Source organism: Limnohabitans sp. Hippo4, from assembly GCF_003063605.1.
Classification (GTDB): Bacteria; Pseudomonadota; Gammaproteobacteria; order Burkholderiales; family Burkholderiaceae_C; genus Limnohabitans_A.
Map to the genome: position 1 here is coordinate 340,019 of NZ_NESE01000003.1, position 54,116 is coordinate 394,134.

Genomic DNA, 54,116 nt, shown 5'->3' on the forward strand with positions numbered 1-54,116 from the left:
CCGCAATGCTCATCTTGTTGGCTGCTGCGCCTGCTGTTGCCAATGACAAAGCCAAGCTCATGGACGAATTGTCAGGCTACCTGGAGTTTGTAGATTACGGTGGCGGCACCATTTTTGCCGAGCAAATTCCTAAGAGTGAGTACAGCAAGATGATGATCATCGATGCACGTGATGCCGCGCAATTTGCCAAAGAGCACATTCCCGGGGCGGTCAACATCGAGTGGCGCCAGGTGCTGGCCAAGAGTTCAAGCATCCCCAAGGACAAATCTGTGCTGATTTATTGCAACACAGGCAGTCTGTCTGCACAGGCTGGCTTTGCACTGCGCGTGTCGGGCTGGGAAAACGTCAAGATTCTCCAGGGTGGATACGCCGAGTGGAAAGCCAAAGGTGGCCTAGACGCCAACGCACGTGCAAGTGGTGCTGCACCCAAGCACTGACTTGATTGCTCACGACTGACAGTTTTTGATGCGCATGCGTGCATCTCATCGCTCGCATGTCTCGGCTATAGCCTTTAGCTTGGGACTGCATGCAGCGGTCTTCGCTCTGGCCAGTGGTTATCAATTTGGCTTTCGCAGCACACAGAAAGCGCCGCCTGATACCCAAGTCGTCTTCATGCAAATCTTGCCGCCGCCGCAAGAGCGGTTGCCCACCAAGGCTCAAGAAAATTCGCAAGTAGCGCAGCCGACCCCCGAGAAAACTCCTGTCATTACTGAAGCCGTTGATTCGCAAGACAAGCCACCGCCAGCTAAAGAACTAGCTCGCATGGCTGCTCCGCCCGCACCCACTGCTGAAGAATGGGCCTTTGCGGCTAAGTACACCAACAAAAACAGCAAGGGTTACCGCTACAGCTGGGGGCAACAGGTTCGAAGCATGATGGGGACAGCGGTGGAAGGCCCTGACCAGGGCTTCGTGCGTTTCAGAATAGAGATTGCGCCTGATGGCACCCTCGCCAAACTGGAAACGCTGTGGACGACTTCTGAAGTGGCCGAGCGATTGGCCCGACAAGCAATCGAGTCCATGCCAGCCTTGCCTCCTACTCCTACAGGTAAGTCTTTGATATTTGAAAAGACGATTTCGTTTACACCCTTCGCATCAGACGGTCCTCCAAGCTACAAGGACGACTGCCTGCCGGATCCACCTGTATTCCGTAACCCATTTGCGTGGGATGGCAAATCTCCTCAAGTAAGAACAGAACCTCCAAAAACTGAAAAGCTAGACCCTGAAGCTATGGAGGAATGCCTTCGACAATTACCAAAAGACTCGATCGAGGCAGAAGAGGCCAGCGACAAGCGGGCACTGGAAAGATGGGGCTGGAAGTAACTCGAACAAACTGACACCAGCCAAATCAAGTCAGAAAACCTTGCTTTTTGATGAGTTTGCAGATTCAAACTTCAGGACCAAAACGCCATCCTCTCGATTGATACGCCCGAGTTCCACCAACCTTGCAATCGCCCGATAAAGCGCCTCATGGGTCACGGCCAGTTGCTTTGCCAAGTCTTTGACGGAGCAGGTCAATGCATATCGGCCGCCAGTTCCCTCGGTCTCGATCAGATGCAATAAGCGGTCCTGCACTTTGGGCAGCGACAGGCGCTCGTTTTGAAGACGCAGTTGTCGCACTTCCCGGCTGAGCATGGCGATCCAACGCTCAGCAAAGGCTGGGTCAGTCTTGAGGGCTTGGCGTAGCGCCTTTATGGGAACCTTGGTGATCTGCGCATCTAAAGTCGTCCGGCCATCGCAGTGGTAACGGCTAGAGGTCAAACTGGCCTCCCCCACGAAGCCGCTTTGGCAACGTTGAAGGCAGGCATGCTGACCGTCAACGCCGTGGCGCTCGAGAACCACCTCGCCAGCCGACACGAAGAACATCCAGTGTGGTTGGTCACCGGTTAAGAATAAGGCCGTGCCAACCGGAAATTCTTCAGCTTCGCAAAGGCCATGAAGACTCGTCGGTAACAACTGGGCCAGGCTCTGTGAAAGTTCTTTCATTATTACGCACTGATATATGACATTGATCATATACATTGTTGTGTTGACTTGTCCATACTTCAGTCATGACTGATTCATTTTTTAGCTTTGGGCGCCAAATGCCTGAATACGGGGTGCCGGTACTTAACGAACGCGCTGTTCGTGCTGCGGCAGGTATCTTGTTCTTTTTTGCCATGGTCTCCTTCATGAACGCATGGCTGACGGGCAACTTCGCGCCAACCCGGGTGTTTGTGGTGGCCTTCCTGATCGATTTCACCATCAGGCTTTTCATCAACCCTCACTATGCGCCGAGCATGGTGATCGGCCAGTGGCTGGTGCGCCGCCAGCAACCAGAGTGGACCGGCGCGCCTCAAAAGCGCTTTGCCTGGGCCATTGGCTTTGTGCTGGCACTGACGATGCTTTACCTTGTGGTCATCAAAGGTGTGATTGGGCCGATCAACTTACTGGTCTGCGGCTTGTGCCTGCTGCTGCTGTTCTTCGAGAGCGCCTTTGGCATCTGCATCGGATGCTGGCTCTACAACCGCATGAGATCCGATCAGGCCCAGTTGTGTCCAGGTGGTGCTTGTGAGTACACGCCAGACTCAAAAGACCAGTTGAAGATCGGTCAGATGCTTGTTGTCCTGGTTTTTGCTGTGGTGGTGGTTTTTATAGCTCCTAGCCTAGCAAGTAAGGGACACACGGCTGCGCTGCCCACAGAGAGTGCGCCTGCCCCTCTAGATCCCGCAGAGGCAGAGCGCTGCAAAGTGCCCGACTTTGCCAAGGCCATGGGTCACGAAGAAAAGTGGAAACTTCACAACAACTGCAAATAATTGATTACTTATATAAGCATGAAAAAGAAACTCATCCTAGCTTCCATTGCGCTGGCTGGCACACTGGCGTGGGCTCAGCCCATGGGCTTTAAACACTATGGTCACTTCATGCACATGATGCATACCGGTGAAACCGCTGGCCAGGTACAACTGTCCAAACTGGATACCGCATCGGGCGTTTGGGGCGTGGGCGCCTTGGCCGATCTCAAAGGGGAAATCATCCAGGTTGACGGCAAACTGCTGATCAGTCTTGGTTCAGATGCACAAGGCAAGGTGAATCCCCCCAAATCCAACGACTCCGCCGTCTTGTGGGCCAGTGCCAAGGTGCATCAGTGGCTTTCAGTCAAGGTGCCATCCGACATGAGTCAGGCCCAGTTCGAAACATTTGCCAAAGAGCAAGCCAAGGCACAGAAGTTGGATTTGGAGCAGCCGTTTGTGTTCCGTGTCAGCGGTGACTACGCACATTTGATTTGGCACGTGGTCACAGGTGAAAAGTCTGCGGGCGGCGGACACGGCGCGCATGGTCATGGAGCCCAGGGCGGTCATGGCGGTGGTCATGCCAACCAGCAATCAGGCATGAAAGTGTTCCGCAACCCGCAGGCCAACGGCCAACTCATCGGGGTGTACAGCGGAGCCAAGTTGGAGGGGATCGTCTCCCACCAAGGCGAGCGCTTTCATGTGCACTACATTGACAAAGATATGACCGTGTCGGGTCATGTCGACCAATACACTGTCCGTGCGGGTGCCACCCTTTGGCTGCCCAAGAACTGAAGTTGACGACATGATCAATCAATTAGCTCGACGTTTGGGACTAAAGGCCATGCTGATTGCGCCATGGCTGGCCATGAACTTGAGTCACGCCAGTGAGCCCGTCTTTGTGCCCAAAGCGCAGTGGGTCGTTGACAAGGTTTACGCCATCGTCGGGCCGCTTGGGCAACGCAGCGTGCCCAACGCAGGACTGAATGCGAACTACGGCTTCGTGGTCACCGAGCAGGGCGTGATCTTGATCGACAGCGGTGCCAGCGCGCACAGCGCAGCTTTGTTGGAAAAAGCCATCGCGAAAGTGACGCCGCAACCCGTGCGCTGGGTGCTCAACACCGGCTCGCAAGACCACCGTTGGTTGGGCAACGACTACTTTGCCCGCAAAGGCGCACAAGTGCATGCCTTGGCTGCCACCGTACAAACCCAAAAGACAGTCGCTGAACAACAGGTAGCGGGTATGTCTCGATTCGTCGGTGAGCAGATGAAAGGCACATCGCCTCGCCACGCCGACGTAGTTCACCCTGGCGCTGAAGTTTCGTTGCAGTTGGGGGGCGTTCAAATCCAGTGGATGGACACCAGCGCACACTACCCTGGAGACACCATGATCCATCTGCCCATGTCAGCCGTGACTTTTACTGGCGACTTGGTCTATGTCGATCGACTACTGGGTGTACTGCCTCAATCCAATGTTCGCAAAGCAAATCAGGCGTTTGCCCGCCTAGCAGCACTTTCTCCGAAACATGTAGTTCCCGGCCATGGGCGAGTCACCAATATGGCTCAGGCGCAAAAGGAAACCGGTGATTACTATCAGTTCCTCATTGCCAATATTGGTGCGGCTGCCCGCAACCTTGAGCCAATGTCAGAGACGCTGGACAAGTTTGCGTCTCCCATGCCGTTCAAGCACCTTCAAAATTTTGAAGACCTACACCGTGGAAACATGAACCGGGTATTTGTGGATTTCGAGGCAAATCCCTGAGGAATCGGGAACGACTGCATTTGGCCGATGGCTGCAGTACAGTTCACGACCTTCGATGAACGCAATCGTTGCATTTCAGTCGTTAAACAGCCGTAGACACAAGAATGGTGTGGGTCAGCCTAACTTTCATATCTCAAATACAGTTGCTCAAACCCTACGTGCAGCGCAAGCCCTGCTCAGTTACCCAAACCAGTTCAACAAGCTAATCACGGTTACTGCGAAATCTAGCAAGTTGATAGATTTATGCAGCAGCTACGCAACGTCTACCCTACTAAATACTACTGAGCATGTTTTGCACAAAACCTGCACAGTGCCGCTAACCTGTTGATTTATAAATAGAAAATCAGGGGTAGGAATTTTGCACATACGAAAACACACTACATGCACTTTTTCCACAACAGTACGGAGAGTGCAAGTGACAAAACAAGCCAAGACTTTGGACGAGCGGCAGCTGCAACGCCTGCTTGAGTTCGTCGCCAAAACCAAAAGCGCAAAGCGCAACCGGGCCATCCTACTACTCACCCACCTGGCAGGAATGCGGATCGGAGAAGTCGCTGCCCTGCGTGTAAGCGATGTGCTTGCGAGCGATGGAACTGTCCGCAAAGAAATTGACCTGAGCGCAGCCCAAACCAAGGGCAATAAAAGCCGCACAGTCCTGCTAAATCAGCGTATGCAAGCTGAACTCGCCGCGTACATGCAAACGGTACGAGTGCGCGATGCAAAGCAGCCCTTGTTCGCCACGCAGCGCAGCGCAGGATTTACAGCCAACTCGTTGACCCAGGTCGTGAACGGTATCTACAAAAAAGCAGGATTTAACGGGTGCAGTAGCCATAGCGGGCGGCGTGGCTTCATTACGAACTTGGCTGAGAAGGGCGTCAGCGTTCGCGTGATGATGGCCCTGGCTGGGCATCAGAACATGAGCACCACACAGCGTTACATTGACCTGCGTCCAGGTGTTCTGCGGAATGCCGTGGAATTGATCTGAGAATATTAAGTATTACTCGTTGATACATTTAAGTATCAACTGAGATAGACTGCCATGAAACACCTACTGTGGAGTCTTCATGGCCTCTCGCATCACTACCAATTGGGATGGCATTCCCCGTACTCGCGCCACAGCAAACATCGTTGAGTTGAGAAAAGTGGACGGGGTTCGCGTCGTTCGCATAGACGAGGGCTCATTTCGCAATGCACCTGTCAGTGGGTACTTTGAGCTTGCATCGCCAGAAACCCGATTGAAAGTGGACAAGAACGGAACAAGAACCATTGAGGTCAAGCTTGGCTGGTTTGGTGTTAGGCCACAAGCGGGTGGATGGGCTCATGTAACTATCTTGGGCGCTCACAAGTTCTTGGATGAATTCAATGGCATGGTGTTCCACAACATCTCAGGACAACGCCGCGGCGTTTGATATTTTTAGCAAATTTTTAGGAACAAAAAATGATAGCCGCATCCAGCCTTAGTCCATTTGCTTTGGCAATCAAGTCTTTGTATGGCGTTGCTGTTGAGTTGAATGCGTTCATTGATGAGCACATTGAGTCGATGAAATCATCCGCCAATAGCACCATCTCACGAACAGGTTCTGTACTTGAGGGTGCAAAGTACGGTTTTGGACTAGGCTACATGTCATCGGTGATCATCATCGCTGGTGGTCAATTGCTTTTGGGAAATACCTTGGCTGCTGTGTCGGAGGTTGCCACTGCAGCTGCTCTATCGAACCCAATGGCAATGACTTGTGCCGCAGTTGGTGCCATTTATTTCGGTTGGAATGCTTTGTCAGACCAGGAGCGCGAGAGCATCCTTGAAAAGCTGTCCGAAGGGGTTCAGGTTGGCAAAGAGTTGATCAAATCAGTGTTTGCTTACGTGATCAACTGGTTCAAGTCTGTCAACGACTCAGTCTTCTTGAAAGAACTCAAAGATGACATTAGGGACGTAGCCGTGATCTTTCACAAGAGCCTGTCCGACGTTACAAAAAGCGCAGCGGATACTGCTGACGAGATTTTCAAGACAGTATCAGAGACGGCCAGCAAAATTGGTGATGGCGTGAAAGACGCAGTGAAGACGGTACGTGACAAAGTTAAGTCGAAGTCCAATGATTCATGAAGTCGTTCGGGCCAATCATTTTCGGAGCAGTTTGTTTGCTGATCGTTGCCAAGTTGTTCCCCCGATTCTTTTTGCTGGCCCTGATGCTGTACGCGGGCCTTGTGTATCTCAGATCAGCATTGGTAATCTAGCAACTTGCTAGATTGTTTGACTATCAAGGAACCCAATGAGCACGTTTGCCAACCAGTTGAAGGGCGAAATTGCCCGTGTCGCCAAGAAAGAAGTACGTGGCGAGACCAAGCAACTCAAGCAGGCATCCAGCAAGTACCGTAGCGAGATTGCCGCATTGAAGCGACAAGTGGCGGTTCTGGAGGCTGCCATCAAAAAGCTAAGTAAAGGCCAGTCTAGGCCAGCAAAGGCTGATGCTGGCGAGTCACAAGAAAAGCTGCGATTCCGTGCGCCCGGATTTGTGACACTGCGGAAGAAGCTGGGTCTGTCAGCTGAACAGATGGGCAAACTGATTGGCGTGTCTGCTCAAAGCGTGTACCACTGGGAGCAGGGCAAATCTCGTCCTCGTGCAAGTCAGTTGCCTGCCATTGCTGCTGCACGCAAGATGGGCAAGAAGGCGGCATTGGCGAAGCTAGGTGAGTGAAGCTTAGGACCGGTATGCAAGTCGACACGATTGCTGAACAGCTATTTTTTACGACAACACGCATTGATACAGTTGCACCAGATGGCACATCTGGTTCAGGTACTGGATTTTTCTTTCAATACGTGGTCGACGAGATAACTTACCCCTTCATTGTGACAAACAAGCACGTTGTCATGGGTATGCGTAATGGCAGCTTGACTTTTTTAAAGCAAAAGGATGGCCGACCAGAATTAGGAAATGGGTTCACACTTCAGGTTGGTGCAGACGATTGGGCGAAGATGTGGTTTGGGCATAGGGAGCCTGATGTGGATATTGTGATATCTGCGTTTGCTCCAATGCAGCAGTACATAAAAGATCACCATGGGATAGATCTTTTTTTTCGCTCAGTAGACAAAGCTATTGTCCCAACGCAGCAACAAATTGATGAGCTTGATGCCGTTGAGGATGTGACATTTATCGGCTATCCCAACGGGGTTTGGGATGCTAAAAATTTGCTTCCAGTCGCGCGACGAGGAACTACAGCTACACCCATAGCCGTTGATTTTGAAAACACGCCTAGATTTTTGATTGATGCTTCAGTATTTGGTGGATCTAGTGGTAGCCCTGTATTTGTTTTGAATCAGGGATCGTGGGCCGCTAAAAACGGAGGGCTTGTTGCAGGCTCTCGCCTAATATTCATAGGCGTTGTGGCCGCAGTGTTTTATCGGACACACCTCAATCAAATAGTGCCTGTCCCAATACCGACACAAGTAAGGCCGATGGCAGAGCAGCAGGAAATGATCGATCTAGGTATCGTCTTTAAGGCTCGCACGGTAGTTGAGACGGTTGAAGATTTTTTGAAGGCCAATGGCCTTGGAGTCACGGAAGCTTAGAGAAAAACTGGTGCGCCCAACTTGCAAGCCTCCAGTTTAAGCAAATCAGTAATACAGCTCTTCACGGTAGTCTTCCTCAAATTCAGGGTCATGCTCTTCAGGGGTTAGCGGTTCATTCCAGTATTGCTCGGACTTTTCGGCCCCCAGCTTGTGCAGCAGCTTGAATTTTCGAATGCGTTTGTCAACAGGCTGCTTTTCACGAATCATTGATCGTACAAGCTCAAGCCAATCTGTATTGACCCAGCAGTTTCTGCACAGGTCAGGCTGCTAAAGCGTATGCCTCGGCAGGGGTCCTCATCTTCAGCGCTTGGTGAGGGCGCCGGTGGTTGTAGAAGCCGATCCAATCCCCAATGACACGGGTGGCGTGCTGCAGGGTCTCGAACCGGTGGCGATGAACGCATTGATCCTTGAGGGTTCTGATCACCCGCTCGACCATGCCGTTCTGCTCGGGGCTGTAGGGCGTGATGAACTCTTGGCGCAGGCCGTAGCTCTTGACCAGGGCCGTGTAGCTTCGACTGGTGAAGACCAATCCGTTGTCCGATCTCAGAAGGAACGGGGTCTGGACACGGCCGAGATGGCCGTATCGAGCAATCAGCGCCTGCTCCAGTGCCGACTCAGCGGTCTTTGAGCGGCCGCTGCGGCTCAGATGCCATCCCAGCAGTTCCCGTGTGTGGCAATCAATCACCAAGGCCAGCGTGGCCCAGTTGTCCCGTCCACACCAGACCCGGCACATGTCGGTGGCCCATCGCTCGTTTGGGGCCGTGGCTACCGAGGGCAGAGCCTGGATACGGGGTCGAAATCCAACAGGCCGTTTACGAACCTGCCAGCCCATGATCTGAAACACGCGTTGAACGGTGTTCTTGTTCATGTCCAGCAGGTGTGCCACGGTGCGGTAGCCGAAGGACGGGTTCTCTTCGATCAGGGCCTTGATCGGCTTGACGAACTGTTCCTGGACCTGGGGTTCACCCTTGGTGGGCTTGTAGTACACCGTGCGGCGCGGAACCCCGAACCAGCCGCAGAGCTTGACGAGGCTGACCATCACGCCATCGTCCTTCAAGGCCTGCTGAAGCTCCAGGATCATTTGTCGTCCTCGTTGCCCAGCAGAGAGTTCAATTTTTTTCTTGCACGCAGTTCCAGCATCGCCTCTCCGTACGCCTCCTGCAGCTCGCGGAGCTGCCGTTCGTACTGTTCCTTGATTTCAAGAGGTTTGGTCCGAAGAGCGTTCTCCATGCCCTTCTTGCCTTCCTCTACCCACTCCTCTATCTCTGATGGGGGCAGGTCATAGGCTCGGCTGGCCTCGGCCACGGTGGTCTTGCCCTGGATGATGTCCAGGATCAAGGCCGCCTTGCGCTTGGCCGTCCATCGTTTGATGTCGTCGTCCATTTGGGTGCTCACAGGTGTTTCCTTTCGACAATAACACCTGAGCAGGAATTCACTGGGTCAATACAAATCTAGACCAATTTTCTGTCTATTCGCGGGTAGTAGCAGCACGGCATCCTGGACAATCATCAGATACTCATCAAGGCGCTGGAAGCTGGCATAACGTTCACTTTCATCGAGAGCAATATTCAGTTGCTCCTCTCTGTCCGCAATGATGCGCTCGTTGTGCTGTCGGATTGCTTTTTTACGTTCGTACTCACGTTCTCGTGCATCACACTCTTCACGCCATTGATACAAGTCGTTGAGCTTCCAAATGATGTGATCAACGATCTTCTCTACCTGGAATTCAAGTCTCTGGCGGCTGTCTTGAAAGGCCTTGCCGTAGGTGCCGCCTAGCTTGACTTGCAGGATGTTTTTTGGCGCTTCAACGTAGTCATACCAAGAGTCTCGGCCTGTTTCTAGTTTGTACAGTTTGGACAGTGCCGCTGTCTTCCCGGCTTTGCTCCACGGTTCACGGAATTCAATCTGATACGTTTCACGTCCTTTCTTGGCGATCAACTCGTAGCGCATGTCTCTTCTGCGTTGCGTCAGGTCTACCTCAATGCCCTGTGATGCAAGTCGTTCAATGATTTCATCCGCAATGCACAGAGCGCGAAGTGCGTTCTTGGCCGTTGCAACAATCGGAATTTGTTCTGCACCAGAATAAAAATAGCTGAAGGTAAAAAGATTGGTTGGCGGCCATTTGCTGTGTAAATTTTTCACCGAGTCAAAACTCTGGCCTGTTTGCTTCTCTAAATCCTTGATGAACGCCTTGATGGCCTCTGCAGTACGTATGGCGCGAATGTCATGCAGCTGCTCAATCGTCCGTGAGATCGGCTCTGTTTCAAATTGGTGCTTGGCTGTCTTGATCAGTTTCCCAATGGCTCTAACCCGTTCAGCTTGGACGTCATCCGGAAATGTGATCGCGGGACTGTGATTGCGGTAAGGTAGTTCTGGTTGCGGTTCTTCTTGCCCGAACTGTTTTTGCGTCCAATGCCCACGTTCTGGCAGTGGGATGCCATGCTTTATGCAAATCTTTCTCAGTCCAACATCACTGACATTCAGCTGCTTTGCCAGATGAATCATTGGCGTTTGCCACACCATCTCAAAAAGCTCTTGCCTAGACTTCTCCATGCATGACTCCACAGAATGAGGTTCATGCAGAAGTTTGGTGCAAATGTCACATGCTCGCCATTAGCAAATGCACTGCCAGTGTCTGGCCAATCAACCCAACTGTTCAGCAGCCATTGTGGCGGTCAATTTTGAATAGTGCTTCTCCAGCATAAGCACAGACGTGCCCATCTGACGTGCAAGGGTGTGAATGTCAGTGCTAGCCATCAACTCCAATGTAGCGTATGTGTGCCGCAATGAATACATGGTGCGTTGTTGCCCACTGCTCTTGTCTTTGCTGAGCCCCGCTGCTTGCAACAGGCGGCTGAACGTGCCCTGCAGTCCATAGGGTTGACTGCCATCTTCATATACAAAGACCTTGTGAGGTAACTTGGCCTTGATGGCGTCATCCAATGTCATGGCAACAGCAGCTTGACGCAGTGCCAGTCGTTCAAATGCAGCCCATGAGCGATGCTTGGCAATGAGCCAACGTCCACCAGTCTTGCCGCTGACCCAGATACGCAAGTAGCGAACATCATTGACGGTGTGCCACTCCAAGTGCTGCCACAACATGTTGAGACTTTCACGGCCAGCCCGCATCCCAGTTGCCAGCAAGATTTCCACGTAGTCACGCAGAAGCATTTTGATTTGACGCCCAGTATTCCGGTGTCCACCAGAAGCGACCCAGTCCGGCATGAACGCCAACAGCTGATTGACTTCCTCAACGGTGAAGCCAGGACGAGCTTTGGTCTTTTCACCACGGCGGCTCAATGTGGGTGTGTTCTGGTGCTTGCTGAGCCACCCGTTCTCAATCGCAGTTTCAATCACGCGGTTGTATGCGGACGCATGAGTCATCAAGGTACTGGCCATAGGCATACGGCCAATCTTCTCGTTGCGCCACACTTCAAATTCGCGGACCAGTGCGCTGTTGATGCTGGTCAGGTTGTACTTGCCAAAGAACGGGATGAAGTACAGACGAATGACTCGCTTGTAGTCCATGTTGGTGCGCGGCTTGAGACCCTGTTCAATCTCACGGTCCAGCTGCTTCATGCAAGCGTCTGCAGCTGTGCTGAAACGTTTGACGCTCTGCGGAATGCCCAGCTCTTCCTTGAAACGGGCTCGGTCATACATGTCCCCCGCAACACGCTTGGCGTAAGTCAGGTCACGTTGCTTGGTTGAAAAGCTCAGCCAGTCCTTGCGCTCAAACAGGCGAAAGCGCACCTGCCAAACTGTGCTTTCTTTGCGTTTGTAGAGCACCACTGCGCCATCGCGCAAATGGTGTACTTTCTCGCTGCTTTGTTGCTCTGCGAGGGCCAGTTTCGCCAGCTTCGGAGGGGGTGGAGGGCAGATGCCCTGCTGCACAAGCTGCTGGACTGTAGGGTAGGCGAGTTGGGTGCTTTTCACGCAAGTTGCTAGAAAAACAGCAGCGTAATTTCATCCCTGCGCACTGGGCAACCAACCCAAAATTTGTCGGGCTTCTGTCCTGCGGTTCGCTATGGTTCAGTGCAGGGTCTGCAGCATTTTTAAAGGTAGAGGCATCACTGGACGAGGAGCTCGGAACTTTTCGGCAAAATCCCTGCTACAATCAGTAGCTTCAACGGCCCGGTAGCTCAGTTGGTAGAGCAGCGGATTGAAAATCCGCGTGTCGATGGTTCGATTCCGTCCCAGGCCACCATTTATAAAGCGTAGCAAGGGAAACCGTGCTACGCTTTTCTATTGCACGAACGTCGCACGTTTTTTCTCACGCTTTCTGTCAAATCCTTTGGTTTCTGCAACCAAAAGTCCTCTCCCCTACTTTCGCATTAGTTCCTTTTTAGCCCTTTGTATGTTTGATATACAAGGCTTGGGCATGGCTGTTTTTTAAGCAAATTCAGGTAGCCCAATTCTAGTTTTGACAATAAACTGCTGTGAACAAATTTGTCAGACACACAAAGTAAGACTACCAGCTCAAAAGACAGTAAATCACTAACACTAAGCCTTAGATTGATAGACATGATGAAAATATTTTTATTGAGCTTTGCGTTCCTAACTCTCACAGTTTTTGCACAAGATGAAACTTATCCCAAAGTGGGGGTAATTGCTTCCAATACAGAAATTGCTTCAATCAATTACTCGTGCATGCGCCCCAAAGATGACAAGAGTAACTACAGAACAATTGAGTGCGAAATCAGTTATCAAACCATAAAGAAAGGGGAATACAGAAATCAAAGAGAACTTATAGAAGAAGAGTTCAAAAAAAGTGGCATACCAACTGATATGTGCGTCATGTATGGGAAAAAAAACATAGCCAACATGACAGTTGCTGAAGTACAAGCAGAACTTAACAAGATAGACAACACTAAAAATAGTTTTGCTAAAGAAATGCTCTATGAGCTTGCTCCCATTCTTCAAAAAATGTGCAAAGAAAAAACTTTGGAATCACTAATTAAGTTTGTTGAATTTGTATCTATGAAAGAAGCAAATACTTGCGAAATAGAAACCAGTAAAACCAAAGAGATTTTTCGTGAGCTACCTCAAAATAAAGGCGAACGCTCACTTTGGATAAGTGAACAAAGTTCGATACCACCTTGCGGTAGAAAAGACATCATTAAATTCATACCTACTGAAAAAAATTGGTGGCATCTTCAGTATGAGCATGTCGTATTGAACAAACAAGCAAAAGATGACAACGGCAAATTATGCAAAGACTTAGATGGAGTAAGAAATATTTTTAACTCTACAGCTAACACATGGAATTTTCCATGCAAGCACATTAAGCTTTCCAACAGAGGTGCATGGAACGGTCCATTCAACCCAAAGTAAAAAAGAAGCATTTAATTGAAAGTCTCAGTCACCCTAGTCAACGAGAACCTAGCCCATGCAAGGGGTGGTGAGGTAGTTCTCTACAAGCGAAGTGACAGTATTCGTTGGCAAGCACGATTCAAACTCAAAGACTTGAAATGGCACAGAATTGCCACCAAGCATCCAAACCTTCAATATGCAGCACAAGCCGCATGCGAAGCCTACGACAGGGCTAGGTTCTTGTATGAAGAGAAGATTCCAATCTCAAGCAAACGATTTGATGTAGTTGCAAGACTTGCCAGTGAAGAGATGCAGCAGTTGATTGACAGTGGCAATGGCAAAACTGTTTACAACGACTACATCAAAGTCATTAATAACTATTTGATTCCATTCTTTGGCAACTACCACCTAAACACAATTGGCTATGATGAACTGCAAAAGTTCAACACATGGCGCATTAAGAAAATGAAGCGCACTCCTGTGCTGAGTACGATAACAACACACAACAGCGCCCTGAATCGTGTTTTCCAACTGGCACTAGAGCGTGGTTGGGTTGCTCAAACACAGATACCCAAACTCAAGAACAATGGCAAAAAAGGCACAGCACGTGAAGCCTTTAGCCTTACAGAATACAAGTCGCTGACAAGTTATATGCCTCATTGGGTGGACAAAGGGCACACAGCAAAGACTAACCAAATGCGTGCCTTGCTGCGTGACTACATCTTGGTGCTGTCAAACACAGGCATTAGGCATGGCACTGAAGCCTTCAATTTAAAGTGGCGTGACATTGAATGGATTACCAAAGATGGTGAACGCTATTTGCAGTTCACTGTCAAAGGTAAAACTGGCAAACGACAACCAATTGCTAGACACAACACAGAAGACTACTTACGTAGATTGCAGGAACGTCGCTCACACATTGCCAAACTCACATTTGATGCGCTGCTGAAAAAGAAACTCAATGAAAAGGTGTTTGTGCTTGAAGATGGCAGTGAGACAAAGAGTTTGGCTGGCACGTTTAGAACACTAATGCGGGATAGTGGCTTGGACAAGGACAGAGACGTCAAACAAAAACGCAGTTTGTATTCTCTGCGTCACACCTATGCTCATTTCTCCATACTCAATGAGACTATGGATGTCTACACCTTAGCAAAGCAAATGGGCACAAGCGTGAAAATGATTGAACTGCACTATGGACATTTGCAGCCTGCACAGAAAGCCAATGTCATTGCTGGCAAGCGCATGGGTTCAAAGAAGAAGGTTGTTGCTGCTGAAACAGTGGTGGAAGAGAAACCCAAATTGGAGTTGGTGAAATGAGCAAAGAATTACAAAAATCTCTAGAGCAACTCAATACAGAAGAAATTGAAAAAAAAGTTGCTCATTCAATGCTTACCAAAGAGGCTCACTCTATAGCACTTAGCATATTGAAATCACGTGGTGTAAACACAGTTGATTTGCCAGCAGAACCAGACGAAAACTTTCATAAGTCAAATTTCTTCAAGCAAAAGTTCCCTTACTTTATAGCTCTTGTTGCAATAGCATTTATTGGAAAAGGCATAAACAACTATTACCAAAAGAATAGAGTCTCACCAGAAGAACAAGTACAAAACTCTATCAATTCAAGCAAGCCAAAATCAGTCTTGCAGGGTTTAGAAATGCCTAGTCCAACTCCAAATAATGATGCTGCAAAAAAATAACTTCATGCATCAACGAAAAAATGAATCATCTTTTACTATCAGCTGCACTTACTTTAACTAGTAGCATGGCATGGGCTTCTGCTGATTTACAACTGCCTGAAGAAGTCTGTAGTGTGATTGGTGCGAACTCCAATCAATGCACTGAAAAGCAAGTCAACGCAAAGTTTGTAGACTTAAACAACGATGGCATTAAAGAATTAATTACAAATTGGAGTGGTGGCTCATGTGGCTCACAGTACTTCGTATTCAAACTTGATGACACAATCAAATGGAAATTGATAGGTAATTGGTGTGGCTGTGAAAATGGCATTTCAAAGATTAGCAAAACCAGTCACAACAAGTATTTAGATATTTTTACTTGCGATGTAAGTGGGTTCTTTGATGGCAACAAGTATGTTGGCGTTAGGCAATAGACAAATATGGAAACCATCTTTGCAATTGGCTTGTGCGTTGCAGCACTTTATTTAATTACTAGAAGGTGGATTTGGATACTCTTTTTTGGTATCAGTGGACTTGCTGCAGCCTTTTCCACATTAGCAAGTATCTTTCATTTTCAGATTTTAGGTGCACTAGGATTTTGCTTTTTGGCATGGATTTGCTTTGTAATCACAGCAGTGATTGCTGATGGCTACAAATGAAATTAACAATCGAAATGAGTGATTTAAATGAATGAAGAAAATGAAAAAGTCAAAGCTGCCTTAGCAGGACAGATACTTTCAGTTTGGATGCCAGTTGGATTGTTACGGAAATTGGTTTTTTGGATACTCATATTTTTTGGGGCATATGGAGTATTCACAAACCAAGAGTGGTACCACTGGATAATGTTAATTTTTGCGGCAACAATGTCGCCAAGACTGGTAGGGGAAGTCGCGTTTGCCTTAGGCAGGGTAGTTGCTCTTTTTTTAAAAAAATAAGTTATCTAATCCATGAGAAATCATAAAGCTGCAATTTCAATTTGGCTTCTAGCTAACTATCTATTGATAGTTATATTTGCTGCAATGCTACGAGAACCATCTATGCAGCAATCAAGTGTGTACATAACTTCAGCATTTATTTATTTTTATGTGTTCTGTATTTTTTGGGGTTTTCTTCAAAATCACATCAAACTTTCTTGCGAATCACGAAATATTGAATTGCCGTCCAATTCTGGGATTGTTGGATTCCTGAATGAGCTTACAAACGATAGCTTAAAGTTTGCACCAACATTTACTTTGCTTGTGCCCTTGTACTATTGGGTGTTTAGACTCGTTATCTTGCCAGTTGTTTGGCTCAAGACAGGAGAGTGGAGTGAATTCACTACTTGTGATGTTTATAAGCAATTTTGTAATTTTGATAGCAATGCACTTGGATTAAATATTTTTATCAACAAAGTTGGGCAATCAGACTATGGATTTTTGTTGGCAACTTTGTGTTTTATCATCTATCTTGTTTCCAAACAGACTAAAAATTTAATTTCTGAAAAGTAACTTTAGATATCTCAAATCAACTCAACTGCAGCCTTCATCACTGTTGGGTTGAGTTCAATGTAACGCTGAGTAGTAGCAATTGACTTGTGTCCAGCCAGTGCCATCAGCACACGCACCCCCACTCCTTTGTCAGCCAGTTTTGTAATGAACGTTCTGCGTCCACTGTGGCTAGTGGCACCAGTCATACGAGAATCTTTGTAGATTTTGTGAAACAACTGACACAGCGTGTTCGCAGTAAATCCACGCTTGGGATTTTTCTGTGTGGGAAACAATGCTCGCTGCGTGTCTGTCAATGTCACTGCCAGCAAGTCTTTCAATCCAAATCGCTCCTGCAAATACTCACTTAATTCTTCCTGCAGTTTTTTGGGCACTAGAACTGTGCGACTGTTATTGCCTTTTGTTTGGCATGCTGCCAGTGCGATTTCGTCCATGACAGCACCATCTGCGCCAAGCACATCACAAATGCGTAGTGCTGCAACTTCCCCTACCCTCATGCCTGCCATGTGTGTGCAAAGCAGCATTGCACGATTGCGTGTAGCGTGCGGTTGCGTGCTGCAGTAGTTCAAAACCTTACGCAGTTCACGCTCTGTAAGTACTCTTGCTTGGCTCATTGCTTTTACTCCAAATGTTGTGTTTACTTGAGTAAAAGTATGTTTTCTTTGTTTTGTTTGGACAACCTTTTTTTGCCTTTGCAAAAACCTGTTCAAGAACAACGAGATACGCAAGAACCACATCTCTTAACTAAATCCTTTGTTTTTTGCTGTGGCACTTTTCCCACGAATTGCACAGCAAGCCCTAAACGCTGTTTTTGGTAGTCTCTGCTACCCAACGCTACGGATACAGTATTTATTGCGTTGTAGGGCTTGTATGTAGGTGGATGCGCTTTGTATACTGAATCACAAACTCATATTGATAAAGATGAAACAGTTAATCACAGCAATTGTTTGGTTTGTTCTAACAATTGCAACCCACGCTCAATCAACCACCTTTACAGGTTTACCTTCAATAAAAATAACAGAAAGTGGCGTAGAACGTTCAGCTGAGAAGCTAGATAGAGCTACAGCTTCTTCACTTTCTTGCGTCATCAAAGAAAAAGATGGAAAGTTTTATTGGGAAACAAGAGGAAACAAACCCTTGCTGAAAATAGACAGCAATGCATTCGTCATTTACTTTGCTGTTGATGGAAGTGGTTATGTGCGAGTTCTCAAACCAGAATTCAAACAAACAGCAGCAATTTCAGCGACTGAAAAAAATTATGATTACGTTGAACACATGTTATTAGGACTGCGAACTGTCACCTACTATGGCGTAGCAAACTAAAATCATCAACTAATCTATTAACAATTAGCGTCATGAACTTTTACAAAATTGCTTTGGTTGCTTCATTTACATTAGGAATGACAACATCATTCGCGCAAAAATCAGAAATATATAGTCCATTTTTCTTTTCCAATCCAGAAAGACTAGATTATGTAAGTGGAGGAGGGTATTGCAAAAATTCTGCTGAGGAGAAAAAATTATGGACAGAAATTAATAAATTTGCCAAATCATTTCTTGTAGTGGTACCAACAATTCCACCAGAGCAAAAAGCTTACATTCAGACAGAACGGAACAGTTCAAACACAAAACGTTTAGAAAGTATTTTGTCTAATTCATTTTATAAAATGAACGATTTGTACGATGAAGTTTCGAATGTAGAACAACTGTCTGCGACTTATTTAAAACATCAAGCACAACTGCCTCTTGGCAAAAAGATGGAAATTATTGGCAGAACACTCGCAAACATCACCAATGAAAATATCGAATACGACGATATGCAAAGAGTTTCTGCAGATTTACGGACAAAAGGTTATTACATTTCAGTAGATGATTTGCGAAGTCATTGGGCTGTAAAGTATGGAATAAAGCGAGCTCTAATTTCTCATTTAATTTGCTATGGCGAAAAATTAAATTGAGATTGCCATCATGACTACCTATGGTTTTAACTTGACTTTAGACGAACAGGAATTCTGGGCTATCAAGGAAGCTATGGAGTTCTTCATCACTACAGAAGCAACTGAATTACGAAAGAAAAATCCACATCTAGTTAAGTTTGCTGCTGATATCAAATTGCATGAACTTCTGTCTACTGGCAAGCTATACAAAGGAATGCAAACAAATAGCTCCAATAAGTTTGGACATCTTTCACGACAACTTACCCCAAGTGTTGCTGACGAAGAAAGCCTTTTTAAAATTGTTATTCAACAGTTGAAAAGCAATCCTAAATTGCTGTCTTTGGCTGGAACACCAATTAGAGACATGTTTTTAGAGAACCCTACACTAAGTAAATTTATTCGTGATTGCATCATGGATTGTTTAGACAATCAAAATCCAAGAATTAGATTTGAGTGCAAGCACTTACTGGAGGATGAAGTGGCTAGGGAGTTATTTTGTAGTCAGATAGGTAAAGAGCTCTATGGCATCAATACGTAAGCTCACCTACCTTGTCTCCGCATAGACTGCCGCCCAATATTTGCGGTAACTGAGCGTTTATTTATTTCGAGTCAAAACAACACCATCATTTCCACTTTGATAAATCTAAATAAGGCTTAAAAGGTGTAACTAAATCTACGTTTTGGAGCCATTCTTTAGCAGCTACTCCTTTCGCTAATGAATCTGAACTAGCTTTACCTTTGCTTTGTAATGACTCAATAACTACTTCCGCTAAAACACTAACATTGCGATGGACGTCACTCATTAATTTTTTGATGTCGTTATCAAATAAAAATGTACTCTCGTGGTACATCTTGAATAATTTTTCAGAACACTCGTTAATACTTTCCTCATTAGTTAAGTCTTTTGATGAATCAACCAATGCTTTAGTTGTATTGAAAAATAATATTCTTTTTTCAAATAAATCTAACTTTAATTTAGCACGAGCAATTTCCTTTTGCTCTCTAGCTATATTGGCTGCAATTAACCCAACAATCAGGACAGGGAAAACTTTTAAGATTTCTACTCCCAACGAGCTGCATATTAAGTTAAGCATAGATGTTCTCCAAAATTTAGATTTACAAGAAACTTGAAATTAGACTGCTTCAATACCCAGTCTCACCTAATCTAAAGTAGCTAACACCAGTGCGCTGCTGCACCTTGCGTTCAATCGTTGCCAGCAACTTGGCAGAAATTTGATTACGCACCACCACAGCGTCATGCACATTTGCCAAGACTGTGTTGCCTGACTTTTTAACTTCTGCTCTAACCATGTCCATCATGATTGTTTCAGCGTGTTGATACAACCAAACAATCTTTTGTGCTGAACTGAACTGTTTGACTTTCTTTCGCTGCTGCTCTGCTGCCATTTCTGCTTGCCAAACAGCATCAACTGAAAACTTGGCAACGATGAATTTATTCAGTGTTTGTTGCTCTGCGTTGAACTTCTTAACCAAGTAGCAATCTATGAAGCGTTTGAGTGCTACTGCATCCTTTTCAAAAACTTCAAACAAAGAACTTTGACTTTCCTCGCCTGTATCACTACGCCAAGTGCCCATGCTGAGTTTTGCACCAAATCCCAATGCAGTCATGGCTGACTTTATAGTGTCTTTGCATTCCTGAGTCGGCTGGGAGTTATAGACTTCAAGAATCACTGCATCAAAGAAGGCTTCTTTGTCTTCCAAGTAGAGCGTCATCGCAGCAAAACTTTGCCTGACATCTAATTTGCGAGATTTCTTTTGTGCATGCCATTCTGCTGCGAATGCCATCTTCCATGAAGTTGAACAACTCTTGCAGTCGTATTCCCACGATGTGCCAAGAAAAGCCATTCGCAGTTCTTTTCTGGTGCTGAGTACGCTGACACCTTCGTAGTAGGTTCTGCCAAATGCTTTCTTATCTATCTTTTGATGCAGCAAACCGTTTGAGACTTGAGCAAGCCTAAGCACATACTCAGCCTGAACTATGGTGTTTTCTTGTTGGTACTTGTTCAGTGCAGTAGAACCCTGCACTAACCCAGTCATGTATCTCTTTAATGCTGCGATATCAACTGGCGAAGTAAAGTACTGAGACTTTCTATCTTTTGCTGACAGCGAGTGGTAGTGGCTTTGATAGTCAGCAACCAAATCCTGCCAATCCTGCGTCAATGAATTTAGATAAGCATCTAGTTCAAGCGCAGTCAATGACTGCAGATACTTCAGCAAATTGTCATTTTTGACAATCAAGTTTGCAGTGGGTTTAAGTACTGCTATTTCCTTTGTGATGTTGTTGGCTGACTTGTTGATGTTTTTGACAAGTGCATGTCCATGCTTGCCCAGCCACTCATGCACACGCCACTTTTTATTGTTGATTGTGGGACTACCATTAATCAATTTGGTTAATGGAATATCGTATGCGTTGTACTTGTGTGCAAGTGGACTTCGTTTTAATAGACTAAATCTCATTAAACGCTCAAGCAAAGCAAGGTACTTGTCCAGTTGCTGCTTGGCTCTATTTGGAGGCTTGGGAAATGCTGACTCCAGTGCTGCTAAAACACTAGGCACATATTCAATTGTCAGCATCATCATTGCACCCCTTGCAAGCCACTGTTTATGCGGGCTACAAGACTGCTAAAAACCGCACGAACTAATGATATATGTAATTACAAGAAATACAAATAAGAAAAGGAAATTGACACGCTAGTTTGACAAGTGGAGCGCAGCGAAACGCAGTTCAAACTAGCAGTGGCAGATGTGCGCTAGCACATCATTCAAATTGAACTACTTGACTTGATATGTGATATCAATATTTGAATCAAATACCAGCACCTAGACTGACTTTGTTTTTTTAATTTATCAACTTCGTTTTTGGAACATTTAGGTTTAACTGATTTTTTAAAATAACTAAATGCAGCTCTACCTTTTCTTAAAAGTTTGACTATAAGATGGAATAAAGTAACATTAAGAACAATATTTTTTTGAGTATGAAAATGGAATTTGGAATTGGTTCAATTGTTGTTATCGCCATCTACACAATCATCATTTTTCAAATGGGAAAGTCTTTTGGCTACAAAGCGGCTAGAGATGACTTAGCTCGAATGGGAAAGTTGTCTGATACAGATAATTAAATTTATATTTGCTTTTATGACAAGTATCTCTGCTTACAGAATCTACAGAACCACATGCTGTCACGATGTCTTTGATGAGCCAATGCTTGCCTCCTCAAATGCTGAGACAGTCTTTCGTTCCAATGAACTGCAAGTAGTTTGCGAATGTGGAAAAAGTTATATCAAGAGTGAACTCGAATTCGTTGGCATAAAGCGGGAGTCAATAAACGATTTAAGAAATATGGGAATATCAGATACGGATATTCCCAGTTTTCTGCGAAAGTCTAATTAGCTTGATGCTTTTAACAACATGAAATCTGACGAAGTTAACAGCGTACTAGGACTCGCTTACCGCGATACTCCTACTATTGAATATCCTTGTGCAACATTGATTCAAACATTAATGCACGACATCAGTGTTAGTCGTGAGGTTGATGACATTGTTCTAGATAAGTTTACTGACTACATCATCATTGAACTTGAAGTTACCAAGTCTGCTTTTTGGTGCTATGAAAAGAATTTGTTTGAAAAATTAATTTTTGACAGTGAAGTTTTTTTAATTTCGCACTCTGAAAAATTAAGTGACTCATCAAATAAATTAATAAATGATTGCATTGAATTGCTAAATTTTTTGGCAGGTGGACAAGAAAATTGGAGTTCTTTACCCAATAAATTTAAGGATTTTGAAGATATGCAATTTTGCGTCAATGGAAATAAAGAAATTCGAATTGATGAGTTTTTTCGAAATCCAAATGTTAAATGCCCATCATGCAGCCATGAATTTTCACAAATTGCTTTTGATGTTGTGAGAACAATTTTCGCAGTGAGGTGTCCCAAATGTGAACAGTCAATCGCACGATAGCTTCACCTAGCCTATTGATTTGACAGTCGCGCACATTAGTTTGTTTTTAAACTTACGGCAGGAAATTTTCCTAACTCTTGTGCCATTGATTGGAATTCAAACATCAATTTCAAGCTAGGAAATTCAAAACCTTCATCATACAAATAACCGTATTGAGTCATTAAATTCTTAAAACTACTCCCATGAAGACTTTTGCAATCGTGAATCGCATGTGCAATTTCATGTCCAAGTGTCGCTAGTACATCTACTTCATCACGAGTGTTTGGTGCAATAAAAATTATATTTTCATCATTAGTAGTCCAGGCTCTGGACAAACACTCACCACGAAACTTCTTACTTTTTTCTGTCGTAAATCCATTGGTTGTAAAACCATACAAGACTCTTAGCTTGGGTACTGAATGCCCAATTTTTGCAAATTTATCGCAAAGTAACTTAGTTGCTTCATGGAGCCATTGCTCAGCAAATTCAAATTTACTTGGTAGAGCTTTTATTTCTTGTTTTTTAGTATCTAATTTTTCTGAAATTGGATGGGCAGTAATATCTTTATTTTCAAATTTCTTTATCAAAATTTTGTATTCGCTTATGGCTTTTTCAACAGGGTAATTAAACATTTCGATTGCTCGTTGCATTTTTCCATCTTTTATGTACTCCCCTTCGACTTTGTAATCTTTAAGATTGCGTTTCATTTCTTCTTCAATTTGTCCTGCAGATGCATGAACATCTTCTGAGAATGAAATTACCCAATCAGAAAAACCACCATAATTTTGCTGTCTAAGTGTTTTACTTCTTTCTTTAATTTTTGTAGTGCTGCCTACTTTCATGTAGCTTTTTTCAATTGAATATGCAATGTACAAAGTTCCTGAGTCTTGATATCTCTTGTCGTAAGCCAAATATTTAGGCTCACAAACTATGCAATTACCACTTGGAGTTTTTAGACAATAACCGCATTTAAAGTGTGGCGTGTATCCATATGTCACCTTGGCACCAACTTCATTAGCTGCTCTTTTCCTCTCTGCTTTCGATGAGATTTTTGATACATCAAGAGTTTCAGCTTCACTGATTCCCAATGCTTTCAGTATGGAAAGTTCTTGCTTTGTAAGTTTTGCCATTTCAAATTTCCTTTCCAATATTTTGTTTTCACAATAATGGAATGTCAAACTTTTAAGGCTGATTAGTTTCAGAGCTAAAAAAACTTTTCTTCAATGAAGATGAACTTATTCTGAATTGCGTTTGCCATTACGTTTAGCTAAGCTTCTAAACGTGCTTGGTGCAATTGGATTGCTAGTTTGCCAAAGTCCACGTCTTTCAATTCGTGCTTTGAGTTCTGCTTGACTGTACAAATCACTATCTATTTTTGACTGCTCTTTTTCGTATTCTTTGTAGTGCCACGCCATTCCAAGTTCAATCATCTGCAAGCAAACGTCTTTGCCTTCAAAAATGACTTTTCCAACTTTGCGTTTGTACTTGTCTAATTTCTTGTATTCAATAGCAATTTCCTGTTGGTAGATGTAATTTGACAATGCACGTTTAGACTGATTGCCAAAGTCCTGTGATTTCTCTGGTGCATCAATACCCATCAATCTAACTTTGTGTTCTGTCTTAGTAGCATCTAATACAGTTATTGTGTCGCCATCACTGACACCAACAACTTTGCCAATCAGTACTTCTGCATAAGTCAGCAGATGTATTGACAGCAGTAACGCAATTACAACTATTCTTTGCAAACTGTAGAACGCCATTTCAGTGCTGCTATATGCGTAGCAGCCCATTCATTCTGTGACTTCATAAAGCCTTCTTGATTTTTAGCAGCAATTGATTTGTCAATTGCATTAGCTACTGCGTAGTTTGCTTCGTAGCACTCCCTTTCTGATTTGGCAGAACAACCAAGCAGCAGGAAAGACATTGGAATTATTATTAGTAAACTATTCAGGTTGTTTCTCATATTTTTTTGTGGATTGCTTATTAAATTTCTTCTCAATCAGCAATTTCATTAACCAAGTCACTGACTAGTTTCTGCTGACTAGTACCAAGCATGATGTACTTTTGAACAAAACGCTGTTGGCTCACAGACAACTCAGTTTCAGTGCCATCTTCCAGTACAACCAACAGTGATTTCTCCTTGTTCCTACCAAAGCGCAGGTACTCAGCACTGGTGTCCAAGACTTGTGCCAAACAAACCAACTTGTCCTGCGTGGGAAGACTGTTACCCAACATCCAGTTTCTCGCTGAGTGAGGTGTTATGGCATTGCCCTTGTAAGCATCATTAAACAGTCGCTGCAACACAGTTGCACTGGCTTTGATTTTTTGAACATTCATAGCAAGCACAAGTCTTGCTGCAAACTCTTTGTTTGCTTTTGTTGTTGATTGCAAGATGTTTCCCAAGGGTTTCGCACCATCTTAGTGGAAAGTACCAAACAATTACAGGGTTTGTAAGCAATTGAATCTTTAGCTTTTTAAATTTCAAATTTATATCTTTTACACCTGAAATTTAATTGTGTATTCAATTGACATAGTAATTTTTACTTGGAAAGTCACCTTTTGCCGCCGCATGAACTAAGTTATTTGCAATAGCCAAATATCTTCGTATCGCTCGCTCTGCACCAATGTCACTTCCTTTTGATTTCACAGAATTTGTAGCCTTGTCATAAAAAATATCACCTGCCAGTGCAGGTGGCAGTCCTTCTACCTTACGTTTTGTATTTTTCCATTTTTCACTTCTCGCCATGTAAAAACGTCTTACTTCTGCAAGCAGTTCTTTAGCTGTGACTTTTTCTTTAACCTTTGTACTGATTAATTGCTGATGAGCATCGTATGTATGCAAGTAAGCACGTAATGCACTGACTTTTATCTCTGCTCCCTCAGTAAGTGTGTAGTTACGTTTAGGCTTTGGAATGTGTCCAATCTCTTTGTAGTGAGAAATTAATAAATCTCTAACTTGATTAGCAGCATCAGTTGGTGTCAATGTTGTAGGGACTGACAGATGTATTAATTCATTTTTATGAATTTCATTTTTGGTTATCGCAACTTTGTGTTTTGGCAATAAATTTTCGCCATTCTCTTTCCACCACTTATCAAACTTTGTGTTTGTGTAGTCACCCCAACCATCGTAGAACTTGTCATTTACCTTCAAGTTTGAAACGCTTTCAGCACGTTTCAAATATTCAAACCACAACCTAATTGCTTCTTTTCCATTTGCGCGCGACATAAGACACTCCTTAGATTGCTTTTTATACGTCTAAGACTTTGTAAGCAAGTTTTAGACATACAAAGACTTAATTATTAACTATTTGGTTTTACTAAAAATTCTCAAAATAATACAATACATACACATAAGGAAATCTTCTTATGTATTTTTATTAATAAACTTAGAAAGACTTACATGTCCAAAATTCACAAAAAAGACACCATCGTATTTGTTACTTTTACTACGCCACCAATCCCTGCATGCTATGAAAAAAACCTGTACCAACACCTTTTTATGAATGTGTGTGCGGTTCGTGGGGAAGTGGAAGAAGATATCCGCGTTATGTGCGATAACAAAGGCGATACTAAATTTATTGCAGAAATTAGATATCAATTTGGCGAAGATTTTTTCGAAGATATGGCTGATGAAATTGGTGAGTTAATTAGCGAACAGTTAGATATATGGCTTGCGAAAAACTGTATTGAAGAATATCAATTTGTATGACGTTCAAAAAGCAACTAACAAAAATTAGTTGCTTTTTTTATCAATACCAAACAATTTCAATTTGAACCAAAGCGAATCAAAGCCAATTCAGGTTGTCCTTGCGTGTTGATGACTTTAAATTTAAGTCACTCGTTCAACACATAAGGAGAAACAAATGAGTGCATTTAATGGTTTGAAATTGGTTGCTGCAAAACGTCCACAAGCAGCAACTCCCATTGTTCAGCGTCGCAACAAATTGAGCCGTCAATTGTGGGAACAAATTGAATTAGCACGTGCTGCAGCAGAAGGACGCACCTACGCTCCCGTCAAATTGCGTAATGTCGTCAACAAAGTCACTGGCGAACGCACAAGAGTTGAAGCAGCCAAACGAATCAAGCAATGGTGGTTTATTGCTGACACTGGACGTGTGTGCTTGCAAGTTCGTTATGGCACACGTGTATTGGAATTGGCTAAAGGCAAAAACAGCATTGAAGTTGCCAATGGCAATGAATTACTGTCAGTCTTAGAAACTGTGAAGCGATGCGTAGAGGCTGGAGAACTAGATAGTCAAATTGACGCTGCTAGTGCTGCTGTACGTGAGCGATTTGTGAAGTGATTGATGCTGGCGCTGAGAACTTACAAATTATTTTGTAATTGTTATGTCTTCTTCGAATCCAAGCACCAATACTGATTTCAACGTCAGTATTGGTGCTGACAACAGCAGCAACCAGAACAATTCACAGCAAAGCATATCAATTGATGGGATTCAAATTGATAGGGAACTAATTGTTCAATTACTAACTAAACATTTAAGTTCAAATTTAACCCAATCACAGCGTTACAAGTTTTCAGAGGCGTTTGAAATTTATCTACGTGAACGCTCAAAAGGTAATCGCAAAAGATTTGTCGCTACTGCAACGAGAATTTACAACAATTTCATTGCCCAATTTGGTGACTTGCATTTAGATGAAATCAAGCATTGCCATGGAACTCAATACAGAGATGCTCAACTTGCTAGAGGATTGAATCCAACTAGCATACGCAAACACTTCAACACATTAAATGCAGTTTTGAATCTTGCTTTCAAACATTTAGACATTGATAGGCTAAGCCCATTTAGGGGTTTACACATTGCAGGCGTCGATGAAGTTAAGCGATACATGCGAACAATCACGCCTGAACTGCTTGAGGAAGTCAAACATCGTCTTCTGATACGTAAATCCCAATACAAACTTGTGGCATTGGTTCAATTGAACACAGGCATGCGGATATCAGAACCAATTTTTGCTAGACGTGAAGACTTGATACTGAAACATGAAATTCCTCATATTTGGGTGCGCAAGAATGAACTTAGCGACAGGAAAACTAAAAGTAGCATTCGTGCCATTCCACTCATAGGCGTATCGCTTGACGCTGCACGTGAATTAGACAAAATCGCAGAACGCGAAAGAAGCGAATGGCTCGTGCCACGCTATGCACATGACAATGGCAATACAAGTTGCTCCGCAGTCATCAACAAATACTTGCGTGACTTGGAATTTAGAAGTCACATGTTTAGACATGCCTTAATTGACAGACTGAAATCATGTAATGACATTCCAACTAGGCTCGCTGAAAGCATCACAGGGCACTCTAGTGGTGGCTCAGACTTCAATACCTACGGCACAGTAGGCTACTCTTTGCAGCAAAAGTTGGAAGTCTTGCAGCGAATTGAGGTTTAGCTAGCATTTCTGAACTTGGAGTTTGCTTTCAAACTGATTCAGCTTGGTGAGCTGTTGTCGTAAAGTTAACGCATCTAAGTTATTTGAATGCGCGATAGAGCTGTAGGAAACGTCTTAGTTCTTATTAAAGTTCTTAATTGTGTATTGCAGATGTGCTCGTAAAGATTTTTTGTATATTTTGATTCTTTGTATTGATAAGCGAATTGATACAACCAAATAAAAGCATCTGCCAATTGAAGCATTCTGCTAAGGTGCGACTCTGTGAAATGCACAGTATCTACTAGCCTTTCTACCTTGACTCCATAGTCGTAGTAAGTTCCATGCACTCTGTAGTGGGACAAGGCTTCTGCAAATTCTTTTGATACGTAATCATTCTCTCTGTCTCCAATAAGCATTCCAATGTCATCTACGCTTTTTAAATATGAATCAACTTGTTCTGTAAGCATCATAAAAGCCATTGATGGAATTTCACTTGGGTGCTTCAGCATTTTTTCTGGTGCAATTTTTACGCATATACGTCTAAGCAAATCACTTGAGCAAATATTTGCCAACTCTTCCAAAATAGCTCGTCTTATGTTGTGATTTTTTTCATGCTTAAAATGATTTTTTCTGTGAAAAATATCAGCAGCGTGAAATTCATTTTCTCTCGCTAACTTTCTATTTGCAAAAAACTTTAAAGCTAATTCATCAACCTTTTTTTCAACTGTTTGGAGATTGACAGCATTGACTACGATTGCACCCAACCAGTAGTAAGGCTGCTTTGGTGGGTCATATTTAACTTCATCAAAATATATGATTTGCATACTGCATTATTGAACTCTCATCAAGAAAGCTCCTAATTTAATAAATACTTTTATGAAAATAGCAGAACTTCAAAGCGCCAGCAAACCACTATCGCCAGAACAAGCGCGAGTGCGAGCGATGAAACAGAACATTGCTAGGCAGAAACTAGCACTGGCTCAAGAACGTGAGCGCCAGCAAAACGCAAAACATGCTCAAAAATTGCACTCGTTACAAAGCAAGTCATTGGGACTTTGAGTCTGATGGTGCTGTTTTGAGTCTTTGTATAACAAACATACAAAGACTTTTTTCAAAACTGACTATAAAGCTAATCAACCAATGCGTAATACAAATGCCAATACCAACTGGTTCTTGTTTCAACTTTGGCTAAACAAGAATAGTCCCATCCAATGGCATCTTTGCACATTCCTACTTGCATAGCATATCGCTGATTCTCTACTCTGACTAATGCAACTGTGAGCCAGACAATCACAGCAAGCAACACGAGTGACGATGCTTTCATTGTCAGTTTTCTCTTCCACAAACTGTGCATTCACCAATATTGTTCAACCTACCTTTGAAAGCAATTAAGAACCAGATGGGTAACCAAATGCCAGCAGTCACTATTGATAGCAATAGGTGAAGAATATGGTTTGGTTTTTCTGCAAGATGAATAGTGGACTTGTTGCATTGCTTGCAATGAAACATATGTTGGTAGGTTGACATATCCGCACCTTCTGTCAGTGACACTAAATTTAGTGCAACTTGATAATTACTTACGCATGATTGCTGGCGTTGCGAACAGCACTAGCAATCATTTCTTTTACTTGCCGTAAATGCTCAACCCTTTGCCAAACGGATTTGTTGGACTATCTGGACTAAATGGATTGCCTGCTCCAAATGGATTGTTGATACTAGTTGGCGAAAATTGACTTCCATATTTGCCAAATGGATTTGCAACGCTATTTGAGTCAAATTGATTTGTATTCAAATTTCCCATGAATTGCCCTTGATTGTTGTACAGCTGTGGGCTGTTAGCACTAGTTCCAAATGGGTTTGTAAACGTGCCAGCTGGTTGAATTGGTGCAGGTGGCAAATATGGATTAACTGTCAAATTGCCTAAGTAGCGATTCTGTGCAGATGCTGAGAACACCAGCGTTGCTGCAACAACTACAGCGATGCGAACATATTTCATGTCGTTTCCATATAAAGTTTATTGATTTTGTAACTGTCTGCTTTTTACCCCTTTAAGTCAATATTTTTCTACATCCGTAAACGAAGCGAGCTTTTAAATTTGCAGCGATTGCTGGCGCTGAGAACAGCAGCAGAATTTCACTGCGCCAGCACACGCCAAAAACTCAAATAGTTGACACGCTTTTGTTTGCTGATAGAATGAAAACGTATCACGAAATTCTGTGATTTGGCTGTAGCACGGTATATCGCACGTAACACGCTATTTGCTTGCAACCCGCATAAACGCTGGGCTTTTGACGAATACTGCAATTGAAAATCCGCGTGTCGATGGTTCGATTCCGTCCCAGGCCACCAATCCAAACCCCAGCAATAGAAATGTTGCTGGGGTTTTCTGTTTTCTGACGGTTTGTTCAAGCGCGTGGTGCAACTGCACGCAGCCACATTTTTTCAACTTGATCACTCATGTTGACTGGCGTCAGTTCTACTTGTGGATGTTCATTTGCGTAGACGCGAAACAATTCATCTGCAAAAGCTTGTCCAATTTCATTCACACTTTTAAAGTCAAGAATAACTTTCTTAAATCGATCAAATCTAGCAATCAATCTTTTTGCTTGTGAACGAGAAATGAGTTGCTCATCTCCTAAACGCGCCAACTTCATGGGGACGATAGTTTTGGAAAAGTCAAAGTCCTCGGGTGCATTCATAAACTGATTAAAGACATCGCTTGTAGTGCGCTCGCTGTCCAAGCCGATACGCATGAACACCACAGTCCCATTTACAAAGGGTCTAAGCTCTTCCATCAGAAAGTCATGTTTTTCATCATGACTAAACTGCAGACCATTTGCCTCAATTTCAAAATTGTCAAACATTCGCGACGTAAAAAAGACGCCCTCGCCGCTGTGCTTACTTGGATCAGTCGTGAACTTTCCTTTTGAAAGTTCGAAAAGTGCTTGTCGCTTATCTGCCAAATTCAATGCAGTTGAAATTTTTTCAAAAATCCCAATGCCATCGTCAGCTACCACCATCGTGATTGATTGTTCTGTTTGAGAAGCTGCAACAAATACCGACGATCCAGAAGAATGGTCGATTGCATTGTTGACCATTTCCGTAAAACCATGTGCAGCGATGTTGGTGACGTTAGCTTTCAGATTGAAGTAGGGTCTGAAATCGCGTGTCCAAATCACATCCTCTTCAAGATCTTTCAGCGCATAAAGTTGTGAAACTCGTCGTTTGTAGCCAGGACTAAAAATAGGTCGCGTAGCGGATCCACTTCTAGCGATCCAACCTTCTCGCTCCAACTGAAGTACGTATCGCGCCGCGGCCGCACGTGTAATGTTCTCGGTTTCTGAGTAAAACTTCGTTAGATCCTTGGGGTGAGCGAGCACATCACGGGTGACATTTTGGGTGAGGTGATTGAATCTCGAGGGCTTTGCCATAGCGTTCACCTGATACTTAAAATAATCTACTGTATATTTAAATTCCTTGGCTGTATACTTAAATCAAATAAAGGGCAAGCACAAATGCCAAACAGATTGTTCCTAGCGCCCACCAAAGGCGTTAGCGCTAGGCATGAGGATCATTCAAATGCTCGACTGATTGAACCTAAACCACAACCAAAACGCGACCCGATATCAAGGTTCCCAATTGCGCGGCTTTGGCCACCACATTTTGGAACGCCGGCGACATGGCATTCTCATCCAACTCTTTGCCGAGCACCTGCAAAGAGTCCATGTAGTAATTGATGGCCAGCCTGTCCATTTCCGGCGCAAAAACAGGAACCACTGCGGTCATGCCTGTGCCCGCACTGAATGCGGCCTTGGCATCTGGCAGCATGGCAATGGCAGCTTGCAAATTGGCCCGTGAAATTTGATATTGGCGCTGAACCAAAACGGGTTGCGCTGTAGGCTCACCAAACACTGTTCTGTAAACATACGGGCCCGATATTGACTGAACATTACCGCCCTCTAATTGCGCGCGCGCAGAATTGACGCTTGCCGAAGCTGCCAACGTTTGAAAGCCATTAATGCCATCTTGGAAGTTTTCAAATCGAACAAACATTTCAAGGTTGCCAGCGTCCTCGCCCATGATGACTTTGAACAATCTGGTTTTGGTTCCTGCATGAGTGGCTTGTTCCGCTAGGCTTTTGGCTTGCGCCAAGGCCGCTTCGGCTTTACCTTGAGCTGGGACGATGATTCTGCGTGAGATGACGGTCATGACAAGTTCCTTTGCTTTGTGAAAATAATCAATGAGCGCAATGTTGAAGATGCGCAAACATATTTCTACGCCTTTCTATTTTTGAAGGGATTAAGGTTTTTACTTATCTAGCCAGCTTTTAGCAGCCGAATTGAACTAAAGAACTAGGTCATTGAATGACAATGCACATGCTTGCGCCAATGTCGTCATACTCCATCATCAAGACAAACAGTTTTTCAAATGAGATCACCTACAAGCATCGTCGACGTCGACCGTCTCGACAGTTGGACCCGTTACAAACCCGGTATGTGCGACTCGTGCGCCGCCAACTGTTGCACCATGCCCGTTGAAGTCAAAATGGCCGACCTCATTCGTTTGGAATTGGTGGACCCGTTTGAAGCCGAGCACGAAGAGCCCAAGCAAATTGCCAAGCGCCTCATGAAAGCGGGCTTCATTGATCACTTCAATTTCAAGAACAGCATCTTCACCTTGGCGCGTCGCAGCAGTGGCGATTGCCAGTTTTTAGATGCAAAGGAACGGCATTGCACGGTCTACGCCAAGCGACCCACAACTTGCCGTACGCATCCACAGGTGGGCCCTAAGCCTGGCTTTTGTCCTTACGGCGCATTGGCGCAAAGCCGCGCCAAATAAACCTCAAGGTTTAGATTTATTGGGCACTGCTTGTGCCTGTGCTGCAGGCACAGCCTTGATGACCACATCACTCGACAAGCCTAAACGCGTGATGGTATTTTTGGCGCGTTCTTTTGATTTGAAATAACCTGTGATGACCGCGAAGCGCGCCTCATCTTTGCCATCGGCATAAATGGGCACGATTCGAGCGTTGGCCAACCAGTCTTTACCTTTGCTGTAAGAAATAGCTTCTTTCAAACTGCCAAAGGTTTGGTGCTGCAATACAAAACTGTCTTCAGGCAATCCCTTCAGCCACAGCCGGCCTTGAACCGCGGTGTCAGGCAACTCTGTAATAACTTTATCTGGAGCGGTTTCTTTGACTGACGGTGTCGGAGGCGCACTGACAACTGCAGGAGCCTCTGGCTGCAAAACTTTGGGCGCTTCTGGCGGACCAGGAACAACCATGGGCATTGGGTTATTGGCTTCATCTTTGACCATCACCACTTGAAGCTTTTCTGTCGCAACTGGTTCTGGCGTCTCTGCGGGTTTGGCGGGTTCTGACTTCAATCCGATGGATTGCGACCCCTGCGCCCAAAGTTGATTTGCCACTTCTGGGTTCATCCATGCAGCCACGCCGACTGACAAAACGAGCAAAGCCATGACAATCAGCGCCCACAACACGCCGTGGTTCGATTTCTTCTTGGGGGGCGTTGCTTGCGGTCGTTTACTGACACTGTTTGAAGCTGCAACTTCAGAAGCGCGGACTGCAGGTGATTCCGTTTTCATCGATTTTTTGGCCAATCGATTGAAAAATTGTATGGCAGCCTCTTCTCTGCCATTCTTGCGGGCTTGCTGGACAGTGCTGAGTTTTTGTTCTGCCGTAGGCATCTCCAAAGCCCAAGAGAGAAACTGCTTGCTTTGCCGTGTGATGGTATCGCTGGGTGCAACATCCGATGCGAACATCAGTACCGCACTGACACCAGAACCCGGAAATTGTTGAATCAATCGAGCTAACAATTCCAGCTCATAGGCCCCCAATGCACTTGCATCATGGACCACCCATACTTTTTCAGGTGCCTGGCCCATTCGTGGCTTGACCGCGATGTCCAGTGACAAATCACTCAAAATTTGGTTAAAGCGCTGCAGCATGGCCTCGGTATCGGCCGGCATGAACACTTCAATTTGGCTGCTGGTCAGCTCATTTTTGAGTCGGCGCAAGAAAGACGCGCCGTAGTAATCCAAAAGCTCGTTGGACCGACTGTGAATGACAATACTTTTACCCTCTTTGGACAGGGCTGTGAGGCAGCTGTCCATTTGCAATCGGTCTGCTGTCCTGAAGAAAAATTCAGGATTTGAAACATTGCTTTGCTCACCCATATCAGTCATTTCACAGAGGCGTCCGTTATTGTCATGTCGATCAAGGCCCAATGATAAGCACTTCGCCAAGCCATGGCTGAATTTTCTGGTCCTGCGCCCCGCATTCGCTGGCCAAAATGGCCTTCCTGCAACAAAACCAGCCTACATTCCACGGAACAACTGCGACGCGCTTCGGCTGACGGCCAGTCTGTCGGCGCGCCCTTTGATCAGCACCTCTTGGCGACCACGCTCATCGCGCTGTATGCCGGCAATGGCATTCACATTGACCAAGGTGCTGCGATGAATTTGCCAAAAAACCTTGGGGTCGAGTTCGTCCACCAACTCTTTGATGGGCTTGCGAATCAAAAATTCTTGTTTCAAGGTTTGCACGCGCGTGTACTTGTCGTCACTGACACAGAACAGCACATCCGCCACGGCCACCATTTGAATGCTTTGCCCAACCGAGGCCTGTAACCAAGACAAGTACTGTACGGGTTGGCCTTTGAGTTGCGCCGACAACACATGCAGCAGTTGTTGAACTGATGCGCTGCCGCCAGAATCAGCAAGACTAGATGCTGTGGCCTCCCTGTCGGAGCCTTCACCGGCCCTTTGTATTAAACGCTTTTGCAAACGTTCGGCCGTGACGCGCAAGCGCTCAGGTTCGGCGGGCTTGAGCACATAGTCCACCGCGCCTTGCTCAAACGCATCCAAGGCGTACTGGTCATAGGCGGTGATAAAGACCATCTCGGGCAACAAGGCATCGTCACCCAAATCGAGTTGCGCAATTTCTTTGGCGGCTTCTACGCCGGTCAAGCCAGGCATGCGAATGTCTAAAAAAATCACATCGGGTTGGTGTACCCGTACAGCCTCGATCGCCTCCAAACCATTCTTTGCTTCGGCAACGATTTCCAAGCTGGGCCAGACCTGCGCCAGCCGCGCACGCAGTTGGTCACGCATCAAGCGTTCATCGTCGGCGATGACTGCGCGGGCTAGGGTGTGGCCTTGTGAATTCATGATCAGGCAGTGACAGTTTGCGCGTCAAGGGGAACCACGCGGTAAGGCACTGACAATTTAGCCAGGGTGCCGGAACCCTCGTAGGGTTCCATGGCGCGGATGCTGAAGCTGGCTTGGTCACCGTAGAGCAAAGCCAAGCGATCACGAATGTTTTTCAAACCAAAGCCATGGCCCGTTTGCGAAGACAAACCAGCCGACTCCGCAGGGAAATAACCCACACCTGTATCGCGCACTGTCACCTCCAATTGGCCATGGTTCACTTCTGCGCGCAAGGTCAATTGACCGCCTTCGGCTTTGGGCTCTAGGCCATGCTTGAACGCATTCTCAACCAAGCTGAGCACCATCATGTGCGGCAACTCGGCAGAATGAAGTCCTTCTGGAATGTCCCACTCAATTTGCAAGCGGTCTTCCATGCGCATTTTTTGAATGTCCAAATAAGGCCGGATGACGGCCAACTCTTGCCCCATGTTGCGCAGCTTGGCCGTGCTGGTTTCACGCATGGAAGGCAAGGTGGCACGCAGCAAAGCGATCAAGCTCTTTTGCATCAAGCTAGCGCGCGGCGGATCGGTTTCAATCAAATGGTCAATGGACGCCAAGGTGTTGAACAAAAAGTGCGGCTCCACTTGGGCTTGCATGGCAGCCAAGCGAGCTTCCACCAGTTGGCGTTTGAGTTGCTCAGCCTCGGCCATGTAGGTTGCAGCAGTGGCTTTTTCTTCAGCTTGGGTTTGGTACTTGAAGGTGACCTTGATGACGATCGAGGTCAAGATCAGCAGAAAAGCAACTTGCGGAATGCCCAACACACCAAAGGCCATCATGAGCAAGAAGGACAAGCCCATGAACAGCTTCCAACTGATGCTCAGCAGCCATTTGGCATAGCCATGAAAAGCATCTTTGAAAGGTTGCCATGCAGAGGGTGCCACGGCTGGTGTGAGGGGGTGTTGGTTTGAATTTGAAGAAGTCATAAGGCCTCGCTGTTTGGAATGGGCCTAATGTAGAAACATCAAAGTTTCAGTGCACGCGGTTTGCGACCAAACGTCAAAACCGGGTGATGAACTGCACAAATTCAGAGTCGAACTGACGCCAGCTTCAATTGCCAGCGCGCTTGCTCTTGGTCAGGTCAACACCCAACTGCTTGAGTTTGCGGTACAGGTGAGTGCGCTCCAGGCCCGTTTTATCGGCCACGCGGGTCATGGAGCCACCCTCGTTGGCCAGGTGAAACTCGAAATAGGCTTTTTCAAATGCATCGCGTGCATCACGCAATGGCAGATCGAGCTCAAAGGTTTGCGACACTTGCAAAGCATTGTCTTGCGGTGCGGCAAGATGACCTGCCGTGCTTGCGGCCGAACCCTGTGGGGCTTGCGAAGCTTGGTATGCCGCTGCGGCTTGGCGCACTTGCTCGCGTGCCAAACCTTGCTCGACGGTTTTCAACAGCTTTTGCAGCGTGATGGGTTTTTCTAAGAAGGCTTGCGCGCCAATGCGAATGGCATCCACGGCTGTGTCGATGGTGGCATGGCCACTCATCATGATGACCGGCATGGTTAAGAGGCCATTGGTGGACCACTCTTTGAGCAAGGTGACGCCGTCGGTGTCGGGCATCCAAATGTCAAGCAAGACCAAATCGGGGCGCATGCGATTGCGCACGTCGCGGGCTTGCGCGGCGTTCTCGGCCAGCTCGACGTTGTGTCCTTCGTCGTTCAGAATTTCCGAGAGCAAATCGCGAATGCCAAGCTCGTCATCCACCACCAAAATGTTTGCCATGTTGCTTTTCGTTGTCTCAGGTTTGCGCTAATTTCTCGACACTGAATGATAACGACACTTGGGCGCCTTTGACCACCCCCTCTTCAACTCGATTGGCAATGTCCAAACGGGCCCCATGTTCATCGGCAATCTTCTTCACCACCGCCAGCCCCAAGCCGGTGCCTTTGGCCTTGGTGGTGACGTAAGGTTCGAAGGCGCGCTGCAAAATATTGGGCGAAAAACCGGGGCCTTCATCGAGAACCGTCAGTTTGACCCGCTTGCGCGCCGGGCTCCAACGCGTCACCAACATGACGTGAGATTGCGCCTCGCTGGCATCTTGTGCGTTTTGCAGCAGGTTGTGAACCACCTGGCGGAGTTGCTGGGCATCGCCCTCAATCAGCGGCAAAGTGGGGTCCAAGTCGGTGAATATTTGGGCACGCGTGGCGGTCTCTGAAGGCTCTTGGGCATAGAGGCCCATCACGTCCATGATGAGGTTGTTCAAATCCAGTGGTTTGAGGTCGGCCGAGGGCAAGCGGGCGTAATCCCGAAATTCATTGACCAAGCGCTTCATGGCGGCCACTTGTTCCACAATGGTTTTGACCGATTTGGACAGCACCGTTTGGTCGGCCTCTTCAAGCTTGCCATCCAATTTGCGCTCCAGCCTTTCAGCCGACAACTGAATGGGGGTGAGCGGGTTCTTGATTTCATGCGCCAACCTACGCGCCACTTCGCCCCAAGCTTGCGAGCGCTGCGCCGAGACAATTTCAGAAATGTCATCAAACACCAACAAGCGCATGCCATCCGGCAAGATGGCACCACGCGCCACCAAAGTGACCGAAGTGGCCTCGAGGCCTTGACCCGAAGCATGAATTTCGAATGACTTTTGCCAATGGTCAAGCTCGTGGCGGTCTTTGTCCGCGCTCAAAAGTTCAAACTGTTCTTGCACGCCAATGGCAAAGCTTTGCAAATTGGGCAAGCTGAGCAAGGCCGTTTTTTCGTGGGCGGCCAAAGGCACTTTCAAAACGCGTGTAGCACCAGGGTTGGACGACTGGATGATGCCGCGCGCATTGAGCACAATGACGCCCGCCGTCAGGTTGTCCAAAATGGTTTGCAAGTTGCCACGCGCAGCATCCAGTTGCATCAGGCTTCGCTCCACCGCACTGCGCGCGTCGGACAACTGCTGGGTCATCTCGGCAAACGATCGCGTCAAACCACCCAGCTCGTCTTTGCCCTGCAAGGTGTATTTGGGTGACAAGTCGCCCTTGGCCACCTGCCGCATACCGTGCGCCAGCAACAACAAAGGACGGGCCAATTGATTGCCCAACAGCATGGCCAACAGCACGGAGGCCAGCACCGCCATGATGAGGCTCAAGGTGAGTGTGCCGATGTACATGCGGCGCAAGCCGTCTCTGGCCATGGCACGCTCTTGGTATTCACGGTTGGCCAACTGCACGTCCAAGGCATTGGCCACCAAGGTGGCGGGCAGTTCTTGCGAAATCTGCAAGACCCATGGGTCTTCGCGCAGGCTGAGGCTGTTTTGGGGTACCAAGGTCAGCACTTTGATGCGGCCAGTCGGTGCGCCTACGGTTTCGTCCAAGCCCTCCACAATTTCCACACTCAGTTTGTTGCGCACTTGTTTGAACTGGGCGGCTGTGGGCCGTTCGGGGCGAATGGAAAATCGAGACTGGCCAGCCGTGGCAATGAGGCGCCCATCGGAAGACCACAACACTGCGTCGTTGGCGTCCATTTGCGCACGCACGCGGTCTAGCGTCAAGGCAGCGCTGGCTTCTTGAACATCGACCAATTGCTGCGCGGCCACACGTGACTGTTTGGCCAAATCACCGGTGAGGGTGTCCAAGGTGGCGCGTCCCAAGTTCAAGCCCGCCACCAAGGCGCCTTCGACCTTGACGTCAAACCAGCTTTCAATGGAGCGCGACACGAACTGATAAGAGACCACATAAATCAGGACCCCGGGCACCACACCGACCAGCGCAAAAATGGCGGCCAACTTGACCAGCAAACGCGAGCCAAATTGCCCTTGACGCACCCGAATCACCAAGCGGGTTAAGCCCCACAGCAGGCCCAACAACAGCAAGCCTGCCACCACGGTATTGACCAAGTACAGGCGCTCGTAATTTTGATCGTACAGGGCGCGGTTGCTGGTCGCTTGGGTCAGCAAGACCAGCAAGCCTAGGCCAATGGCAAGCAAAACCACCACGCCCAAGCCAACCAACCAGCGCACCGTTTTAGACGGTTGGGCGCCAGTGGCAATCAAATCTTGTGGATTCCGACTCATGGGGGCAATTGTCGCTGACGAAGCGCATCAGCGACCGAGGTCAGCTGTGATGCGCAGTGTCTTTTGCGTGTTCAAGTTCCATTCGGCTTGGCTACCTGCCGTCATCTGGAAGGGTCTTGGCAATTGAGACACATCCAAACGGAATTTAAAAATGAGGGTGTATTTGTTGTCGGCATCAAAGTCGGCCAAATCGGCCAATTTCCAATTCACGGTGCGCCGAATGGCCGCCAGGGCCTCGGGCAGAGTTTCGAAGGTTTGCGACAAACTGCTGGTCAAACCCACTGCACCAATGGGATCGCGCGAGACATTCAAACGCCATAAACGTGTAAGGGGTTGGTAGGCCAAACGGTAGTGGCGACTGACGGCGCCCACTTTTTTGTCATACCAGTACCAACGGTCGCGCGTCAGCTCGGCCTCGGTCACGAAATAAATGGGCATGCCTTTTTGCAGCGCATCTTCAACCGTGTTGCTGAGGTCGATGCGCAAACTGCTTTGCAATAACAAGGCGCCGTCGGCGCGCTCCAGTCTGAGCTCGGTGATTTCCACGGCCGAATTGGCCGAGGTTTGCGCTGTGGCGGGCATGCAAGCCATGGCCGTCAGCCATGTCAGTACGCACAGCGCACGAAGCCAAAAGCCTGTGCGCCCCCTGCCATTCAACTCACATTGAACGCTTTTCCAACAGTGCGTAATAAAAACCGTCATGTTCACCCATGCCATTGTCGCGGAGACTGGCATCAGAAGTGACATTTGAGGGTGTTAAATGCCCAGGAGAGGGCAAGATCAGGGCATCAGTGTTGTGTTGAACAAACGTTTGGATTTGCGTTTCGCCCTCGGCCTTGAAAACCGAGCAAGTGCAATACAACAGGCGGCCCCCGGGCCTGACCAGAGGCCAAAGGGCTTTGAGCAACTTGGCCTGAATGGCGGCCAATTGCGCCACATCGCTCTCACGGCGCAACCAACGCACATCGGGATGGCGACGGCCAATGCCCGAGGCCGTGCAAGGCGCGTCGAGCAAAATGCCATCAAAACTTTGACCGTCCCACCACTTGGAAGGATCGGCGGCATCGGCGGCCACAATTTGGGCGTGCACTTGCAAGCGGTCGACATTTTGTTGAATGCGCTCGCAGCGCTGTGGGTCTACGTCCAAGGCGAGCACATTGGCGCTTGGTTCGCACTCGAGCAGGTGGCCGGTCTTGCCGCCCGGCGCTGCACAAGCGTCTAGCAAACGCAGTTGAGGGCCAGCTGCTTTCAAACCTTTCAGCAACAAAGGCGCCGCCCATTGCGCTGCGGCATCTTGCACCGACACATGGCCTTGAGAAAAACCAGGCAGCACATGAACAGGCACCGCCTTGTCCAATTGAACACCCGAGGGCTGTCCTTCAGCGGTGATGACCTTGCCCTCAATGCCTTGTGCCTGCAATGCCTCCAAATAGTGGGCCACTGTGTGATGCTGAGAATTCACACGCAAGGTCATGGGCGCTGCCACTTGCGCTGCTTCCAAAATGGTGGCCCAACGATCGGGGTGATCGTGTTGCAAGCGCTTCACCCACCAAGCCGGATGATTCCATTGGGCGGTGACATCGTCTTCAGTAGCTGTGAGCAGGGCATCGCGCTCACGCAAGAACCGGCGTAAGCAAGCATTCACAAACGGCGCCTGTGCACGCATGTCTTTGTGGCGCCGCGCAGCCTCCACAGCTTGGTTCACCAAGGTGTGCACAGCGTAGGGCGCCAAGTCGTCGCGCCAAGACAAAGCCAATGCCGTGCACAGCAAAGCATCGGCGGTTGCGGGCGGCGCTTTGCGCGCCAATTGTTTGCGAATCGCTACTGCGCGGCCCCACCAGCGCATGGCCTGAAACGACAAAGCTTGTACACCGGGTCGCAGGTCTTTGGGCACTTGCTCGATGGCCGCGGTCATGGAGCGGCCATGGTGAACCGCCTGCGCAACGGAAGCCGTTGCTTGAAGCAATTGCCACAAGGGCGCTTGCAAATTCGATGCGGCTTGCGAGGTGGCCATGCAATCAGGCCAGCAAGTCGGCGTTGTCCAACATTTGGGCCGGTAAGAAATTCACTTGCTTGGCCAACAAGCTGGCGGGAAACTGGTTCACGGCTTCGTTGTATTGAAAGACGGCTTGGTTGTAGGCGTCCATCAGGGGCCAAGCCTGCGCTTTGAGTCGGTCAAATTTATACGGCAGCGGATCGATGAACCATGTTGCCTCGCCACTTTGCCCTGCACGCACTTCGGCTTTGGCCCAAGCGGCCAAGGCCAGTCGGTCTTCATTGACTTTTTGCATGGCACTGGCCGACAAAGGTTGTGTGCGGGCCAAGTCCAAGCTGTCGGACAACTCTTCCAAAATTTTGAGCAAATTCAAATCACGTTCATTCTTCAACAAGGCCTCGGGCAAGGCCGCCTCTTCCATTTCACTCAGCATGTCGCGCATGGACGCCGGCAAATTGCCCTGCATCCACACCAAGACGCGCAACAACTGCGCATCGACGGCCGCAAACTGTTTGGCCACGCTGGCGCGCAACACCACCAAACGGTTGTAGGCACCCACCGCCCAAAAAAACAGAACGGCCAGGACTGAGCTGAAGATCAGAAGTGACATGGTCTCGTCATTGTGAAGCAAAACTTCTTCAAAAAAAACGCCTCTGGCCGTTGGACGGTTCAGAGGCGTTTTTCAAAGCATCCGGCCGAAGCCGGAGCTTGATCAGGTGTTGGAATCGGCAGCGTTGGCTGCGTCTTCGGTCAACTGTTGCGCTTCGGCCAATTCAACGGCTTCGGCTTCTGTGATGGCGCGGCGTTCTGCCTCGTCCATCGCGTCTTTGGCGGCACGGGCTTTGTGATAAGCCAAGCCTGTACCGGCAGGGATCAAACGACCCACAATGACGTTCTCTTTCAAACCACGCAACTCGTCGCGCTTGCCCATGATGGCAGCTTCGGTGAGCACGCGGGTGGTTTCCTGGAAGGAAGCCGCAGAGATGAACGAGTCGGTCGACAAAGAAGCCTTGGTGATACCGAGCAACAAGTTGCTGAAGGTTGCAGGGATTTTGCCTTCGGCGCGCAATGCGTCATTGGTGTTCAAAATCTCTGAACGCTCCACTTGTTCGCCAGCAATGTAAGTGGAGTCACCGACATTCTCAACCACCACGCGGCGCAGCATCTGACGCACGATCACTTCGATGTGCTTGTCATTGATCTTCACGCCTTGCAAACGGTAAACGTCTTGCACTTCGTCGACGATGTAGCGCGCCAACTCTTCCATGCCGAGCAAACGCAAGATGTCTTGTGGATCGGCAGGGCCGTCCACAATGCTCTCGCCTTTGTTAACAACTTGGCCTTCGTGGACCATGATGTTCTTCTCTTTGGGAATGAGTTCGTCCCACACTTTGCCGTCTGGATCGGTGATCTGCAAACGAACCTTGCCTTTGGTCTCTTTACCAAACGACACGGTACCGGTCATCTCGGCCAACATGCCCTTGTCTTTGGGGCTGCGCGCTTCGAACAGTTCGGCCACACGTGGCAAACCGCCGGTAATGTCTCGGGTCTTCTGACCTTCCACAGGGATACGTGCCAAGACTTCGCCTGGGCCCACATCTTGTCCGTCGCGCACTTGGATCAAAGAGCCGATTTGGAAACCGATGGTCACAGAGTGATCGGTACCCGGAATCTTCACTTCTTTGCCAGATGCGTCGATCAATTTCACTTGAGGACGAACCACTTTGGTGGAACCACGACGCTTAGGATCGATCACCACCAAGGTGGACAAACCGGTCACTTCATCGACCTGCTTGGCAACAGTCATACCTTCTTCGACATTCTCGAATTTGATCTGACCTGCAAACTCAGTGATGATGGGTCGTGTCAACGGATCCCAGTTGGCAAGAATAGCGCCGGCCTTGATGGCTTGGTCAATCTTGACAGTGAGGATGGCGCCATAAGGCACTTTGTGACGCTCACGCTCACGGCCATGTTCGTCGTGAATGATGATTTCGCCAGAACGAGAAATGACAACCAACTCACCTTTGGTGTTGGTGACATAACGCATGGCGGCATTGAAACCAATCAAACCATTTGATTTGGCTTCGACGCTCGATGCAATGGAGGCACGTGAGGCCGCACCACCAATGTGGAAGGTACGCATGGTCAACTGTGTACCTGGCTCGCCGATGGACTGCGCAGCAATCACACCCACAGCTTCGCCGTTGTTGATCAAACCACCGCGGCCCAAGTCGCGACCGTAACACTTGGCGCACAAGCCAAAGCGTGTGGCGCAGGTCAAGGCTGTGCGAACTTTCACTTCGTCCACACCTTCCGCTTCGAAGATTTCGATCATGTCTTCGTCGAGCAAGGTGCCGGCCGTGGCCACCACAGCGCGTGACTCAGGGTGCAACACGTCGTCGGCCAAAGTGCGACCCAAAACGCGATCGCGCAAGGATTCAATCACTTCACCGCCTTCAACGATGGCGCGCATTTGTGAGCCGTCGGTGGTGCCGCAATCGAGTTCAGTCACGACCAAGTCCTGTGTCACGTCAACCAAGCGACGTGTCAAGTAACCGGAGTTGGCTGTCTTCAAAGCCGTATCGGCCAAGCCTTTACGTGCACCGTGTGTTGAGATGAAGTACTGCAACACGTTGAGGCCTTCACGGAAGTTGGCCGTGATAGGTGTCTCAATGATCGAGCCGTCAGGCTTGGCCATCAAACCGCGCATACCGGCCAGCTGGCGAATCTGAGCCGCAGAACCGCGGGCGCCAGAGTCGGCCATCATGTAAATGGAGTTGAACGATTCTTGCTCAACTTCTTTACCGTGACGGTCAGTGGTTTTCTCTTTGCGGAGCTGGTCCATCATCACCTTGGACACAGCGTCACCCGCTTTGCCCCAGATGTCAACGACCTTGTTGTAACGCTCGCCAGAAGTCACCAGACCCGACACATATTGCTGTTCGATGTCTTTCACTTCTTTCTCGGCTTCACCAATGATGGCGCCCTTCTCTGGTGGCACCAACATGTCGTCGATGCCGATAGAGATGCCAGAACGTGTTGCCAAACGGAAACCGTTTTGCAGCAACTTGTCGGCAAACACCACCGTGTCTTTCAAACCGCACTTGCGGAAAGATGTGTTGATGAGCTTGGAAATTTCTTTCTTCTTGAGGGCTTTGTTGATGTTCTCGAAAGCCAAGCCCTTGGGCAAGATTTCGGACAACAAGGCACGGCCCACGGTGGTGTACACCATGTTGGTCGAAGGCGTGAACTCTTTGGTTTCTTTGTTTTGAATCCAATCGGTAATGCGCACGCTGATCTTGGTTGTCAATTCAACCACTTTGGCGTCCAAAGCAGATTGAACTTCTGCGATGTCGGCAAAGATCATGCCTTCGCCTTTGGCGTTGATGCGTTCGCGGGTTGTGTAGTACAAGCCCAGCACCACGTCTTGTGACGGCACGATGGAAGGTTCACCATTGGCTGGGAACAGCACGTTGTTAGAAGCGAGCATCAAAGTGCGGGCTTCCATTTGTGCTTCCACAGACAAAGGCACGTGAACAGCCATTTGGTCACCGTCGAAGTCGGCGTTGAAGGCCGCGCAAACGAGGGGGTGCAACTGAATGGCTTTGCCTTCAATCAGCAAGGGCTCAAATGCTTGAATGCCCAAACGGTGCAATGTAGGCGCACGGTTCAACATCACGGGGTGCTCTTTGATCACCTCTTCCAAGATGTCCCACACCACGGGTGTACCGGCTTCAACTTCTTTCTTTGCAGCCTTGATGGTGGTCGCGATGCCCATGGCTTCGAGACGTGCAAAGATGAAAGGCTTGAACAACTCGATGGCCATCAACTTGGGCAAACCGCACTGGTGCAGCTTGAGCGTTGGGCCCACGGTAATCACAGAACGACCAGAGTAGTCGACGCGCTTACCCAACAAGTTTTGACGGAAGCGACCGCTCTTACCTTTGATCATGTCGGCCAAAGATTTGAGGGCACGCTTGTTAGCGCCAGTCATGGCTTTACCGCGGCGACCGTTGTCGAGCAATGAGTCCACCGCTTCTTGCAACATGCGCTTTTCGTTGCGTGCAATGATCTCGGGTGCTTTCAACTCGAGCAAGCGGCGCAGACGGCTGTTGCGGTTAATGACGCGGCGGTACAAATCGTTGAGGTCGGAAGTGGCGAAACGGCCACCGTCCAGTGGCACCAAAGGACGCAGGTCCGGTGGCAACACGGGCAAGACTTCGAGCACCATCCACTCAGGCTTGATGCCTGATTTCTTGAAGGCTTCGAGCACTTTCAAACGCTTGGCGTTTTTCTTGACCTTGACTTCAGAGCCAGTGAGGTCACCGCGCAGGCGTTCGATTTCGGATTCGATTTCGATGCTGTTGAGCAAGTCCTTGATGCCTTCCGCGCCCATCTTGGCTTGGAACTCATCACCGTACTCTTGCAGTTTGGCATCGTAGTCGTCTTCGGACATGATGCTGTACTTCTTCAAAGGTGTCATGCCAGGATCGGTCACCACATATGCTTCAAAGTACAACACGCGCTCGATGTCACGCAGGGTCATGTCCAATACCAGGCCCAAACGGCTAGGCAAAGATTTCAAGAACCAGATGTGTGCGCAAGGTGCGGCCAAGTCAATGTGACCCATGCGTTCGCGACGCACTTTGGTCTGTGTGACTTCAACGCCGCACTTCTCGCAGATCACGCCGCGGTGCTTCAAGCGCTTGTATTTACCGCACAAGCATTCGTAGTCTTTGATAGGGCCAAAGATCTTGGCGCAGAACAAACCATCACGCTCTGGCTTGAACGTGCGGTAGTTGATGGTTTCAGGCTTTTTAACTTCGCCGAAAGACCAAGAACGGATTTTTTCGGGTGAAGCCAAGCCAATGCGGATGGCATCAAAATGCTCGTCCGGTGTGAACTGCTTGAACAGGTCCAGAAGTGATTTCATGAGACTCTTCCTTTTATTAATCTAGCAGGGGTTCAAGAACGCTCGAGTTCAATGTCGAGACCCAAGGAACGAATTTCCTTGACCAAGACGTTGAAGGATTCGGGCATGCCGGCACTGATGGTGTGTTCGCCTTTGACGATGCTTTCGTACACTTTGGTACGACCTTGCACGTCGTCAGACTTGACCGTGAGCATCTCTTGCAACACATAGGAGGCACCGTAAGCTTCCAAAGCCCACACCTCCATCTCGCCGAAACGCTGGCCACCAAACTGGGCCTTGCCGCCCAAAGGCTGCTGCGTGACCAGTGAGTAAGGACCTGTGGAACGGGCGTGCATTTTGTCGTCGACCAAGTGGTGCAACTTCAAGAAGTGCATGTAGCCGATGGTGGTGGGACGCTCGAAAGCTTCGCCCGTACGGCCATCAAACAAATGAGCTTGTGTGCGCGTTGCAGTCAAACCTTTGCGTGCAGCCAAGTCATCGGGGTAAGCCAGCTTCAACATGGCGCGAATTTCTTCTTCCGCGGCTCCGTCGAACACGGGCGTTGCAAATGGCAAACCACCTTTGAGGTTTTCCGCCATGGCCAAGACGTCTTGGTCAGACAACTGAGACAAGTCTTCTTTGCGGCCAATGCCGTTGTAGAGTTCTTCGAACAACTTGCGGAACTCGGCCACGCGGGCTTCTGCTTGCAACATGTCACCAATGCGGTGGCCAATGCCTTTGGCAGCCCAGCCCAAATGAACTTCCAACACCTGACCCACGTTCATACGTGAAGGAACGCCCAAGGGGTTCAACACGATGTCGGCAGGGGTGCCGTCGGCCATGTAAGGCATGTCTTCAACGGGAACGATCTTGGAGACCACACCCTTGTTACCGTGACGGCCGGCCATCTTGTCACCAGGCTGCAAGCGACGCTTGACTGCCAAGTAGACCTTGACCATTTTGAGCACGCCTGCTGGCAACTCGTCGCCTTGCGTGAGTTTCTTGCGCTTCTCTTCGAAGGCCAAGTCAAAGCTGTGACGTGTTTGCTCAAGTGAGTTCTTGATGGACTCGAGTTGACCGGCGATGTCTTCGTCTGCAGGACGAATGTCGAACCAGTGGAACTTCTCGATGGACTCGAGGTAAGCCTTGTCGAGCTTGGTGCCTTTGGCCAGCTTTTGAGGGCCACCGTTGGCAACTTTGCCGATCAAGAGTTTTTCGATACGGTCAAAGGCGTCGGCTTCAACGATGCGCAACTGATCGTTCAAATCCAAGCGGAAGCGCTTGAGTTCGTCGTCAATAATTTGTTGCGCACGCTTGTCGCGCACGATGCCTTCGCGTGTGAACACTTGAACGTCGATCACGGTACCTTGAGAACCTTGATCCACGCGCAATGAGGTGTCTTTCACGTCGCTGGCTTTTTCACCGAAGATGGCGCGGAGCAACTTCTCTTCTGGTGTGAGTGTGGTTTCACCTTTAGGTGTGACCTTGCCCACCAACACATCGCCAGGTTGTACTTCTGCACCCACGTAGATGATGCCGGACTCGTCCAAGCGGCCCAATTGCTGCTCTGACAAGTTGGGAATATCGCGTGTGATTTCTTCGGCACCCAACTTGGTGTCGCGTGCCATCACCACCAACTCTTCGATGTGAATCGAGGTGTAGCGGTCTTCAGACACCACGCGCTCGGAGATCAAGATCGAGTCTTCGAAGTTGTAACCGTTCCAAGGCATGAAAGCGATCAGCATGTTTTGACCGATGGCGATTTCACCCAAGTCAGTGGATGCGCCGTCGGCAATCACGTCACCTTTGGCCAACTTGTCACCACGCTTCACAATGGCGCGTTGGTGAATGTTGGTGTTCTGGTTAGAACGTTGGTATTTGATGAGGTTGTAAATGTCCACGCCCACTTCACCCGCTTGGGTTTCGTTGTCGTTGACACGAATCACGATGCGGGTGGCATCGACATAGTCGACCACACCACCGCGAGTGGCGGTGACCACGGTGCCAGAGTCAACCGCAGCAACGCGCTCGATACCGGTACCGACCAATGGCTTCTCAGGACGCAACACGGGCACGGCTTGACGTGACATGTTGGCACCCATCAACGCGCGGTTGGCGTCATCGTGCTCAAGGAACGGCACCAAAGAGGCCGCCACAGACACGATCTGTGCAGGTGACACGTCCATGTATTGAATGCGATCCACACCGCACAAAATAGATTCACCTTTTTCACGGGCAGACACCAGACCGTCGGTCAAGCGACCTTCTTTGTCCAAAGTGGCATTGGCCTGGGCAATGACGTACTTGCCTTCTTCAATGGCGGACAAGTAATCGATGTCCATGGTGACTTTGCCATCCACCACACGGCGGTAAGGTGTCTCAATGAAACCGTACTCGTTCAAACGCGCATACAAGGCGAGTGAGTTGATCAAACCAATGTTCGGACCTTCAGGCGTTTCAATAGGGCACACACGACCGTAATGGGTCACGTGCACGTCACGCACTTCAAAGCCTGCACGTTCACGTGTCAAACCACCTGGGCCAAGGGCAGACACACGACGCTTGTGCGTGATCTCTGCCAAAGGATTGGTTTGGTCCATGAACTGTGACAACTGAGATGCACCAAAGAACTCTTTGAGTGCTGCAGAAATTGGCTTAGAGTTGATCAGATCGTGAGGCATCAGAGGCTCTTGCTCTGCTTGACCCAAACGCTCTTTCACAGCTTTTTCGATACGTGCCAAACCGGTACGGTATTGGTTCTCGGCCAACTCGCCCACGCAACGTACGCGGCGATTGCCCAAGTGATCGATGTCATCGACTTCGCCGCGACCATTGCGCAAGTCAACCAAGATCTTGACCACGGCCAAGATGTCTTCGTTGGTCAACACCATCGGACCGGTGGACTCGTCGCGGCCCACACGGGCGTTGAACTTCATGCGGCCCACGCGTGACAAATCGTACGTGTCGGGGTTGTAGAACAAGCGCTGGAACAAAGCTTGCACTGCGTCTTCTGTGGGTGGCTCACCAGGGCGCATCATGCGGTAGATGGCCACACGTGCTGCGAATTCGTCAACGGTTTCGTCCACACGCAATGTTTGCGAAATGTACGCACCTTGGTCGAGTTCGTTGGTGTAGATACACTGAATTTCTTGCACGCCAGCAGAGCGCAATTTTTTGAGCAATGCTTCTGTGAGTTCTTCGTTGGCCTTGGCAATGATTTCGCCAGTATCGGTGTCGACAATGTTGCGAGCCACCACGCGGCCAATCAGGAAGTCTTCTGGCACGCTGATGTGCGTGGTGCCAGACTGTTCGAGTTCACGTGTGTGACGAACGGTAATGCGCTTGTCTTTGGCGACAACCACTTTGCCAGACTTATCGGTGATGTCGAAACGGGCCACTTCGCCGCGCAGACGCTCGGACACAAATTCCATTTGTGCGCCACTGTCCATCAAGCGGAAGTTGTCGTTCACAAAGAAGTTGGCCAAAATTGATTCTGGGTTCAAGCCAATGGCTTTGAGCAAAATGGTGACGGGCATCTTGCGACGACGGTCAACACGGAAGTACAGCAAGTCTTTGGGGTCGAACTCGTAGTCGAGCCAAGAACCGCGGTAAGGAATGATGCGCGCGCTGAACAACAATTTGCCAGAGCTGTGTGTCTTGCCCTTGTCGTGTTCGAAGAACACACCAGGCGAACGGTGCAACTGAGACACGATCACGCGCTCTGTACCGTTGATGATGAACGAGCCTTTGTCAGTCATCAGGGGCACTTCGCCCATGTAGACTTCTTGCTCTTTCACTTCTTTCACAACTTTGGATTGTGATGTGGAAGAGTCACGATCGTAGATGATCAACTGAACGCGAGCGCGCACAGCGGATGCAAAGGTGAGGCCACGTGTTTGGCATTCGCGCACATCAAAGGCCGGCTTGGCCAAGTTGTACTCGAGAAACTTCATCTCGACAAAACCGTTGTGTGACACGATGGGGAAAGCTGATTCAAATGCAGCTTGCAGGCCTTCGTGGGCACGTTTGTTGGGGGCTACGCCTGCTTGCAAAAATGACGTGTAGGCGTCTTTTTGCATTTGCAGCAAGTAGGGAACTTCGAGCACGCTTTCGCGGCTTCCAAAACTTTTGCGAATGCGTTTGCGTTCGGTAAATGAATAGGCCATGAGATCTCCGGGTCTTGATCTTTCGGCGACTGTGTACCTTTTTTGAACAACGCGTTGTTCACAAGGCGGGCTTGGCCGCTGGCCTCTACCAGCGTTGGCGGACGGCTGCGCATTGCACGCAGCCCGAACCAAGGCGTCTCTGCAGTCGGGTCAGAGAACACTCAAAAAATGACGTTGAAGCTATTTTTTGGCTGTGCTCTGTAAGCACCAAAGGCTGGAGGCCCTTGTGGGACGCTCCAGCCTTGGACAAAAATCGAATTACTTGAGTTCGACTTTGGCGCCGGCTTCTTCCAGCTTTTTCTTAGCAGCTTCAGCGTCAGCTTTAGAAGCGCCTTCTTTAACAGCCTTAGGTGCGCCGTCAACCATGTCTTTGGCTTCTTTCAAGCCCAAGCCAGTGATTTCGCGAACAGCTTTAATGACGGACACTTTGTTAGCTCCGGCTTCAACCAACATCACGTTGAATTCTGATTGCTCTTCAGCAGCAGCGGCACCGCCACCGCCACCACCAGCAGCAGGTGCTGCCATGGCTGCGGCGCTCACGCCAAATTTCTCTTCGATGGCTTTCACCAAGTCGTTGAGTTCCAAGACCGTCATGCTGTCGAGAGCGGTCAAAAATGCGTCTTTATCAAATGACATTTTTATTTCCTAAACAATTTATTTAAAAAAGGACTGCGCGATTACGCGGCAGCCGTTTCGCCTTTTTTGGCCGCCAATGCACCCAACACCACTGCGGTACGGGAAATTGGTGACTTCATCAAGCCGCACAACTGAGCCAACAACACATCTTTGGATGGGATGTTTGACAGTTGCTTAACGCCGTTGGCATCCAAAACTTTGCCTGAGATGGCACCACCGCGAATGACCAACTTGTCGTTGGTTTTCGCGAAGTCAGCGACTACTTTTGCAGCAGCCACAGCATCTACAGAGAAGCCATAGATCAGCGGACCGGTCATCTGATCAGAGACAACTTCAAACGATGTTCCGGCAACAGCACGGCGGGCCAAGGTGTTTTTCAACACACTCAGGCTCACACCTTTGCTACGTGCATCAGAACGCAGTTTGGTCATGTCAGTGACCGTGATGCCGCGGTATTCCGCAATCACCAGCGTTTGAGCTTTAGCGGCGAGGCTGGTCACTTCTGAAATGACCGCTTCTTTCTCACTGCGATTAAGACTCAAGGTCTACTCCTTTTGAATGAGCTTTTGAGCAATGTTGCTCTAGAGCTCGCCTAATTTCAGCGATCAACTGTTCAGGATTTTGTCCATCTGCAGCGGGATCGCCATCTGCGTTGGCTTTCACGATTAAGTGCATTGCTGCACGCCAACGGTCTTGGATGGCCTGAACTTCTTCCGAAGATTTGGGTTCAGCCCACCACACTGAGCGAAGTGCTTGGTTACCCAGGCACTCCCCTCGGTTTTTTCACGATCAAGCCGCGATGGATTGTGTGTCGACGCGAACGCCCACACCCATGGTTGAAGACACAGCCACTTTGCGCAGGTAAACACCTTTGCTGGTTGCTGGTTTTGATTTGTTCAATGCATCGATCAATGCAGCCAAGTTGCCTTGCAACTTTTCAACGTCGAATGAACGCAAGCCAATCGCGCCGTGCACGATACCGGCTTTGTCAACGCGGAACTGAACTTGACCGGCTTTTGCATTTTTAACGGCAGTGGCCACGTCAGCAGTCACGGTGCCAACTTTGGGGTTAGGCATCAGACCACGGGGGCCCAAGATTTGACCCAAAGTACCCACGATGCGCATTGCGTCGGGAGCAGCGATCACCACGTCGAAAGGCATGTCACCGGCTTTGACTTGTGCAGCCAAATCGTCCATGCCCACCACGTCTGCACCAGCAGCTTTGGCTTCTTCAGCTTTAGCGCCTTGGGCGAACACGGCCACGCGTTTTGTTTTACCAGTGCCGTTAGGCAAGACCACGGCGCCACGCACCACTTGGTCAGATTTCTTGGCATCGATACCGAGTTGCACGGCCACGTCGATGGACTCATCGAACTTGGCAGTTGCGCACTCTTTCACCAAAGCCAATGCATCGGCCACAGCGTACAACTTGTTGGCGTCAACTTTGCCAACCAGTGCTTTTTGTTTCTTAGTCAACTTGGACATTTATACGCCCTCCACATTCACGCCCATGGAGCGTGCAGAACCCGCGATGATGCGGACAGCAGCGTCCAAATCAGCAGCGTTCAAGTCTTTCATTTTTGTCTTTGCAATTTCTTCGAGCTGAGCGCGAGAAATCTTGCCAACTTTGTCAGCGTGTGGACGGGCAGAACCCTTGTCCAACTTGATGGCTTTCTTGATCAAGGTGGTCGCTGGTGGCGTCTTGATGATGAACGTGAAGCTCTTGTCAGCAAAAGCCGTGATCACCACTGGCAAAGGCAGACCTGGCTCAACACCTTGGGTCTGGGCGTTGAACGCCTTGCAGAATTCCATGATGTTCAAACCACGTTGACCCAAAGCTGGGCCGATAGGGGGTGATGGATTGGCCTTGCCAGCTGGAACTTGCAGCTTAACGAAGCCGACGATTTTTTTCGCCATGTTGAACTCCTAGTGGGTGCAAACGCTTGAGTTTTAAGTCAAGCTCCCCAAATTAACGACTCTTCTTTTTAAAACTTCTTTTGCGGAGTCGGGTCGCAAAAGAAGAGTTTTGAAACTTTAAGTTTTCTCGACTTGGCCAAATTCGAGTTCAACAGGTGTAGCACGACCAAAGATCGTGACAGACACACGCATTTTGTTTTTCTCGTAATTCACTTCTTCCACGGTGCCGTTGAAGTCCGTGAACGGGCCTTCTTTCACGCGCACATATTCGCCCACCTCAAACTCCACCTTGTGGCGGGGCTTGTCGGTGCCTTCTTGCATTTGATTGACGATCTTGCGAACGTCATCTTCTGAAATAGGGGCAGGACGGTTTTTGGCACCACCCACAAAGCCAGTGACTTTGTTGGTGTGTTTGACCAAGTGCCATGTCTCATCGTCCATGACCATCTCGACCAGCACGTAGCCAGGGAAAAACTTGCGCTCGGTGGTGCGCTTTTGGCCATTCTTCATCTCAACCACTTCTTCAGTGGGAACCAGAATGCGGCCAAATTTGCTTTGCATCTCAGCGCGTTGAATGCGCTCAATGATGTTGCGCTCAACAGCCTTCTCCATGCCTGAATAGGCATGAACAACATACCACTTCAAGTCTGGATTGGTGGATTCGCCCGCTTTAGGCGCGTTATCAACAGCGTCAGTCATTATTTTTTCCACCCCAAGATCAGATCGTAAAAAACCCACTCGAGTGTTTTGTCCGTCAGCCACAAGAACAGCGCCATGACCACCACAAACACAAAAACGTAAGCAGTGATTTGCATGGCTTCCTTGCGCTCGGGCCACACGACTTTCTTAACTTCGCGCACGGCATCTTGGCCGAACGACACGAATTGTTTGCCGGTTTCTGAGAGCAAGAACACCACAACAGCGACAGCCAAACCAGCAATCAAGGCACCCCATTGGGCCAAAGCGCCTTGCTTGGAGAGCACATAGAAAGCAGCCAAAGATGCCACGGCCAAAACAATGGCCAAGCCAAGCTTGAGCTTGTCAGCGGTGGAACCTACGGTTTGAACTTCAGAAGTTGCCATGTTGGCTTACAGACCTTTTTAGGCTCTTTCGAGCCCTACAAAATTACCTTGTCTTTTAGACGCCGAAGCCCGCCAGGTGATGGCGGGCTTGTTTTGCTCACCCTTATCAGGTGGCAGGGGCAGTAGGAATCGAACCTACAACCTTCGGTTTTGGAGACCGACGCTCTGCCAATTGAGCTATACCCCTTCAGCGCATGAAAGACGCAAATTAAGCGATGATTTTGGCAACAACGCCAGCGCCCACAGTGCGGCCGCCTTCGCGGATCGCAAAACGCAGACCTTCTTCCATGGCGATCGGGTTGATCAACTTCACAGTGATCGACACGTTGTCAC

59 protein-coding genes, 2 tRNA genes and 2 pseudogenes (1 of these 63 cut by a window edge) are annotated in these 54,116 nt (G+C 48.1%); 28 read left to right on the forward strand and 35 right to left on the reverse strand.

Going from position 1 to position 54,116, the window contains the following annotated elements; genetic code table 11:
- Positions 1–437: the 3' portion of a rhodanese-like domain-containing protein gene (locus B9Z46_RS10710; RefSeq protein ID WP_108256487.1), read on the forward strand. Its footprint begins 19 nt before the window's first position; the window shows 437 of its 456 coding nt (coding positions 20–456); its start codon lies beyond the left edge, outside the window; it ends in the stop codon at positions 435–437.
- 34 nt (positions 438–471) lie between these two features.
- The gene (locus B9Z46_RS10715; protein ID WP_108256351.1) at positions 472–1,320 is read left to right on the forward strand and encodes a hypothetical protein; all 849 of its coding nucleotides are present in this window, start codon (positions 472–474) and stop codon (positions 1,318–1,320) included.
- 30 nt (positions 1,321–1,350) lie between these two features.
- Here the strand turns inward: B9Z46_RS10715 and B9Z46_RS10720 are convergent, their stop codons facing one another.
- On the reverse strand, positions 1,351–1,983 hold the full coding sequence (locus B9Z46_RS10720) for a Crp/Fnr family transcriptional regulator (RefSeq protein ID WP_146179254.1): 633 nt from the start codon (positions 1,981–1,983) through the stop codon (positions 1,351–1,353).
- A 98-nt stretch (positions 1,984–2,081) separates the two neighbouring features.
- On the opposite strand from B9Z46_RS10720, the gene B9Z46_RS10725 reads away from it, so the two are divergent.
- From B9Z46_RS10725 to B9Z46_RS10760, 8 genes are all read left to right on the forward strand, one after another.
- Positions 2,082–2,792 carry a DUF4395 domain-containing protein gene (locus tag B9Z46_RS10725; protein WP_255416931.1) on the forward strand — a complete coding sequence of 237 codons (711 nt, stop codon included), beginning with the start codon at positions 2,082–2,084 and terminating at the stop codon, positions 2,790–2,792.
- A gap of 18 nt (positions 2,793–2,810) precedes the next feature.
- Complete coding sequence (locus B9Z46_RS10730) at positions 2,811–3,563, forward strand: acetolactate decarboxylase (RefSeq protein WP_108256357.1); 753 nt, start codon at positions 2,811–2,813, stop codon at positions 3,561–3,563.
- A gap of 10 nt (positions 3,564–3,573) precedes the next feature.
- Positions 3,574–4,530, forward strand: a complete 957-nt coding sequence (locus tag B9Z46_RS10735) for an MBL fold metallo-hydrolase (RefSeq protein ID WP_199220591.1) — start codon at positions 3,574–3,576, stop codon at positions 4,528–4,530.
- Positions 4,531–4,945: 415 nt separating this feature from the next.
- Entirely contained in the window at positions 4,946–5,515 is a 570-nt protein-coding gene (locus B9Z46_RS10740) for a site-specific integrase (protein WP_108256491.1), read from the forward strand.
- A gap of 79 nt (positions 5,516–5,594) precedes the next feature.
- A complete protein-coding gene (locus B9Z46_RS10745; RefSeq protein WP_108256359.1) occupies positions 5,595–5,939 on the forward strand; it encodes a hypothetical protein in 345 nt (114 codons plus the stop codon).
- Between the two features lie 131 nt (positions 5,940–6,070).
- Positions 6,071–6,631: a hypothetical protein gene (locus B9Z46_RS10750; RefSeq protein ID WP_146179255.1), complete on the forward strand. Its 561-nt coding sequence runs from the start codon at positions 6,071–6,073 to the stop codon at positions 6,629–6,631.
- 166 nt (positions 6,632–6,797) lie between these two features.
- Complete coding sequence (locus B9Z46_RS10755) at positions 6,798–7,223, forward strand: helix-turn-helix transcriptional regulator (protein ID WP_108256363.1); 426 nt, start codon at positions 6,798–6,800, stop codon at positions 7,221–7,223.
- A 14-nt stretch (positions 7,224–7,237) separates the two neighbouring features.
- Positions 7,238–8,095: a serine protease gene (locus B9Z46_RS10760; protein WP_108256365.1), complete on the forward strand. Its 858-nt coding sequence runs from the start codon at positions 7,238–7,240 to the stop codon at positions 8,093–8,095.
- 45 nt (positions 8,096–8,140) lie between these two features.
- On the opposite strand, the gene B9Z46_RS15125 is transcribed toward B9Z46_RS10760, so the two are convergent.
- From B9Z46_RS15125 to xerC, 5 genes are all read right to left on the reverse strand, one after another.
- Positions 8,141–8,302, reverse strand: coding sequence for a hypothetical protein (locus B9Z46_RS15125; RefSeq protein WP_158268425.1), 162 nt, complete (start codon positions 8,300–8,302; stop codon positions 8,141–8,143).
- Between the two features lie 52 nt (positions 8,303–8,354).
- Positions 8,355–9,176 (reverse strand): IS3 family transposase, encoded by an 822-nt coding sequence (locus tag B9Z46_RS10765; RefSeq protein ID WP_108256367.1) that lies wholly within the window; start codon positions 9,174–9,176, stop codon positions 8,355–8,357.
- Positions 9,173–9,478: a transposase gene (locus B9Z46_RS10770; RefSeq protein WP_369907435.1), complete on the reverse strand. Its 306-nt coding sequence runs from the start codon at positions 9,476–9,478 to the stop codon at positions 9,173–9,175. The genes B9Z46_RS10765 and B9Z46_RS10770 overlap by 4 nt, the downstream gene beginning before the upstream one ends.
- Before the next feature lie 57 nt (positions 9,479–9,535).
- Positions 9,536–10,648 carry a hypothetical protein gene (locus B9Z46_RS10775; protein WP_108256371.1) on the reverse strand — a complete coding sequence of 371 codons (1,113 nt, stop codon included), beginning with the start codon at positions 10,646–10,648 and terminating at the stop codon, positions 9,536–9,538.
- A gap of 90 nt (positions 10,649–10,738) precedes the next feature.
- Complete coding sequence (gene xerC, locus B9Z46_RS10780) at positions 10,739–12,028, reverse strand: tyrosine recombinase XerC (protein WP_233245984.1); 1,290 nt, start codon at positions 12,026–12,028, stop codon at positions 10,739–10,741.
- A gap of 195 nt (positions 12,029–12,223) precedes the next feature.
- On the opposite strand from xerC, the gene B9Z46_RS10785 reads away from it, so the two are divergent.
- The 8 genes from B9Z46_RS10785 (at position 12,224) to B9Z46_RS10815 (ending at position 16,568) form a co-directional block, all read left to right on the forward strand.
- Positions 12,224–12,299 (forward strand) — tRNA-Phe (locus tag B9Z46_RS10785).
- 320 nt (positions 12,300–12,619) lie between these two features.
- Positions 12,620–13,426 (forward strand): hypothetical protein, encoded by an 807-nt coding sequence (locus B9Z46_RS10790; protein WP_158268426.1) that lies wholly within the window; start codon positions 12,620–12,622, stop codon positions 13,424–13,426.
- Between the two features lie 15 nt (positions 13,427–13,441).
- Positions 13,442–14,722, forward strand: a complete 1,281-nt coding sequence (locus B9Z46_RS10795; protein WP_108256375.1) for an integrase — start codon at positions 13,442–13,444, stop codon at positions 14,720–14,722.
- Positions 14,719–15,102 carry a hypothetical protein gene (locus B9Z46_RS10800; protein WP_108256377.1) on the forward strand — a complete coding sequence of 128 codons (384 nt, stop codon included), beginning with the start codon at positions 14,719–14,721 and terminating at the stop codon, positions 15,100–15,102. The genes B9Z46_RS10795 and B9Z46_RS10800 overlap by 4 nt, the downstream gene beginning before the upstream one ends.
- Before the next feature lie 65 nt (positions 15,103–15,167).
- Positions 15,168–15,515, forward strand: a complete 348-nt coding sequence (locus B9Z46_RS10805) for a hypothetical protein (protein WP_108256379.1) — start codon at positions 15,168–15,170, stop codon at positions 15,513–15,515.
- Between the two features lie 6 nt (positions 15,516–15,521).
- The gene (locus tag B9Z46_RS15055; RefSeq protein ID WP_146179257.1) at positions 15,522–15,740 is read left to right on the forward strand and encodes a hypothetical protein; all 219 of its coding nucleotides are present in this window, start codon (positions 15,522–15,524) and stop codon (positions 15,738–15,740) included.
- Positions 15,741–15,767: 27 nt separating this feature from the next.
- A complete protein-coding gene (locus tag B9Z46_RS10810) occupies positions 15,768–16,016 on the forward strand; it encodes a hypothetical protein (RefSeq protein ID WP_108256381.1) in 249 nt (82 codons plus the stop codon).
- Positions 16,017–16,028: 12 nt separating this feature from the next.
- A complete protein-coding gene (locus tag B9Z46_RS10815) occupies positions 16,029–16,568 on the forward strand; it encodes a hypothetical protein (protein ID WP_108256383.1) in 540 nt (179 codons plus the stop codon).
- An 11-nt stretch (positions 16,569–16,579) separates the two neighbouring features.
- Here the strand turns inward: B9Z46_RS10815 and B9Z46_RS10820 are convergent, their stop codons facing one another.
- Complete coding sequence (locus B9Z46_RS10820) at positions 16,580–17,302, reverse strand: tyrosine-type recombinase/integrase (protein ID WP_369907436.1); 723 nt, start codon at positions 17,300–17,302, stop codon at positions 16,580–16,582.
- A 184-nt stretch (positions 17,303–17,486) separates the two neighbouring features.
- Between B9Z46_RS10820 and B9Z46_RS10825 the strand changes: the two genes are divergently transcribed.
- Genes B9Z46_RS10825 through B9Z46_RS10835 form a run of 3 tightly spaced genes read left to right on the forward strand, consistent with a single transcriptional unit; the run spans position 17,487 to position 19,040 of the window.
- Positions 17,487–17,888, forward strand: a complete 402-nt coding sequence (locus B9Z46_RS10825; protein WP_108256387.1) for a hypothetical protein — start codon at positions 17,487–17,489, stop codon at positions 17,886–17,888.
- Positions 17,889–17,920: 32 nt separating this feature from the next.
- Positions 17,921–18,523 (forward strand): hypothetical protein, encoded by a 603-nt coding sequence (locus tag B9Z46_RS10830; protein ID WP_146179258.1) that lies wholly within the window; start codon positions 17,921–17,923, stop codon positions 18,521–18,523.
- A gap of 10 nt (positions 18,524–18,533) precedes the next feature.
- Complete coding sequence (locus B9Z46_RS10835; RefSeq protein WP_108256390.1) at positions 18,534–19,040, forward strand: hypothetical protein; 507 nt, start codon at positions 18,534–18,536, stop codon at positions 19,038–19,040.
- A gap of 85 nt (positions 19,041–19,125) precedes the next feature.
- Here the strand turns inward: B9Z46_RS10835 and B9Z46_RS10840 are convergent, their stop codons facing one another.
- Together B9Z46_RS10840 and B9Z46_RS10845 are read right to left on the reverse strand one after the other, a co-directional pair.
- Entirely contained in the window at positions 19,126–19,596 is a 471-nt protein-coding gene (locus tag B9Z46_RS10840; protein ID WP_108256392.1) for a hypothetical protein, read from the reverse strand.
- Positions 19,597–19,645: 49 nt separating this feature from the next.
- Positions 19,646–21,097 (reverse strand): hypothetical protein, encoded by a 1,452-nt coding sequence (locus B9Z46_RS10845; RefSeq protein WP_158268427.1) that lies wholly within the window; start codon positions 21,095–21,097, stop codon positions 19,646–19,648.
- Between the two features lie 407 nt (positions 21,098–21,504).
- On the opposite strand from B9Z46_RS10845, the gene B9Z46_RS15130 reads away from it, so the two are divergent.
- Together B9Z46_RS15130 and B9Z46_RS15060 are read left to right on the forward strand one after the other, a co-directional pair.
- Positions 21,505–21,642 (forward strand): hypothetical protein, encoded by a 138-nt coding sequence (locus B9Z46_RS15130; protein ID WP_158268428.1) that lies wholly within the window; start codon positions 21,505–21,507, stop codon positions 21,640–21,642.
- 289 nt (positions 21,643–21,931) lie between these two features.
- Complete coding sequence (locus B9Z46_RS15060) at positions 21,932–22,483, forward strand: hypothetical protein (RefSeq protein WP_146179260.1); 552 nt, start codon at positions 21,932–21,934, stop codon at positions 22,481–22,483.
- Positions 22,484–22,518: 35 nt separating this feature from the next.
- On the opposite strand, the gene B9Z46_RS10850 is transcribed toward B9Z46_RS15060, so the two are convergent.
- The 4 genes from B9Z46_RS10850 to B9Z46_RS10865 form a co-directional block, all read right to left on the reverse strand.
- The gene (locus tag B9Z46_RS10850) at positions 22,519–23,592 is read right to left on the reverse strand and encodes a GIY-YIG nuclease family protein (RefSeq protein ID WP_108256396.1); all 1,074 of its coding nucleotides are present in this window, start codon (positions 23,590–23,592) and stop codon (positions 22,519–22,521) included.
- A 105-nt stretch (positions 23,593–23,697) separates the two neighbouring features.
- A complete protein-coding gene (locus B9Z46_RS10855; protein WP_108256495.1) occupies positions 23,698–24,222 on the reverse strand; it encodes a thermonuclease family protein in 525 nt (174 codons plus the stop codon).
- 235 nt (positions 24,223–24,457) lie between these two features.
- Positions 24,458–24,865, reverse strand: a complete 408-nt coding sequence (locus B9Z46_RS10860) for a hypothetical protein (protein ID WP_158268429.1) — start codon at positions 24,863–24,865, stop codon at positions 24,458–24,460.
- Between the two features lie 118 nt (positions 24,866–24,983).
- Positions 24,984–25,688 carry a hypothetical protein gene (locus B9Z46_RS10865; protein ID WP_146179262.1) on the reverse strand — a complete coding sequence of 235 codons (705 nt, stop codon included), beginning with the start codon at positions 25,686–25,688 and terminating at the stop codon, positions 24,984–24,986.
- Positions 25,689–25,862: 174 nt separating this feature from the next.
- Between B9Z46_RS10865 and B9Z46_RS10870 the strand changes: the two genes are divergently transcribed.
- The 3 genes and pseudogenes from B9Z46_RS10870 to B9Z46_RS10880 all read left to right on the forward strand — a co-directional run bounded on the left by B9Z46_RS10870 (position 25,863) and on the right by B9Z46_RS10880 (position 27,871).
- Positions 25,863–26,171, forward strand: a complete 309-nt coding sequence (locus tag B9Z46_RS10870; protein WP_108256402.1) for a hypothetical protein — start codon at positions 25,863–25,865, stop codon at positions 26,169–26,171.
- 151 nt (positions 26,172–26,322) lie between these two features.
- Positions 26,323–26,766: pseudogene (locus B9Z46_RS10875) on the forward strand (DUF6641 family protein); the annotation flags it as partial.
- 43 nt (positions 26,767–26,809) lie between these two features.
- Positions 26,810–27,871 carry a tyrosine-type recombinase/integrase gene (locus B9Z46_RS10880; RefSeq protein WP_108256406.1) on the forward strand — a complete coding sequence of 354 codons (1,062 nt, stop codon included), beginning with the start codon at positions 26,810–26,812 and terminating at the stop codon, positions 27,869–27,871.
- A 74-nt stretch (positions 27,872–27,945) separates the two neighbouring features.
- Here B9Z46_RS10880 and B9Z46_RS10885 read toward each other — a convergent pair whose 3' ends face one another.
- A complete protein-coding gene (locus B9Z46_RS10885) occupies positions 27,946–28,674 on the reverse strand; it encodes a DUF3800 domain-containing protein (protein ID WP_108256408.1) in 729 nt (242 codons plus the stop codon).
- Between the two features lie 52 nt (positions 28,675–28,726).
- On the opposite strand from B9Z46_RS10885, the gene B9Z46_RS10890 reads away from it, so the two are divergent.
- Complete coding sequence (locus tag B9Z46_RS10890; protein ID WP_108256410.1) at positions 28,727–28,909, forward strand: hypothetical protein; 183 nt, start codon at positions 28,727–28,729, stop codon at positions 28,907–28,909.
- Positions 28,910–29,474: 565 nt separating this feature from the next.
- Here B9Z46_RS10890 and B9Z46_RS10900 read toward each other — a convergent pair.
- The 3 genes from B9Z46_RS10900 to B9Z46_RS10910 form a co-directional block, all read right to left on the reverse strand.
- Complete coding sequence (locus tag B9Z46_RS10900) at positions 29,475–29,846, reverse strand: hypothetical protein (protein ID WP_108256412.1); 372 nt, start codon at positions 29,844–29,846, stop codon at positions 29,475–29,477.
- Positions 29,847–30,255: 409 nt separating this feature from the next.
- Complete coding sequence (locus B9Z46_RS10905) at positions 30,256–31,281, reverse strand: STAS-like domain-containing protein (RefSeq protein WP_108256414.1); 1,026 nt, start codon at positions 31,279–31,281, stop codon at positions 30,256–30,258.
- Between the two features lie 166 nt (positions 31,282–31,447).
- Entirely contained in the window at positions 31,448–32,059 is a 612-nt protein-coding gene (locus tag B9Z46_RS10910) for a hypothetical protein (RefSeq protein ID WP_146179263.1), read from the reverse strand.
- Positions 32,060–32,278: 219 nt separating this feature from the next.
- On the opposite strand from B9Z46_RS10910, the gene B9Z46_RS10915 reads away from it, so the two are divergent.
- Entirely contained in the window at positions 32,279–32,689 is a 411-nt protein-coding gene (locus B9Z46_RS10915) for a YkgJ family cysteine cluster protein (RefSeq protein ID WP_055359615.1), read from the forward strand.
- Between the two features lie 3 nt (positions 32,690–32,692).
- On the opposite strand, the gene B9Z46_RS10920 is transcribed toward B9Z46_RS10915, so the two are convergent.
- The 18 genes and pseudogenes from B9Z46_RS10920 to B9Z46_RS11005 all read right to left on the reverse strand — a co-directional run.
- On the reverse strand, positions 32,693–33,982 hold the full coding sequence (locus tag B9Z46_RS10920; RefSeq protein ID WP_158268430.1) for a hypothetical protein: 1,290 nt from the start codon (positions 33,980–33,982) through the stop codon (positions 32,693–32,695).
- Between the two features lie 204 nt (positions 33,983–34,186).
- Entirely contained in the window at positions 34,187–35,038 is an 852-nt protein-coding gene (locus B9Z46_RS10925) for a LytTR family DNA-binding domain-containing protein (protein WP_108256420.1), read from the reverse strand.
- A gap of 2 nt (positions 35,039–35,040) precedes the next feature.
- Positions 35,041–36,000 carry a sensor histidine kinase gene (locus B9Z46_RS10930; RefSeq protein WP_108256422.1) on the reverse strand — a complete coding sequence of 320 codons (960 nt, stop codon included), beginning with the start codon at positions 35,998–36,000 and terminating at the stop codon, positions 35,041–35,043.
- A gap of 124 nt (positions 36,001–36,124) precedes the next feature.
- Positions 36,125–36,796, reverse strand: a complete 672-nt coding sequence (locus tag B9Z46_RS10935) for a response regulator (protein ID WP_108256424.1) — start codon at positions 36,794–36,796, stop codon at positions 36,125–36,127.
- Positions 36,797–36,812: 16 nt separating this feature from the next.
- Positions 36,813–39,071 carry an ATP-binding protein gene (locus B9Z46_RS10940; RefSeq protein ID WP_108256426.1) on the reverse strand — a complete coding sequence of 753 codons (2,259 nt, stop codon included), beginning with the start codon at positions 39,069–39,071 and terminating at the stop codon, positions 36,813–36,815.
- Positions 39,072–39,098: 27 nt separating this feature from the next.
- Positions 39,099–39,773 carry a DUF4390 domain-containing protein gene (locus B9Z46_RS10945; protein WP_233245985.1) on the reverse strand — a complete coding sequence of 225 codons (675 nt, stop codon included), beginning with the start codon at positions 39,771–39,773 and terminating at the stop codon, positions 39,099–39,101.
- On the reverse strand, positions 39,730–41,085 hold the full coding sequence (gene rsmB, locus B9Z46_RS10950; protein WP_108256428.1) for a 16S rRNA (cytosine(967)-C(5))-methyltransferase RsmB: 1,356 nt from the start codon (positions 41,083–41,085) through the stop codon (positions 39,730–39,732). Before rsmB ends, B9Z46_RS10945 begins: the two co-directional genes overlap by 44 nt.
- A 4-nt stretch (positions 41,086–41,089) precedes the next feature.
- Complete coding sequence (locus B9Z46_RS10955; protein ID WP_055359608.1) at positions 41,090–41,677, reverse strand: hypothetical protein; 588 nt, start codon at positions 41,675–41,677, stop codon at positions 41,090–41,092.
- A gap of 102 nt (positions 41,678–41,779) precedes the next feature.
- Positions 41,780–46,003 (reverse strand): DNA-directed RNA polymerase subunit beta', encoded by a 4,224-nt coding sequence (gene rpoC, locus B9Z46_RS10960; protein WP_108256430.1) that lies wholly within the window; start codon positions 46,001–46,003, stop codon positions 41,780–41,782.
- 32 nt (positions 46,004–46,035) lie between these two features.
- Entirely contained in the window at positions 46,036–50,148 is a 4,113-nt protein-coding gene (rpoB, locus tag B9Z46_RS10965; RefSeq protein WP_055359606.1) for a DNA-directed RNA polymerase subunit beta, read from the reverse strand.
- Between the two features lie 258 nt (positions 50,149–50,406).
- The gene (gene rplL, locus B9Z46_RS10970) at positions 50,407–50,784 is read right to left on the reverse strand and encodes a 50S ribosomal protein L7/L12 (protein WP_055359605.1); all 378 of its coding nucleotides are present in this window, start codon (positions 50,782–50,784) and stop codon (positions 50,407–50,409) included.
- Between the two features lie 41 nt (positions 50,785–50,825).
- Positions 50,826–51,326 (reverse strand): 50S ribosomal protein L10, encoded by a 501-nt coding sequence (rplJ, locus tag B9Z46_RS10975; protein ID WP_055359604.1) that lies wholly within the window; start codon positions 51,324–51,326, stop codon positions 50,826–50,828.
- A gap of 247 nt (positions 51,327–51,573) precedes the next feature.
- Positions 51,574–52,269 carry a 50S ribosomal protein L1 gene (gene rplA / locus B9Z46_RS10980; protein ID WP_055359603.1) on the reverse strand — a complete coding sequence of 232 codons (696 nt, stop codon included), beginning with the start codon at positions 52,267–52,269 and terminating at the stop codon, positions 51,574–51,576.
- Positions 52,270–52,701 carry a 50S ribosomal protein L11 gene (gene rplK, locus B9Z46_RS10985; RefSeq protein ID WP_055359602.1) on the reverse strand — a complete coding sequence of 144 codons (432 nt, stop codon included), beginning with the start codon at positions 52,699–52,701 and terminating at the stop codon, positions 52,270–52,272.
- A gap of 117 nt (positions 52,702–52,818) precedes the next feature.
- Complete coding sequence (gene nusG, locus B9Z46_RS10990) at positions 52,819–53,400, reverse strand: transcription termination/antitermination protein NusG (RefSeq protein WP_055359601.1); 582 nt, start codon at positions 53,398–53,400, stop codon at positions 52,819–52,821.
- Positions 53,400–53,783, reverse strand: a complete 384-nt coding sequence (gene secE, locus B9Z46_RS10995; RefSeq protein ID WP_055359600.1) for a preprotein translocase subunit SecE — start codon at positions 53,781–53,783, stop codon at positions 53,400–53,402. The genes nusG and secE overlap by 1 nt, the downstream gene beginning before the upstream one ends.
- 111 nt (positions 53,784–53,894) lie before the next feature.
- A tRNA-Trp gene (locus tag B9Z46_RS11000) sits at positions 53,895–53,970 on the reverse strand.
- A 21-nt stretch (positions 53,971–53,991) separates the two neighbouring features.
- Positions 53,992–54,116: pseudogene (locus B9Z46_RS11005) on the reverse strand (elongation factor Tu); the annotation flags it as partial.

Excerpts from the sequence above, each read along its gene's own strand:
- secE (WP_055359600.1), bottom strand. The coding sequence starts at position 53,783 with ATGGCAACTTCTGAAGTTCAAACCGTAGGTTCCACCGCTGACAAGCTC.
- B9Z46_RS10885 (WP_108256408.1), bottom strand. The coding sequence starts at position 28,674 with ATGCAAATCATATATTTTGATGAAGTTAAATATGACCCACCAAAGCAG.
- B9Z46_RS10760 (WP_108256365.1), top strand. The coding sequence starts at position 7,238 with ATGCAAGTCGACACGATTGCTGAACAGCTATTTTTTACGACAACACGC.
- B9Z46_RS10890 (WP_108256410.1), top strand. The coding sequence starts at position 28,727 with ATGAAAATAGCAGAACTTCAAAGCGCCAGCAAACCACTATCGCCAGAA.
- B9Z46_RS10805 (WP_108256379.1), top strand. The coding sequence starts at position 15,168 with ATGGCATGGGCTTCTGCTGATTTACAACTGCCTGAAGAAGTCTGTAGT.
- rpoC (WP_108256430.1), bottom strand. The coding sequence starts at position 46,003 with ATGAAATCACTTCTGGACCTGTTCAAGCAGTTCACACCGGACGAGCAT.
- B9Z46_RS10810 (WP_108256381.1), top strand. The coding sequence starts at position 15,768 with ATGAATGAAGAAAATGAAAAAGTCAAAGCTGCCTTAGCAGGACAGATA.
- B9Z46_RS10735 (WP_199220591.1), top strand. The coding sequence starts at position 3,574 with ATGATCAATCAATTAGCTCGACGTTTGGGACTAAAGGCCATGCTGATT.
- B9Z46_RS10790 (WP_158268426.1), top strand. The coding sequence starts at position 12,620 with ATGAAAATATTTTTATTGAGCTTTGCGTTCCTAACTCTCACAGTTTTT.
- B9Z46_RS10770 (WP_369907435.1), bottom strand. The coding sequence starts at position 9,478 with ATGGACGACGACATCAAACGATGGACGGCCAAGCGCAAGGCGGCCTTG.
- B9Z46_RS10925 (WP_108256420.1), bottom strand. The coding sequence starts at position 35,038 with ATGAATTCACAAGGCCACACCCTAGCCCGCGCAGTCATCGCCGACGAT.
- B9Z46_RS10865 (WP_146179262.1), bottom strand. The coding sequence starts at position 25,688 with ATGTCGCGCGCAAATGGAAAAGAAGCAATTAGGTTGTGGTTTGAATAT.
- B9Z46_RS10745 (WP_108256359.1), top strand. The coding sequence starts at position 5,595 with ATGGCCTCTCGCATCACTACCAATTGGGATGGCATTCCCCGTACTCGC.
- B9Z46_RS10825 (WP_108256387.1), top strand. The coding sequence starts at position 17,487 with ATGAAACAGTTAATCACAGCAATTGTTTGGTTTGTTCTAACAATTGCA.
- rpoB (WP_055359606.1), bottom strand. The coding sequence starts at position 50,148 with ATGGCCTATTCATTTACCGAACGCAAACGCATTCGCAAAAGTTTTGGA.
- B9Z46_RS10835 (WP_108256390.1), top strand. The coding sequence starts at position 18,534 with ATGACTACCTATGGTTTTAACTTGACTTTAGACGAACAGGAATTCTGG.
- B9Z46_RS10855 (WP_108256495.1), bottom strand. The coding sequence starts at position 24,222 with ATGGCGTTCTACAGTTTGCAAAGAATAGTTGTAATTGCGTTACTGCTG.
- B9Z46_RS10715 (WP_108256351.1), top strand. The coding sequence starts at position 472 with ATGCGTGCATCTCATCGCTCGCATGTCTCGGCTATAGCCTTTAGCTTG.
- B9Z46_RS10800 (WP_108256377.1), top strand. The coding sequence starts at position 14,719 with ATGAGCAAAGAATTACAAAAATCTCTAGAGCAACTCAATACAGAAGAA.
- B9Z46_RS10725 (WP_255416931.1), top strand. The coding sequence starts at position 2,082 with ATGCCTGAATACGGGGTGCCGGTACTTAACGAACGCGCTGTTCGTGCT.
- B9Z46_RS10765 (WP_108256367.1), bottom strand. The coding sequence starts at position 9,176 with ATGATCCTGGAGCTTCAGCAGGCCTTGAAGGACGATGGCGTGATGGTC.
- B9Z46_RS10915 (WP_055359615.1), top strand. The coding sequence starts at position 32,279 with ATGAGATCACCTACAAGCATCGTCGACGTCGACCGTCTCGACAGTTGG.
- B9Z46_RS15130 (WP_158268428.1), top strand. The coding sequence starts at position 21,505 with ATGGAATTTGGAATTGGTTCAATTGTTGTTATCGCCATCTACACAATC.
- B9Z46_RS10955 (WP_055359608.1), bottom strand. The coding sequence starts at position 41,677 with ATGTCACTTCTGATCTTCAGCTCAGTCCTGGCCGTTCTGTTTTTTTGG.
- B9Z46_RS15055 (WP_146179257.1), top strand. The coding sequence starts at position 15,522 with ATGGAAACCATCTTTGCAATTGGCTTGTGCGTTGCAGCACTTTATTTA.
- B9Z46_RS10775 (WP_108256371.1), bottom strand. The coding sequence starts at position 10,648 with ATGGAGAAGTCTAGGCAAGAGCTTTTTGAGATGGTGTGGCAAACGCCA.
- B9Z46_RS10720 (WP_146179254.1), bottom strand. The coding sequence starts at position 1,983 with ATGAAAGAACTTTCACAGAGCCTGGCCCAGTTGTTACCGACGAGTCTT.
- B9Z46_RS10945 (WP_233245985.1), bottom strand. The coding sequence starts at position 39,773 with ATGACGGTTTTTATTACGCACTGTTGGAAAAGCGTTCAATGTGAGTTG.
- B9Z46_RS15125 (WP_158268425.1), bottom strand. The coding sequence starts at position 8,302 with ATGATTCGTGAAAAGCAGCCTGTTGACAAACGCATTCGAAAATTCAAG.
- B9Z46_RS10755 (WP_108256363.1), top strand. The coding sequence starts at position 6,798 with ATGAGCACGTTTGCCAACCAGTTGAAGGGCGAAATTGCCCGTGTCGCC.
- B9Z46_RS10870 (WP_108256402.1), top strand. The coding sequence starts at position 25,863 with ATGTCCAAAATTCACAAAAAAGACACCATCGTATTTGTTACTTTTACT.
- B9Z46_RS10830 (WP_146179258.1), top strand. The coding sequence starts at position 17,921 with ATGAACTTTTACAAAATTGCTTTGGTTGCTTCATTTACATTAGGAATG.
- B9Z46_RS10930 (WP_108256422.1), bottom strand. The coding sequence starts at position 36,000 with ATGACTTCTTCAAATTCAAACCAACACCCCCTCACACCAGCCGTGGCA.
- B9Z46_RS10840 (WP_108256392.1), bottom strand. The coding sequence starts at position 19,596 with ATGCTTAACTTAATATGCAGCTCGTTGGGAGTAGAAATCTTAAAAGTT.
- B9Z46_RS10750 (WP_146179255.1), top strand. The coding sequence starts at position 6,071 with ATGAAATCATCCGCCAATAGCACCATCTCACGAACAGGTTCTGTACTT.
- B9Z46_RS10920 (WP_158268430.1), bottom strand. The coding sequence starts at position 33,982 with ATGGACAGCTGCCTCACAGCCCTGTCCAAAGAGGGTAAAAGTATTGTC.
- B9Z46_RS10910 (WP_146179263.1), bottom strand. The coding sequence starts at position 32,059 with ATGACCGTCATCTCACGCAGAATCATCGTCCCAGCTCAAGGTAAAGCC.
- rplL (WP_055359605.1), bottom strand. The coding sequence starts at position 50,784 with ATGTCATTTGATAAAGACGCATTTTTGACCGCTCTCGACAGCATGACG.
- B9Z46_RS10845 (WP_158268427.1), bottom strand. The coding sequence starts at position 21,097 with ATGCTGACAATTGAATATGTGCCTAGTGTTTTAGCAGCACTGGAGTCA.
- rsmB (WP_108256428.1), bottom strand. The coding sequence starts at position 41,085 with ATGGCCACCTCGCAAGCCGCATCGAATTTGCAAGCGCCCTTGTGGCAA.
- B9Z46_RS10880 (WP_108256406.1), top strand. The coding sequence starts at position 26,810 with ATGTCTTCTTCGAATCCAAGCACCAATACTGATTTCAACGTCAGTATT.
- B9Z46_RS10730 (WP_108256357.1), top strand. The coding sequence starts at position 2,811 with ATGAAAAAGAAACTCATCCTAGCTTCCATTGCGCTGGCTGGCACACTG.
- B9Z46_RS10900 (WP_108256412.1), bottom strand. The coding sequence starts at position 29,846 with ATGAAATATGTTCGCATCGCTGTAGTTGTTGCAGCAACGCTGGTGTTC.
- B9Z46_RS10815 (WP_108256383.1), top strand. The coding sequence starts at position 16,029 with ATGAGAAATCATAAAGCTGCAATTTCAATTTGGCTTCTAGCTAACTAT.
- B9Z46_RS10905 (WP_108256414.1), bottom strand. The coding sequence starts at position 31,281 with ATGGCAAAGCCCTCGAGATTCAATCACCTCACCCAAAATGTCACCCGT.
- B9Z46_RS10820 (WP_369907436.1), bottom strand. The coding sequence starts at position 17,302 with ATGTGGTTCTTGCGTATCTCGTTGTTCTTGAACAGGTTTTTGCAAAGG.
- B9Z46_RS10935 (WP_108256424.1), bottom strand. The coding sequence starts at position 36,796 with ATGGCAAACATTTTGGTGGTGGATGACGAGCTTGGCATTCGCGATTTG.
- B9Z46_RS15060 (WP_146179260.1), top strand. The coding sequence starts at position 21,932 with ATGAAATCTGACGAAGTTAACAGCGTACTAGGACTCGCTTACCGCGAT.
- rplA (WP_055359603.1), bottom strand. The coding sequence starts at position 52,269 with ATGTCCAAGTTGACTAAGAAACAAAAAGCACTGGTTGGCAAAGTTGAC.
- nusG (WP_055359601.1), bottom strand. The coding sequence starts at position 53,400 with ATGACTGACGCTGTTGATAACGCGCCTAAAGCGGGCGAATCCACCAAT.
- B9Z46_RS10850 (WP_108256396.1), bottom strand. The coding sequence starts at position 23,592 with ATGGCAAAACTTACAAAGCAAGAACTTTCCATACTGAAAGCATTGGGA.
- rplK (WP_055359602.1), bottom strand. The coding sequence starts at position 52,701 with ATGGCGAAAAAAATCGTCGGCTTCGTTAAGCTGCAAGTTCCAGCTGGC.
- B9Z46_RS10940 (WP_108256426.1), bottom strand. The coding sequence starts at position 39,071 with ATGAGTCGGAATCCACAAGATTTGATTGCCACTGGCGCCCAACCGTCT.